Raw genomic sequence first — 46,346 nt, forward strand, 5'->3', positions numbered from 1 at the left:
TCCGAAACCATTGATCGGAAAGGAATCCGGTGAGGGGTTGGCCGGAAAGAATGGCAGGTTGAACGGGTGGAACGGCAGAACCGGGGTACGACCGCCCCGGCGCGCCGCCGACGGGAATCGGGACGGGATGCTGCATCACATCGAGCTGTGGGTACCGGACATGGGGCGGGCCGCCCGCTCCTGGGGATGGCTGCTGGAGCGGCTCGGGTACACGCCCTACCAGGACTGGCCGGACGGCCGGAGCTGGCGCCTGGGGGAGACCTACATCGTCTTCGAGCGGTCGCCCGCGCTGACCGCGGACCGGCACGAGCGGCTGCGCCCCGGACTGAACCATCTCGCCTTCCACGTCCGGGGCCGCGCCGAGCTCGACGCGCTGGTCGCCGAGGCGCCGGAGCACGGCTGGACGCTCCTGTTCCCCGACCGCCACCCCCACGCGGGAGGCCCCGACCACTACGCGGCCTATCTGGAGGACGAGGACGGCTTCGAGGCCGAACTCGTGGCCGGGCGGGAGGGAGCGCCGGACGCCGGGGCGGGTGGCTGACCCGGGAGGCGGCCCGGGGAGCCCCCTGACCGTCCGCCATGCCCCGCACAACAGCCGGAAGAGGAAGCCCTGTTGGCCGGTGGACCGCCGTCCCCGGCGTGGCGGTCATATTCGCTCGACATCGGCCGGGCGGGCCGGAATGCTTCACCCCGATGACTTCACAGACACGCACCGACAGGCCCTCCGCCTGGGACGAGCGCACACAACTGGCCACCTTCCTCGACTACGCCCGGGCCACCGCCCGCGCCAAGTGCGAGGGCGTGTCGGCGGAGGACGCCCGCAGGGCGCCGCTGCCCGGATCCCCGCTGATGACCTTGAGCGGGCTGATCAACCACCTCCGCTGGGTCGAGTACTTCTGGTTCCAGGTGGTCTTCCTGGGCGAGGAGGACGAGGGACCCTGGACGGACGAGGACCCCGACCGCGAGATGCGGATCGCCGTCGACTTCCCGCTGCCGCAGCTGCTTCAGGAGTACGAGGAACAGAGCGCCCGCTACCGCGAACTGGTGGCCGCGCACGACCTCGACACCAGGGCCGAGCGCGCGGGCCGCGACGGCGAGCACGTCGACCTGCGCTGGATCGTCCTCCACCTGGTGGAGGAGACGGCCCGGCACAACGGCCACATCGACATCCTGCGCGAGATGGCCGACGGCCGGACGGGGGACTGACCATGACGGACGCTCAGCCGTCGCACCCCACGATCCGCACGATCACCTTCGACTGCACCGGCGACCCCTACGACGTCGGGCTGTTCTGGAGCCGGCTGCTCGGCCGGCCGCTGCACGAGGACGACAAGCCCGGCGACCCGGAGGCGGTGATCGAGGACCCGTCCGGCGGTCCCACGCTGCTGTTCGTACAGGTGCCCGAGGGTAAGACGGTCAAGAACCGGGTCCACCTCGACCTGACCCCCCACGGCCGCACCCGTGACGAGGAGGTCGAGCGCGCCCTGTCGCTCGGCGCCCGCCGGGTCGAGGACCACATCCGCCCCGACGGCGGCGGCTTCGTCGTCCTCGCGGACCCCGAGGGCAACGAATTCTGCATGGAACGCGGGCCGTTGGAGATGGGCGGCTAGCCAGTCCGGGAGCCCGTCCGGCCGTACGTACGGGAGAAGGCCCGCACTCGGACGAGTGCGGGCCTTCGTTCCCCTGAAACCGGCGTTCATGGGCTCGGGTCAATGGGCCGGGAAAGTCGGTTCCTTAAGGGGACGGCTGACCAAAGGGGTGTGTCAGACCGCCGCCTCGGGGCTCTCGGCGAGACGCTGGGCCGGAACGGTCTCCGTCGTCTCCGGGTAGTGGCACGCCGTCAGGTGACCGTCGTTGCTGCCCGAGATCTGCACCAGCGGCGGGGCCTCGGTGGCGCACTTCTCCGTCGCCTTCCAGCAGCGGGTGCGGAAGCGGCAGCCCGACGGCGGGTTGAGCGGCGAGGGGACGTCGCCCTTGAGCAGGATGCGCTCACGGGCCGGGACGTCGTCCGCGGTCGCCTCGGGGACGGCGGACATCAGCGCGCGGGTGTACGGGTGGCGCGGGTTGTCGTACAGGTCCTCGCGGTTGGCGATCTCGACGATCTTGCCGAGGTACATCACCGCGACGCGCTGCGAGAAGTGCCGCACGATCGCGAGGTCGTGGGCGATGAACAGGAACGCGATGCCCAGGTCCCGCTGGAGCTCCTGGAGCAGGTTGACGACCTGCGCCTGGATGGAGACGTCGAGGGCGGAGACCGGCTCGTCCGCGACGATCAGTTTCGGCTCCAGGGCCAGCGCGCGGGCGACACCGATGCGCTGGCGCTGACCGCCGGAGAACTCGTGCGGGAAGCGGTTGTAGTGCTCGGGGTTGAGGCCGACCGTCTCCAGCAGCTCACGCACGCGCTTCTCGTAGCCGCCGGGCGCCTTGATCCCGTTGATCTCCATCGGACCCGAGATGATCTTGCCGACCGTCTGCCGCGGGTTCAGCGAGGCGTACGGGTCCTGGAAGATCATCTGGATCTCGGAGCGGACCGGCGCCAGCTGCTTGCGGTTGGCGTGCGTGATGTCCTGGCCGCGGTACTTGATGCTGCCGCCGGTGGGCTCCAGCAGACGCGTGACCAGCCGGCCCGTCGTCGACTTGCCGCAGCCGGACTCGCCGACCAGGCCGAGGCTCTCGCCCTCGTGGACCTGGAAGTCGAGACCGTCCACGGCCTGGACCGCGCCGATCTTCCGCTTGAAGGGGAAGCCGCCCATCACCGGGAAGTGCTTGGTCAGTCCGGTGACGTCCAGGAGGGGGTTCGTGTTGCTCATGATCGTGAAGTCCCGTCTCAGTTACGTCAGTGCGACCGCGTCGCGGCGTAGTCGGCGAAGAAGTCGCGGCGCTGGTCCGCCGTGAGGTGGCAGGCGGCTCCGCGCCCGTCCGTGACCTGGAGCAGCGGCTGCTCGGAGGAGCAGCGGCCGTCCGTGACCTTCTCCGCGAAGGTGCACCGCGGGTGGAAGCGGCAGCCCGACGGCGGGTTGAGGAGCGAGGGCGGCGAGCCGGGGATGGGCGACAGCGGAACGTCGACCGGTCCGTCCAGGCTCGGCATCGAGCCCAGCAGGCCCCAGGTGTAGGGGTGCTGCGGCGCCCGCAGCACCTCCTTCTTGGTGCCCCGCTCCACGCACCGGCCGCCGTACATCACCAGCACGTCGTCGGCGATGTCGGCGATGACGCCGAGGTCGTGGGTGATGAAGATGATCGCGGTGCCGAACTCCTGCTGGAGGTCCTTGAGCAGGTCCATGATCTGGGCCTGCACGGTGACGTCGAGCGCGGTGGTCGGCTCGTCCGCGATCAGCAGCTCGGGGTCGCAGACCAGCGCCATGGCGATCATCGCGCGCTGGCGCATACCGCCGGAGAACTGGTGCGGGTAGTCGTCCACCCGCACGTCCGGCTGCGGGATGCCGACGCGGCGCAGCATCTCGATCGCCCGCGCCCGGGCCTCCTTCTTGGAGGCACCGGTGTGCTTGCGGTACGTCTCGCCGATCTGCCGGCCGATCGTGTGGTACGGCGACAGCGAGGCCAGCGCGTCCTGGAAGATCATCGACATCTTGTTGCCGCGCAGCCGCTCGAGCTCCCGCTCGGAGGCGGTCAGCAGCTCCTTGCCGTCCAGCAGGATCTCGCCGTCGATGGCGGTGCGCTCACGGTCGTGCAGACCGAGGATCGTCAGGTTCGTGACGGACTTGCCGGAACCCGATTCGCCCACGATGCCGAGCGTCTTGCCCTTGGCCAGGTCGAAGGTGAGACCGTCGACGGCCTTGACGACGCCGTCCTCGGTGGAGAAGTGGACCTTCAGATCCCTGACGGACAGGAAGGGCTGCTGATCGGTGCTCGTCACGGGGACGCTCCTGGGGGGTGATGCGAGGGGTAGCTTGCGGTTCGGCGGGGGGACGGCGGCGGGGCGCCGGGGTCAGGCGAGCCGGATCCGCGGGTCGATGAACGCGTAGACGGCGTCCACGATGATGTTGAAGAAGACGATCGCCCCGGAGGCCACCAGCGTCACGGCCAGCAGCATGGGCAGGTCGTTCGCCTCGACGGCCGTCACGGCGAGCTTGCCGATGCCCTGGAGGCTGAAGACCGACTCGGTGATGATCGCGCCGCCGATCAGGGTGCCCAGGTCGATGCCGAAGATCGTGACGATCGGGCCCATCGCGCCGCGCCAGGCGAAGCGGAAGAACACAGAGCGCCGGGACAGGCCCTTGGCGCGGGCCGTGCGCACGTAGTCCTCGCTGAGCTGTTCCACCAGCTGGGAGCGGGTCATACGGGTGTAGTTGGCCGTGAAGATGATCGACAGCGTCAGCCAGGGCAGCAGCAGACCGCCGGCCCAGGCGGCCGGGTCGTCGGTGAACGGCGTGTACGAGGGCTGCTCGAGCAGGCCGACCTGCTGGACCAGGAAGTACATCGCGATGTAGCCGACGAAGTAGATCTGGAGCGAGGAGCCGATCAGCGAGAACGAGCTCGCGATCTTGTCGGCGGCCTTGCCCTGCTTGACGGCGGCGATCATGCCCGTGCCGACACCGATGATGAGGAAGAAGACCGAGGCGCCGAGGGCGAGGGAGATCGTGGTCGGCATGCGGTCCATGATCGTGCCCAGGACCGGCTCGCGGTTGGTGAACGAGAAGCCGAGGCAGGGGGCGTTGCAGTTGCCCAGGCCGCCGTAGTCACGCCCGACGAAGATGCCCTCCAGCCAGTGCCAGTACTGCACGGGCAGCGGATCGGCGATCCCGAGGTTCACCCTGACCTGCTCCAGTAGGTCCTTGGTGCAGACCTTGCCGCACGCCATGCGGGCAGGGTCACGCGGGATCGCGTAGAAGAGCATGAAGGTGACGGCGCTGATGATCAGCAGAATCACAAGTGCGCCGATGACACGGCGGACTAGAAAACGGAGCATTTTGGCGTGACTTTCCGGACGGGGCGCCGTCGCCGGGAGTGTGGGGAGGGGGGTGAGGGGAGAGAGACCGGGGCGGCGGCACGGTGGCCGCCGCCCCGAGGCAGGATCAGGCCTTGGCGGCGTAGACCTTGCCCAGTGCGATGCAGGTGTTGCCGGAGTCGTAGATCACGCCGCCGACCTTGGAGCCGTGGAAGTAGTTGCGGATCGGGTTGTAGTCCGGAACCACGGCGGCGAGCTGCATGATCTGCTCGTCGATGTCGCCCCACATCTTGGCGGCCTTCTTCGCGTCGGGCTCGACCGTGGCGGCGGCGATCGCCTTGTCCACGGAAGCGTCCTTCAGCTGCGGCCAGTTGACGCCACCGTCGGCGATCTGGCTGCTGTCGAAGCAGGGCTGGATGACCGCGTAACCGGCCGGCCAGTCCGGGCCCCAGCCGGCGGCGAACATGTCGTACTCGTTGTCGAGCTGACCGATCTGGCTGTAGAAGGAGGTCTTGTCGACCTGCTTCACGACCGGGGTGAAGCCCGCCTTGGTCAGCGCGGTCTTGATCGCGACGGCCTGCTTGACCGCGTTGTCCGACTGCTGCATGGCGACGACGATGGTCTGGCCCGTCTTGCCGGCGTCCTTGAGAAGGGCCTTGGCCTTCTCGGGGTCACCCATGGGCTTCGTCTTCTTCTCGTAGAGGTCGAAGTCCTTGTGACCCGGGGTGAGCGGGCTGATGATCGTGGTCGCGGTCGCCGTGGAGAGCGAGCCACCGCGGATCTGCTGGAGCTGCTTCGACGGCCACGCGAAGTTGAGCGCCTGGCGCACCTTGACGTCCGTGACGCGCTTGGTGTTGATCGCGAAGTAGTAGCAGGTGGTGTCGACCTGGGTCAGGACGCGCTTCTTGAGCGTCGGGTCCGTCATGACCTTCTGGATGCGCTCGGCGGCGACCTCGTTGAGGAGCGACAGCGTGAACTGGTCGTTGCCCTGGTCGGCGATGTAGCGGTCCGTGGAGGCCAGCGACTGGAAGCCGAACTGGAAGACGAACTTGTCCGGGTACGCGTTGCGCAGCGGGTCCGTCTCGGCGACCCAGTGCTCGTTGCGGACCAGGGTCGCGCCCTTGCCGATGCTGCGGCTCTCGATCTTGTACGGGGCGCAGGACAGCGGGTGCTTGTCGTACTTCTCCTTGGTGTCGTGCTTCTTGGGCACGATGGAGAAGCCGCGCATGGCCACCATGAAGTTGAAGTCGGCGTGGGCCTCCTTCAGCTTGAACGTGATGGTCTTGCCGCTGACCTCGATGGAGTCGAGGTGCTTGCCGCCGTAGGGACCCTTGTACTTGTCGCCGCCGATGAGCCAGCCCTGCGGGTAACGGGGACCCTGGGTGACGAAGGAGGCGAAGAGGCGCTCGAAGGTGTGGCGGACGTCCTCGATCGTGACGTCGGCGCCGTCCTCCCACTTCACGTTGTCCTTCAGCGTGAAGGCCCAGGTCTTGCCGCCGTCGGTCGCGGTGCCGGCGTCCGTGGCGAGGTCACCCACGAGGGTGGTGCCGCCCTTGGAGTCGACCTTGTAACCGGTCAGGCCGCGCAGGAACAGGACGGAGCAGGCACCCTCGTACGAGGAGTAGAGCTGCGCCGGGTCCAGGTGGTCCCAGTCGATCTGGTCGAGGGTGTAGATCGTGCCGCCCTTGACCGCGCCGGCGACCTCGGGGGCCGGACCGGTGGAGTCAGCCTTGGTGCCGACCGCGATGGTGGCCGCCTTGGCCTTGGCCACGGACGGGGCCTTGTTGCTGCCGCTCCCGCCGCCGTTGCCGCTGCTGCAGGCGCTCAGAACCGTGGTGGCACCGGCGGCCACACCAGTGGCTATGAGGAAGTTTCTGCGGGAAAAGGACATGGCTTACCTGCCTAGTGGTGGGTGAATGTGAGACGGGTAACCAGCCGGACGGCTATGACCGGTACTGGGGATGGAAGTCAGCGCTTGGACTTCGGGTCGAGTGCGTCGCGGACCGAGTCTCCGAGCAGGTTGAAGGCGAGAACGAAGATGATCATCGAGACGCCCGGGAAGATCATGAAGGTGATGTCTTCCGTGTAGAAGCCGGCACCACGCTGGATCATGACGCCCCAGTCCGGGGTCGGATCCTGGATACCGACGCCGAGGAAGGCGAGCCCCGCTTCGGCCGTGACGTAGGCCGGCAGCATGAGGGTCGACTGGATCAGGATCGGTGTCCAGAGGTTGGGCAGAAGTTCCTTGAAGACGATGCGGCGCGAGGACGCGCCGGTCACCTTCGCGGCCTCCACGAACTCGCGCTCCCGCAGGCCGAGGACCTGACCGCGCAGCAGACGCGCGATGGAGGCCCAGCCGAAGGCGGAGAGGACGAGGATCAGGCAGGTGGCCCGCAGCCAGGTCGGCACCTCTTCGTTGAAGGGCACGAAGAGCGCGTAGACGACCGGCATGAAGGCGATGAAGAACAGCGTGGACGGGAACGACAGCAGGATGTCGATGATCCGGCCGACGAAGTAGTCCGTCTTGCCGCCGAGATATCCCGCTGTGATGCCGATCACGACGCCGACCACCGTGGTGAGCAGGGTGGCGGCGGTGGCGATCATCAGCGAGGTGCGGATGCCGTACAGCAGGAACGTGAAGACGTCACGGCCCAGCTGGGGCTCGATGCCGAACCAGAAGCTGCCGTCGATGCCGCCGTTGGGCTTCACCGGGAAGGCGAAGTCGTTGAGCAGGCCGTCGGTCTCCTGGCCGTACTGCTCGTACGGGTTCTTCCCGTACAGCTTGGCTATCAGCGGCGCGGCTATCGCGATCACGAAGAAGAAGATCACGATGTACGCGGAGGCGACACCGGTGCGGTCGCGCTTGAAGCGCGTCCAGGCGAGTCGTCCGGGGGAGCGACTTTCCGAGCCCTTGTGGGTGGAAGACGAAGCCGGGGTCTTGCCGGTCTCGTCGGTCACCTCAAGTGGGGCGGCCGCGGATGGAGTAGGGGGGGTCATGATGCTCCAGGCCCGAGGGGGTCAAGGGCTCCGCAGGGCGCTCCCTACGGGCTACGCCGGACTTTTTCAACGCAATTCATGCAAGGTCAATAAAATCTCGGTCGCCTTGGTTTTCTCTTTACTTTCTTTGCCCTGGCTTGACCTCAGCGTAACTACGCGTGTAGCGCACTGTGGCCGTTCTGTGTCCGGATTCGGGCCAACAGGGCAAAACGGGCAATGAGTTCGTTATCCGGACGCCGGAGTCTCGGAATGCGTACATCTCGTGCACTGGAACCAACGGTTCCGCATCAAAGCGCGAAGATCTGTTGCGCGGAAGGTCAAGATCGTCTTCGTCGATGGTCAAGATCCTCTGACGGAGTGTCCGGAGTGCCCCCTTCCGGATGGATCGCCACCCGGAAGGGGGGAATCAATGTGCGATGTGCCCCATATAGGCAGATATTGGGCCCTAAAGGAAAACCGCACCGGAGCCGGACGTTCGACCCCGACTCCGGCGCCGGCGGCACAGCGCACTCTCGAGGAGGCACTCCATGCGTGGAGCCACGCACGCCAAATGGGCCGCATGCGCGGCGGCGGTAGCCCTGGCGGCGTCCGCCTGCGGAGGCGGAGGGGGTGGCAGCAGCAGCGGCTCCGGCACGGTCAGCGCCTCCTGGGGCGACCCGCAGAACCCGCTCGAGCCGTCCAACACCAACGAGGTGCAGGGCGGCAAGGTCCTCGACATGATCTTCCGCGGGCTGAAGCGGTACAACGCCAAGACCGGCGCCGCCGAGGACATGCTCGCCAAGAGCATCGAGACCACCGACTCCCAGAACTTCACGGTCACCGTCAAGGACGGCTGGAAGTTCAGCAACGGAGAGGCCGTCACCGCCCAGTCCTTCGTCGACGCCTGGAACTACGGCGCCAGCCTGAAGAACAACCAGAAGAACGCGTACTTCTTCGGATACATCCAGGGTTACGACAAGACGCACCCCGACACGGGCAAGCAGACCGCCGACACCCTGTCCGGGCTGAAGGTGACCGGAACGAACACCTTCACCGTCGCGCTCACCCAGAAGTTCTCGACGTTCCCGGACACCCTCGGCTACGCGGCCTTCTCCCCGCTGCCCAAGTCGTTCTTCAGCGATCACGCCGCCTGGGTCGCGAAGCCCGTCGGCAACGGCCCGTACACGATCAACAGCTACACCAAGGGCTCCCAGATGTCGCTCACGAAGTGGGCCGACTACCCCGGGGACGACAAGGCCAAGAACGACGGCGTGACCCTCAAGGTCTACACGGACAACAACACCGCCTACAACGACCTGCTGGCCGGCAACCTCGACCTCGTCGACGACGTGCCCGCGGCCCAGCTCAAGAACGCCAAGTCCGACCTGAACGGCCGGTACATCAACACCCCGGCCGGCATCATCCAGACGCTCGCGTTCCCCTTCTACGACCCGAAGTGGAACACCAGCGGCGCCACCAAGGTCCGCCAGGGCCTGTCCATGGCGATCAACCGCCAGCAGATCACCGACACGATCTTCCAGAAGACACGGACCCCCGCCAGCGACTGGACCTCACCGGTGCTCGGCGAGAAGGGTGGCTTCCAGGAAGGCCTGTGCGGCAAGTACTGCGACTACAACCCGTCCGAGGCCAAGAAGATGATCCAGGACGGCGGCGGTCTGCCCGGCGGCCAGGTCAAGATCTCGTACAACGCGGACACCGGTTCCCACAAGGAATGGGTCGACGCAGTCTGCAACTCGATCAACAACGCCCTCGGCAACGACAAGGCCTGCGTCGGCAACCCGATCGGCACCTTCGCCGACTTCCGCAACCAGATCGGGCAGCACAAGATGCCCGGTCCGTTCCGGGCCGGCTGGCAGATGGACTACCCGCTGATCCAGAACTTCCTCCAGCCCCTCTACTACACGAACGCCTCGTCGAACGACGGCCAGTGGTCCAACAAGCAGTTCGACAACCTCGTCAACCAGGCGAACGCGGAGACCGACACCTCCAAGGCCATCAAGCTCTTCCAGCAGGCCGAGGGCGTCGTACGGGACAACATGGCCGCCATCCCGCTCTGGTACCAGAACGGCAGCGCCGGCTACTCGGACAAGGTCTCGAACGTGGCCCTGAACCAGTTCAGCGTGCCCGTCTACAACGAGATCACCGTCAACTGAGCCGCCGGAGCGGGCCCGCCCCGGCGGGTCCGCTCCTCTATCCCCGGAGCACTCATGGGACGGTACGTCATCCGGCGACTGCTGCAGATGATCCCGGTCTTCATCGGCGCCACACTGCTCATCTTCGTCATGGTGAACGTGATGGGCGACCCCATCGCGGGTCTGTGCGGTGAGCGCAAGTGCGACCCCGCCACGGCCGCCCAGCTGCGCTCGGAGTTCGGGCTCGACAAACCCCTGTGGCAGCAGTACCTGACCTATCTCGGGCACATCTTCACCGGCGACTTCGGCACCGCGTTCAACGGACAGCCGGTCACCGAGCTGATGGCCACCGCGTTCCCGGTCACCATCCGGCTGACGATCGTCGCCATCTTCTTCGAGATCATCATCGGCATCACGCTCGGCGTCATCACCGGTCTGCGCCGGGGCCGGCCCGTCGACACCGGCGTCCTGCTGCTCACCCTCGTCGTCATCTCCGTGCCGACCTTCGTCACCGGCCTGCTGGCCCAGCTGCTGCTCGGCGTCAAATGGGGCTGGATCAAACCGTCGGTCTCCACGGACGCCACCTTCGGCGAGCTGATCGTGCCCGGTCTGGTGCTCGCCTCGGTGTCCCTCGCGTACGTGACCCGGCTGACCCGGACCTCCATCGCGGAGAACAAGCGGTCCGACTACGTCCGCACCGCCGTCGCCAAGGGCCTGCCGCGGCGCCGGGTGACCATCAGGCACCTGCTGCGCAACTCGCTGATCCCCGTGGTCACCTTCATCGGCACCGACATCGGCGCGCTGATGGGCGGCGCGATCGTCACCGAGCGGATCTTCAACATCCACGGCGTCGGCTACCAGCTCTACCAGGGGATCGTGCGCCAGAACACCCAGACGGTCGTCGGCTTCGTGACCATCCTCGTCCTCATCTTCATGGTCGCCAACCTGCTCGTCGACCTGCTGTACGCCGTACTCGACCCGAGGATCCGCTATGCCTGAGCAGCCGCCGTACGAGGAAGAGGAATTCCATCACGGCCCCGAAGGTCCGCCGCCGGAGGACCTCGCGATCGCTCCGACCGGCTTCGGTGGCACGATGGACCTCGGATCGAGCGAAGCGGAGACCCTGGAGAAGACCCCGGGCGGACCGGAGGGCACCGGGCCGAAGGAGAAGCCGCGCTCCCTGTGGTCCGACGCCTGGCGCGACCTGCGCCGCAACCCGGTCTTCATCATCTCCGGGCTCGTCATCCTCTTCCTGGTCGTGATCTCGATCTGGCCCGGGCTGATCACCACCCAGAGCCCGCTCAAGTGCGACCTCTCCAAGGCCCAGCAGGGCTCGCAGCCCGGACACCCCTTCGGCTTCGACGGCCAGGGCTGCGACGTCTACACCCGGACCGTGTACGGCACCCGCATCTCGATCAGCGTCGGCGTGCTCGCCACGATCGGGGTCGCGCTGCTCGGCTCGTTCCTCGGCGGGCTGGCCGGCTTCTACGGCGGGATGGGCGACTCGATCCTGTCCCGGATCACCGACATCTTCTTCGCGATCCCCGTCGTGCTCGGCGGTCTGGTCCTGCTGTCCGTGGTGACCAGCAACACGATCTGGCCGGTCGTCGGGTTCATGGTGCTGCTCGGCTGGCCGCAGGTCTCCCGCATCGCGCGCGGTTCCGTCATCACCACCAAGGAGAACGACTACGTCCACGCGGCCCGGGCCCTGGGCGCCTCCAACTCGCGGATGCTGCTGCGGCACATCACCCCGAACGCGGTCGCGCCCGTGATCGTCGTCGCGACCATCGCGCTCGGCACGTACATCTCGCTGGAGGCGACGCTGTCGTACCTCGGCGTCGGTCTGAAGCCCCCGACGGTCAGCTGGGGCATCGACATCTCCTCGGCCTCCGCGTACATCCGCCAGGCCCCGCACATGCTGCTGTGGCCGGCCGGCGCGCTCGCGATCACCGTGCTCGCGTTCATCATGCTCGGCGACGCGGTGCGCGACGCCCTCGACCCGAAGCTGAGGTGACCGCGGTGCTGCTCGAAGTGCGTGATCTACAGGTGGAGTTCAGGACCCGGGACGGTGTCGCCAAGGCCGTCAACGGGGTCAACTACAGCGTCGACGAGGGCCAGACGCTGGCCGTGCTCGGCGAGTCCGGCTCCGGCAAGTCGGTGACCGCCCAGGCCGTCATGGGGATCCTCGACATGCCGCCGGGGAAGATCACCGGCGGCGAGATCCTCTTCAAGGGCAAGGACCTGCTGAAGTACAAGGAGGAGGAGCGGCGCAAGGTCCGGGGCGCCGAGATGGCGATGATCTTCCAGGACGCGCTGTCGTCCCTGAACCCCGTCATCAGCGTCGGCGACCAGCTCGGCGAGATGTTCATCGTGCACCGCGGGATGTCCCGCAAGGACGCCCGCGCCAAGGCAGTCGAGCTGATGGAGCACGTGCGCATCCCCGGGGCCAAGGAGCGGGTGCGCGACTATCCGCACCAGTTCTCCGGCGGTATGCGCCAGCGCATCATGATCGCCATGGCGCTGGCCCTGGAGCCCTCGCTGATCATCGCCGACGAGCCGACCACCGCGCTCGACGTCACCGTGCAGGCCCAGGTCATGGACCTGCTCGCCGAGCTCCAGCGCGAGCTCAACATGGGGCTCATCCTCATCACCCACGACCTCGGCGTCGTCGCGGACGTCGCCGACAAGATCGCGGTCATGTACGCCGGCCGGATCGTCGAGGAGGCCCCGGTCCACGACATCTACAAGGCGCCGGCCCACCCCTACACCAAGGGGCTGCTGGACTCGATCCCCCGGCTCGACCAGAAGGGCCAGGAGCTCTACGCCATCAAGGGCCTGCCGCCCAACCTCATGCACATCCCGCCGGGCTGCGCCTTCAACCCGCGCTGCCCGATGGCCCAGGACATCTGCCGCAGCGAGGTGCCGCCGCTCGCGGAGGTCGACGCGGACCGCGGGAGCGCCTGCTTCTTCTGGAGGGAGTGCCTCGATGACTCAAGCCGCAACTGAGCCGCTGCTGGAGGTCAGCGGACTGGTCAAGCACTTCCCGCTCACCCAGGGGATCCTCTTCAAGAAGCAGATCGGGGCGGTCAAGGCCGTCGACGGCGTCGACTTCCACCTCGACCGCGGCGAGACCCTCGGCATCGTGGGCGAGTCCGGCTGCGGCAAGTCGACCGTCGCCAAGATGCTCGTCAACCTGGAGCGGCCCACCGAAGGGGCGATCAAGTACAAGGGCGAGGACATCACCCGGCTGTCCGGCAAGGCGCTCAAGGCCGTGCGCCGCAACATCCAGATGGTGTTCCAGGACCCCTACACGTCGCTCAACCCGCGCATGACGGTCGGCGACATCATCGGGGAGCCGTACGACATCCACCCCGAGGTCGCGCCCAAGGGCGACCGGCGGCGCCGGGTCCAGGAACTGCTGGACGTGGTCGGGCTCAACCCGGAGTACATCAACCGCTATCCGCACCAGTTCTCCGGCGGCCAGCGCCAGCGCATCGGCATCGCGCGGGGACTCGCGCTGCGGCCCGAGATCATCGTCGCCGACGAGCCGGTCTCCGCCCTCGACGTCTCGGTGCAGGCGCAGGTGATCAACCTGCTGGACCGGCTCCAGGCCGAGTTCGAGCTCAGTTACGTCTTCATCGCCCACGACCTGTCGATCGTGCGGCACATCTCCGACCGGGTCGGCGTGATGTACCTCGGACGGATCGTCGAGACCGGCCGGGACACCGAGATCTACGACCACCCGACGCACCCCTACACCCAGGCACTGCTGTCCGCCGTGCCCGTTCCGGACCCGGAGGCCCGCGAGCACCGGGAGCGGATCATCCTCCACGGCGACGTGCCCTCGCCCGCGAAGATCCCCTCCGGCTGCCGCTTCCGCACCCGCTGCTGGAAGGCGCAGGAACGCTGCACGCTGGAGGTGCCGCTGCTCGCGGTGCCGGCCGAGTTCCGGCTCGTCGAGAGCCCCGCCGCGCACGACTCGGCCTGCCACTTCGCGGAGGAGAAGCAGGTCGTGCCCCCGGAGGAGCCGGAGAACGGGACACCATAGCGACACATATGTGTGCGAACTTCGTTAACACGGAGGCAACTTCACGGAAGCGGTACCGATATACGGACGCGTCAGGGTGAACACCGTACGGCCGTGCGGGTGCCGTGAACGAGCCGGGGTGCGCCATGTCACCCCGGCTCGTTGCTTTCTAGGCGGGTCGGTTCATTCCCAGGGAGCGCTTCAGGAAGTCCACCTGGAGCAGGAGCAGGTTCTCGGCGACCGTCTCCTGCGGGGTCATGTGCGTGACCCCGGACAGCGGCAGCACCTCGTGCGGGCGGCCGGCGGCCAGCAGGGCGGAGGAGAGCCGCAGGGCGTGCGCCACCACCACGTTGTCGTCCGCGAGACCGTGGACGATCATCAGCGGCCGGTGCGGGTCGGCGGGTGCGGACAGCCCTTCGTCGGTGACCAGCGAACTGTGCGCGTAGACCGCCGGGTTCGCGGCCGGGTCGCCGAGATAGCGCTCCGTGTAGTGGGTGTCGTACAGCCGCCAGTCCGCGACCGGAGCGCCCGCGATGCCCGCGTGGAAGACGTCGGGGCGGCGCAGCACGGCGAGGCCGGCGAGCCAGCCGCCGTACGACCAGCCGCGGATCGCGACCCGGGAGAGGTCGAGCGGGAAGTGCCCGGCGAGCGCGTGCAGCGCCTCCACCTGGTCGTCGAGGGAGAGCGTCAGGTCGTCGCGGACGGCCTTCTCCCAGGCGGGGGAGCGGCCCGGGGTGCCGCGGCCGTCGGCGACGACCACCGCGAAGCCCTGGTCGGCGAACCACTGGGAGGTGAGGTGCGCGTTGTGCGCGGCGAGCACCCGGGGGCCGTGCGGACCGCCGTAGGGGTCGAGCAGGACGGGCAGCGGGGTGTCGCCGTCATAGTCGGTGGGCAACAGCACGGCGCATGGGATTTTCTGTGCGCCCCCCTGTGTGAGCGTCACGCGCGGGGACAAACCAGGATCTTCGGCGTACGAGGGGATGGTCCCCAGCGGCTTCCCGTCGCGCAGCACCTGCACCTGGGTGCCCGGCCGGTCGAGCACCGACGACACGAGCACGGTCACGCCCCCGGCGCGCACCGCCGAATGTACGCCGGGTTCCTGCGAGACGCGCTCCAGGCCGAGTTCGTTCACCCGGTACACATGCACTTCACCCGTTTCGGGGGAACTCGCGCCCTCGCCCGCCGAGGCCGAGATCAGGACGTCGTCGGCCGAGACGTCGAGCACCGCGCGGACGTGCAACTGGGCTCCCGTCAGCGGGCGTTCGCCGAAAGCCAGCACCCGCGCACCGGCCTCGTCGGCGATCCGGACCAGCTGTCCGCCCGGGCTCCAGCACGGAACCCCAGGGAAAAGATCCAGCCAAGTTGGATCTTCATCGGCGTGCACCATCCGGGTCGTCCCGGTGTCCGGGTCCACGGCCAGGAACAGCTGGCTCCGCTGGTCCCTCGCCTGCACGAGCAGCAGCGGCGCACCGGCGGCTGACCAGTGCGCATGCGCCAGATACGGGTACCGCGCCCGGTCCCAGGACACCTCCGTGCGCACCCCGTCGAGCCCGAACACGAAGAGCCGTACGTCCGCGTTGGCGCTGCCCGCCCGCGGATACGCGACCCGCTGCGGATCGGCTTCCGGATGCGCCGGATCGGAGATCCACCAGCGCTGCACCGGCGTGTCGTCGACCCGCGCGACCAGCAGCCGGTCTCCTTCGGGCGACCACCAGAAGCCGCGCGAACGCCCCATCTCCTCGGCCGCGATGAACTCGGCCAGCCCGTAGGAGACCGTGCCGCCGTCCTCGGCCGGCTCCGGTTCCACCAGGGCCCTGTCACCCCCGCCCTCGGCCCCGACGACCCGCAGCGCGCCCCCGCTGACGTACGCCACGAGCCGGCCGTCCGGCGAGGGCCGCGGGTCGATCACCGGCCCGGGGACCGGGAGTTCGCGTGCCGTGCCGGCCCGCAGCTCCGCCGTGAACAACCGTCCTGACAAGGCGAAAGAGGCCAACTCGGCTGCTGCGTCCGTCGCGTAGCCGACGATGCCCGCACCGCCCTCGCGGCTGCGCTCCCGGCGCGCCCGCTCCTCCGGGGAGAGGCGTTCGGCGGTGCCGCCGAGCAGGGCCGCGGGGTCGGCGGCCACCCGCTCACGGCCCTCCGGCACGTCGAGGACCCACAGTTGGTTCGCCCGCTCCGTACCGGAGGGGGAGCGCAGGAACACCACGCGGGAACCGTCGGGGGACACGGTGAACGCGCGCGGCGCGCCGGAGGTGAACCGCTGGGTGCGGGCGTACCGGCGCGGGAAGGAGAGAGGCTCGTTCGTCATGCCTCGACCATATTGGCCATGCGCCCCCTTGTGCGGCCGTGCGCCGATCGATGCGCGCGTACGGATAGTTATGATCACTAGCGCTGTGTGGGTAGGAACCTGCTGGCTGCTGTTCCGCTGTACCGACCCGCTCCTGTCCGACCCCCGTACCGGACCCCAAGTCCCTGGGAACTTTGGAGGTGAACCGCCGTGGCACTCTCGATTTCGGCGGTGGTGCTGCTGGCGATCATCGTCTTTCTTCTGATCAAGAAGTCAGGACTGAAAGGCGGGCACGCGGTCGTCTGCATGCTGCTCGGCTTCTATCTCGCCTCCTCCACCATCGCGCCCACGATCAGCGATCTGACCACCAACATCGCGGGCATGATCGGCAGCATCAAGTTCTGAGTCCGCGCCGGGACCGACGGCGGGGAGGGTGCTCGGCCCCCGCTCCCCGCCTGCCCCGTCCGGGCTCCCCGAAACGGACCGGTTTCCCGGCGCCGCCGAGCGGGCGTCCGACGGGCGGCCGGTGCCTCGTAGGGTGGGTTCCATGACGGAACTGCCCGACCGGCGTCTGCTCCTGGTGCACGCGCACCCGGACGACGAGTCGATCAACAACGGCGCGACCATGGCCCGCTACGCGGCCGAGGGCGCCCAGGTGACGCTGGTTACCTGCACCCTCGGCGAGGAGGGCGAGGTCATCCCGCCCGGGCTCGCCCATCTCGCCGCCGACCGCGAGGGCGGACTCGGCCCCCACCGTACCGGCGAGCTGAGCGCCGCCATGAAGGAACTGGGCGTCGCCGACCACCGCTTCCTGGGCGGTCCCGGGCGGTTCCGTGACTCCGGGATGATGGGCGCCGAGCAGAACCACCGCCCCGGGGCCTTCTGGGCCGCGGACGTCGACGCCGCCGCCGACCACCTCGTGGAGGTGATCCGCGAGGTGCGCCCCCAGGTGCTCGTCACCTACGACCCCGACGGCGGGTACGGACACCCGGACCACATCCAGGCCCACCGCGTGGCCGTGCGCGCCGCGGGACTGGCCGCGGAGCCCGACCACCGCCCCGACCTCGGGGCCCCCTGGCGGATCGCCAAGACCTATTGGAACCGGGTGCCGCGCCCGGTCGCCGAAGAGGCGTTCGCCCGGCTGCGCGAGGCCCTCCCCGGGCTTCCCTTCGACCGCACGGCCGCCGTCGACGACGTGCCGGGCGTGGTCGACGAGGCCCTCGTCACCACCGAGATCGACGGCACCGCGTACGCCGCCGCCAAGGCCGCCGCCATGCGGGCGCACGCCACCCAGATCACCGTGGACGGCCCCTGGTTCGTCCTCTCCAACGAGCTGGCCCAGCCGCTCTTCACCACCGAGTACTACGAACTCGTCGGCGCCCCGCGGCCCGCGGCGCGCGAGACGGACCTCTTCGAGGGGACGGATCCGCGATGAGCGGCGGGAACGGACAGCGCGGCGGCACCAGCATGCTCGCCCAGCCGCTCAAGCCCCCCTCGGGCGGACGGATCGCCGCCTATCTGGGGCTCTTCCTGCTCGGCGCCGTGGTCGGGATCGCCGGGGCGCTGGTGCAGCCCGGCTGGTTCCCGCTCGGGCTGCTGCTCGCTCTGGCCGGCGCCGCCGGGCTCTTCGTGGGCGGTGCGCGGGCCACGGAGTCCCGGGCCGGAGCCGTCGCCCCCGCGGCCGGCTGGATGGTCGCCGTCGTCCTGCTCACCGCCAGCCGCCCGGAAGGTGACTTCCTGTTCGGCGCGGGAGTCGGCTCGTATCTCTTCCTGCTCGGAGGCATGGCCGTGGCTGTGATGTGCGCCACTCTCGGGCAGGGGCGGCAACCGGGCCCTTCCGGTGCCCGACTTGGCAAGTGACGTACCACTTCGCCGTATCGGTCCCGTGCGGGTCCCGTGCGAGATTCCCGCACGGGCGAGGTTTGCGGGCCGGACGTGGCCAGTATGGTGGTGCGCGCCGCCGAGCTGCCCGAGATGAGGTCGAGTAAACGGGCGGCGGAGCCAACCGGGAGAACCTGCCTTGAGTCGTGAAACTGACAGTTCGTCCTCCGGGCCCAACGGGCGCGGTGGAGCCGCGTACCCGTCGGGGACGCCCCCGTACGGCACCCCCGCGGTCTCCGAGAACGGTGCCGACGCGGGCCGTTCGGCCGCCGGCAAGCCGACGGAGGAGCGCAAGACCGAGACAACCCTGACGACACGGATCCGGATCAACATCCCCGGATCGCGGCCCATCCCGCCCGTGGTCGTCCGCACCCCCGTCGCCGACGCCGACGCCGCCTCCGAGGGCGACGACGCCGCGGGAGCCGGCACGCAGGCCCCGCCGAGCGCGCCCGCCGGCCCGACGGCCGCCGCCCCGGCCCCCTCCGCGCCCGCCGAGCAGCCCGCGCCCGCCGAGGACAAGACGAGCGACTGGTTCGCGCCCCGCAAGCCCGGCACGCCCCCCAAGGGCGCGGCCGGCGGCGGTTCGACCAACGGAGCGGGCGTCGCGGGCGGTTCCGCCCCCGCCGGCTCCGCGGGCGCGGCCGCCGCCACACCGTCCGCGGGCACCCCGGGCACGGGACGGCCGGCGCCGTCCACCGGTGCCGGTCCGCTGGGCATCACCGGCGGCGTCCGGCCCGGCGGCCCGAACCCCGCGGCGCTCCCCGGTGCCACCGGCGCCGGTCCCGTGGCCCCCGGCCACGGCGGCGGCACGGGCTCCTTCGACGTCTCCAAGGCGCTGCGCGACACCGGCTCCTTCCCGGCCATCGGTTCGCCCGCCCCCTCCGGCGGGAACGGCGGTTCCGGGGCTTCCGGTCCGGCTCCGTCCGGCGAGCCGAGCCGCGACGACCTCCCGTACTTCTCCGAGAGCGGCCGGGGCGGCCCGGCCGGTCCGACCGGCGGCCCCGCCACCGGCGACGGCCCGCTGCGGCCCCCGACGGGGGCCGGCGCGGCTCCCGGCAGCCTGGCCGCTCCGTCCGGCCCGGCCGGCGGCGGGCGGAACACCGGCCGGGGTTACCCCGCCGCCGGCACCGGCACGCGCGGCGGGCTGAGCGGCGGTCTCAGCGACGACACCGCGATCCTGACCCCGCAGAAGCCGGCTCCCGACCCGGGCCCCGGCGGCTACGGCACCCCCGCCGAGAACGTCTCCGGGCACACGCTGACCAGCGGCATGCCCGTCGTGTCGCCCAGCCACAACTTCGCCTTCGACGGGGAACCCGGCGACGGCCCCCGCCCGCACACCCCGCCGAAACTCCCCGAGCCGGTCCGCCAGCCCGCCGCCCCGGCCCAGGCGAAGCCGGCGAAGAAGAAGGGCCGCAACAAGCCGGCGCTGCTCGCCGTCCTCGTCGTGGTCCTCGCCGGCGGCGCCTACGGCGCGGGTCTGCTCATGAACCACTCGGACGTGCCCAAGGGCACCACGGTGCTCGGCGTCGACATCGGCGGCGGCACCCGTGACGACGCGGTCAAGAAGCTCGACGCGGCCTTCGGCGACCGGACCAACAAGGCGCTGACGCTGTCCGTCGACGGCGACAACGTCAAGCTCAGGCCCGACCAGGCCGGACTCCAGCTGGACGACCAGGCCACCGTGCGCGCCGCCGCCGGCAGCGACTACAACCCGATCTCCGTGATCGGCTCGCTGTTCGGCCAGGAGCGCGTGGTGGACCCCGTCATGCCGGTCGACAAGGAGAAGCTGCAGGCCGCCCTGGAGCGGGCCGCGAGCGGCTCCGGTTCGGCCAGCGACGGCACGATCAAGTTCGGGCCGGGCAAGGCCGTCGCCGTCTACGGCAAGGAGGGCAAGGGCATCGACGTCGCGTCCTCGCTCCAGGCCGTCCAGGACGCCTACCGCGCCCAGGTGGAGACCGGATCGAGCACGCCGGTGAAGGTCGCCACCACGACCCGTCAGCCCACGGTCAGCAAGGCCGAGGTGGACCGGAAGATGTCGACGTTCGCGTCGGTCGCGATGTCCGCGAACATCACCGTCCAGACGGACGCGGCGCACAGCGTCTCCTTCAGCCCGCAGAAGTCCATCTGGAAGTTCCTGAGCGTCCAGCCGGTCCAGGGCAAGCTCGTCGAGCACTACGACCTCAGCGCCCTGGAGGCGCTGTACGGTCACGCCTTCGACGGGGTGACGATCACCAAGGGCGACGGCAGCCAGAAGGCCGTGAGCCCGCAGGACGTTGCCTCGGCGGTGGGCAGGGCGCTGGTCGGCAAGACCGCCGCGGCCCGGATCATCACCATCTCCACCAACCCCAGCTAGCGCGAACGCCGCACACGCACAAGGGCACCCGGCCGGTATCCCACCGGCCGGGTGCCCTTGCGCGTCGCCGGATCCCGGGACATGACATCTGTCATGCACGGCCCAGGACACAGCACACTGACGGGCGCACCCCCCGCCCGGCCACGATGGACACCATGACAACGACTGCGGCGACCACCACCACATCGGTGGTCCGGTTCGAATCGGTGACCAAGAGCTACGGCGACGTCCGGGCCGTGGACGGGCTGACGCTCGAACTCCACCCGGGTGAGACCGTCGCCCTCCTCGGCCCCAACGGCGCCGGCAAGTCCACCACCCTCGACCTGCTGCTCGGCCTGAAGAACGCCGACAGCGGGACGGTCCGGGTGTTCGGCACCGGCCCGCGCGAGGCGATCGTCGCCGGCCGGGTGGGCGCCATGCTCCAGAGCGGCGGACTGATGGACGAGGTCACCGTCGGCGAACTGGTCAAGCTCGCCTGCGACCTGCACCCCCGGCCGTACCGCGCCGACGAGGTCCTCGCCCGCGCGAGCATCGCCCAGATCGCCGACCGCAAGGTCAACAAGCTCTCCGGCGGCCAGGCGCAGCGCGTCCGCTTCGCCCTCGCCACGGCCGGCGACAGCGACCTGATCGTCCTGGACGAACCCACCACCGGCATGGACGTCACCGCCCGGCAGGCGTTCTGGGCCACCATGCGCGAGCAGGCGGACCAGGGCCGTACGGTCCTGTTCGCCACCCACTACCTGGAGGAGGCGGACGCGATCGCCGACCGCGTCCTCGTCCTGCACCGGGGACGCCTGCTGGCCGACGGCACCGCCGCCGAGATCAAGGCCAAGGCCGGAGCGCGCCGCGTCTCCTTCGACCTCGAGGGCACGATCGAGGAGGCCCCGCTGCGGGCCCTGCCCTTCCTCACCTCGATCACGGTGTCCAAGAGCGGCTCCGGGCAGACCGTCCGCATCCAGTCCTCCGACGCCGACGCCACCGTCCACGCGCTGTACGGGCTCGGCGTCTACCCCCGCAACCTCGAAGTCGCCGGGCTCGGCCTGGAGCAGGCCTTCGTCGCCATCACCGAGGCCGAAGAGGCCACCCTCGCCGCCGAGGAGGCCGCGTCCAAGTGAACAGTCTCATCAAGCTGGAGATCACCCGCGCCCTGCGCAACCGGAAGTTCCTCTTCTTCTCGGTGATCTACCCCTCCGCCCTGTTCCTGCTGATCGCCGGCAGCGCCGACGACCACACCAAGGTCCCCGGCACCGGCCTGACCATGCCGACCTTCTTCATGGTCTCCATGGCCTCCTTCGGCGCCCTGACCGCCGTCCTCATGGGCAACAGCGAGCGCATCGCGAAGGAGCGGGAGAGCGGCTGGGTACGGCAGCTGAGGCTCACCCCGCTGCCCGGCCGCGGCTACGTGTTCGCCAAGACGGCCAGCGCCGCCGTGATCAGCCTGCCGTCGATCGTGATCGTCTTCGTGGTCGCCGCGGCGGTGAAGAACGTACGCCTGGACGTCTGGCAGTGGTTCGCGCTCACCGGGGTGATCTGGGCCGGGAGCCTCGTCTTCGCCGCGCTCGGCGTCGCCATCGGCTACCTCGCCAGCGGGGACGCGGTCCGTCCGATCACGATGATCGTCTACTTCGGCCTGTCGATGCTCGGCGGTCTGTGGATGCCGACGACGACCTTCCCCGACTGGCTCCAGAGCATCGCCAAGTGGCTCCCCACGCACGCGTACGCTGCCCTGGGGCAGGCCATCGAACTGGGGAACGCCCCGCACGCGAAGGACATAGCCATCCTCGCCGTGTCCTTCGCCCTGTTCGCGGGCGGCGCGGCCTGGCTGTACCGGAAGGACACGCTGAAGGCGTGAACGCCATGACGGAAGACCCGACGCCCGACGGCGCCCGCACGGAACGGATCGTGAGGATGGGGGAGTCCCCGCGCAACCTCCGCGAGGCCCTGCGCAAGTCCGTGTGGATCGTCATCTGGCTGGTGTTCCTCAGCTCACCGGTCCACGACCTCGTCTCGGGACACCACACGTCCGCGGCGACCGCGGCCGGCTGGGCGGGCCTCGCGGCCTTCGTCACGGTCTATCTCATGCTCGTCTTCCGGCACATGGGCAAGGCGTTCACGGGCTCCGTCGCCGTCACCCTCATGGTGACCGGCCTCGGCGCCCTGGCCGTCGTCCTGTGCCTGACCCTGGGCGCGCCCTGGCTCGGGCTGTTCGTGTACGTCTCGGTCGCCTGCGGCACCACGCTGCCGATGCGGGTCTCCTACTGGACGATCCCGCTGACCGCGGTCGTGATGCTGCTCGTCGGCCTGCACGGCGGCGAGGAGGACGCGCGCAACCTCGTCCTGCTCGTCGTGCTGATCGGTTTCGCCATGACCGGGGTGCGCCAGCTCGTGCGCACCACGATCGAACTGCGCCGGGCACGCGCCACCGTCGCCCAGCTCGCCGCCAACGAGGAGCGCCTGCGGCTCGCCCGGGACCTGCACGACCTGCTCGGCCACTCGCTCTCGCTGATCACGCTGAAGAGCGAGCTGGCCGGGCGGATGCTGCCCGACCACCCCGACAAGGCGGCCCAGCAGGTCGCCGACATCGAACAGGTCAGCCGCCAGGCCCTGGTGGACGTGCGGGAGGCGGTCACCGGTTACCGCAGGCTCCGGCTGGCCGAGGAACTGGCGGGCGCCCAGGTCGCGTTGACCGCCGCCGAGGTGAACGCCGACCTCCCGGCCGAGCCCGCCCTCGACGGGGTCCCCGAGGAGACCGAGTCCGCGCTGGCCTGGGCGCTGCGCGAGGCGGTCACCAACGTCGTACGGCACAGCGGCGCCCGGCGCTGCACGGTGGAACTCGTCCGGCGCCAGACCCTGGACGGTCCCGTGCTCGAACTCACCGTGGAGGACGACGGTTCGGGCGGCACCTCGGGAGCCGCACCCGGCAACGGCCTGACCGGACTGGCCGAACGCCTGGAGAAGGCGGGTGGATCCATGGAGGCGCGCCGGCTCCGGCACGGATTCCGGCTGGTCGCGCGCGGACCCCTGGAAGGAGGCCGGGCCTCTGTGGGAGCCGCGGGCGACCCCGTAGGATCCGGTGCATGAGCCGCACGATCAAGGTCCTGCTCGCCGAGGACCAGTCGATGGTCCGCGAGGCGCTGGCCGCCCTGCTGGGGCTGGAGCCGGACATCGAGGTGGTCGCCCAGGTGGCCCGCGGCGACGAGGTGCTGGCCGCGGCTCGCGCCCATGACGTGGACGTGGCGCTCCTCGACATCGAGATGCCGGGGATGACGGGCATAGAGGCGGCGGCCGAGGTCCACAAGGAGCTCCCGGGCGTCAAACTGATCGTCCTCACCACGTTCGGCCGCCCCGGATACCTGCGCAGCGCCATGGAGTCCGGCGCCGACGCCTTCCTGGTCAAGGACGCCCCGGCCGCCCAACTCGCCGCGGCCGTGCGCAAGGTGCTGGACGGGGAGCGGGTCATCGACCCCACCCTGGCGGCGGCCGCGCTGGCCGAGGGGGCGAACCCGTTGACCGACCGCGAACGCGAGGTCCTGCGCGCCGCGGCCGACGGCTCCACCAACGCCGAGCTGGCCAAGGCGCTCCACCTCTCCCAGGGCACCGTCCGCAACTACCTCTCGACCGCGATCCAGAAGCTCGCGGTGCGCAACCGGGCGGAGGCGGTCCGCACGGCGCGCGAGAAGGGGTGGCTGTGAGCGGTCCGGCGCCTCAGTTGAGCATCGCCCGTGCCGCGTGGGCCTGTTGGCGGACCCGGGACGCGGCGGGTTCGTCGACGGCCGCCACGACGTCGGCGTAGGCGTCGAGTTCGGCCGCCCCGGTCAGGAAGTCGCCGCGCTGCACCATGAGCTGGGCCCGCTCGTAGCGCAGCCGCGCCGGGTGCGAGGGCAGCAGCAGGGAGAGTTCCACCGACCACAGGGCCACGTCGGTGCGTTCGGGCCGGGCGGCGGCCCAGGCCCGGATGTTGTTCAGGACCCGCTGGACGACGTCGAGCGGGTCGGCCGGGGTGAGCATCGACGGTTCGAGCGGGGCGCCGGTGGCGCCCGCCACGAGGAGCTCCGCGTCGGAACCGGTCAGGACGCGTCCGCCGTCGAAGGGGTCGGCGAGCACCTGCCGGTCGGTCGGCCCGAAGCCCACCACGAAGTGACCGGGCAGCGCGACCCCGTAGACCGGTGCCCCGGCCCGCCGCGCGACCTCCATCCACACCACCGAGAGCAGGATGGGCAGCCCGCGCCGCCTGCGCAGCACCGTGTGCAGCAGCGAGGACTCCAGCCGCTGGTAGTCGCCCGGTGAGCCCCGGTAGCCGCACCGGCCGCCGAGGAGTTCGGCGAGGGCGGTCGCCCAGGGCAGTGGGCCGCCCGGACGGAACGGCAGCCGGCCCGCCAGCTCGTCCAGCAGGATCTGCGCCGCGTCCATGCCGGCGTCGTCCAGCGTCCCGTCCGCCGCCGCGCCCACCAGCAGGCACAGCTCCGCCAGGTCGGGCCGTTCGGCCCGCGCCTCGTCGGCGAACCGCCGCCGGACCCCGGCGGCCCGCTCGGGTCCGGGTGGCCGGAGGGAACCCATAACCGGTTCGTGCCCCGTCACGTCGATCGATACGGCTCGTCACCGGGACCGGGGCCCGCGGTGTCCGTGCCGGTTCGTGCGCCGGGGGTTGGGGGCCGGCGGTAGTGGTGGTACGCGTGATGCGGACCGAAGCCCATCCCGGCGTACAGCTCCCGGGCCCCGGCGTTGTCCGTCTCCACCTGCAGCCAGGCCGCCGAGGCGCCCTCCTCCAGGGCCCGGCCCGCGAGAGCGGCCATGACGGCCTTGGCGAGGCCCTGGCGGCGCCGCTCGGGGGCTACCTCCACGGCCGCGAAACCCGCCCAGCGGCCGTCCACCACGCACCGCCCGATCGCCGCCGGCTCCTCACCCTCCGCGCCGGGCACCGTCGCGAACCACACCGAGGGACCGCCGCCCAGCACCCTCAGCGCCGTCCCGCCGACGCCCTTGCGCTGGTAGCGGCCGAGCCACGCCTCGTCGGCGGTGCGCGAGAGCCTCACGCCGGGCGCCTCCCGGTCCGCGAGGGGCGCGAGCGCGCCGGTCCACACCTCGGCGCTCACCTCGCGCCGCCAGCCGCGCGCCTCCAGCTCCGCGCACAGCAGCTCCTGCGTGCCCTCGGCACCGGTGGCGGTCTGGACGAAGGCGGGCAGGTCACGTGCCGCGTACCAGTCCCGTACGTGGGCCAGGGCCTCGTCGAGCGGCACGCCCGGGTCGCCCAGCGGCAGCACCGAGTTGGCGCGCCGGGTGAACCCGTCCGCGGCGCGCAGCTCCCAGTCCCCGAGCCGCTCGCTCTCCACCGGCGGCCAGGCCCGCGCGGTCACGCGCGCCAGCTCCTCGTAGGACGCCGCCGGACCACGCCGACGAGCGGGGGCGGCCGGGACGACCTTGGCCGCGACCAGGGAGGATTCCATGATCCGGACCTGTTCTCCGGTCCTTCGTGTGATCAGCAGCACACCATCGTCCCATGATGTGAGAACTCCGACCGTATCGGTGAACTTCTCCACCGTGTCTCCATAGTCGGTCAGGCGCCGCACCGAGACACGTTTTCCCACGTCAGCGGCGGTTACGCGGACCTCAAGACGGCCGGCGGCGGAGAATTCCACAGGTCGGTTCACCCCTCCTGTTCGGATCATGCCCAAGAACGGAGATACTAGGGGCGGGCATCGACTACGCCGCGCTCCCGCGCGCCAGGCGGCGGAGCCTACGACAGGCCCGCCAGCGCCCTATCGAGGAGGAACGACAGCGTGACCTACGTCATCGCGCAGCCTTGTGTCGACGTCAAGGACAAGGCGTGCATCGAGGAGTGCCCGGTCGACTGCATCTACGAGGGCTCCCGGTCCTTGTACATCCACCCGGACGAATGCGTCGACTGCGGAGCCTGTGAGCCGGTGTGCCCGGTCGAGGCGATCTTCTACGAGGACGACACTCCGGAGGAGTGGAAGGACTACTACAAGGCGAACGTCGAGTTCTTCGACGAGCTCGGCTCCCCCGGCGGCGCCAGCAAGCTCGGTCTGATCGAGCGCGACCACCCGTTCGTCGCCGCCCTGCCGCCGCAGAACCAGTAAGCGGCCCGCTGGGGCACCGCCCGGCGGTGGCCGGTGGAGCGCCGCCTCGGTCCCGTACGGCCTGATCGCTCCGGTCGCCGTACGGGACCGAGGCGTTTGCCGTGCCGGACCGCGCAGCATCCGTGCAGCAGCCCGTACCCGCGTGTACGGGTCGTACGTACGAGAAAGTGAGCCCGACCCGTGTCCGCAGTCTCCGACCGGCTTCCCGTCTTCCCCTGGGACAAGCTGGAGCCCTACAAGGCGACCGCCGCCGCTCACCCGGACGGCATCGTCGACCTGTCCGTCGGCACCCCGGTCGACCCGGTGCCCGAGCTGATCCAGAAAGCCCTGGTCGCCGCCGCGGACTCGCCCGGCTATCCCACGGTGTGGGGCACGCCCGAGCTGCGGGACGCGCTCACGGGCTGGGTGGAGCGACGGCTCGACGCACGGGACGTCACGCACCGCCATGTGCTGCCCGTCGTCGGCTCCAAGGAACTGGTCGCCTGGCTGCCGACCCAGCTCGGCCTCGGCCCCGGCGACAAGGTCGCCTACCCGCGCCTGGCGTACCCGACGTACGAGGTCGGCGCGCGGCTCGCCCGCGCCGAGCACGTCGTCTACGACGACCCGACCGAGCTGGACCCGGCGGGTCTGAAGCTGCTGTGGCTGAACTCCCCGTCGAACCCGACCGGCCGGGTCCTGACCGTGGAGGAGCTCACCCGGACCGTCGCCTGGGCCCGCGAGCACGGCATCCTCGTCTTCTCCGACGAGTGCTACATCGAGCTGGGCTGGGAGGCGGACCCGGTCTCGGTGCTGCACCCCGACGTGTGCGGCGGCTCCTACGAGGGGATCGTCTCGGTCCACTCGTTGTCCAAGCGCTCGAACCTGGCCGGCTACCGCGCCGCGTTCCTCGCGGGCGACCCCGCCGTCCTCGGCGAGCTCCTCGCGATCCGCAAGCACGGCGGCATGATGACCTCCGCGCCGACCCAGGCCGCCGTGGTCGCCGCGCTCGGGGACGACACCCATGTCCGCGAGCAGCGCGAGCGCTACGCGGCCCGCCGCACCGCCCTGCGCGACGCCCTCCTGGACCACGGCTTCCGCATCGAGCACAGCGAGGCGAGCCTCTACCTCTGGGCCACCCGGGACGAGTCCTGCTGGTCCACGGTGGCCCGTCTGGCCGAGCTGGGCATCCTGGTGGCCCCCGGCGACTTCTACGGCGAGGCGGGCGAGAGGTTCGTCCGCGTGGCCCTCACCGCCTCGGACGAGCGGGTGGCGGCGGCCGTGGAGCGCCTGCGCCGCTAGCCGCTAGGGCCCGACGCCGGTGGGGACCGCGCCGGTGACGGCCGCGCTCCCGCTGCCGACGACAGCGAAACGGGGGTCCGGGGAAGCGAGTTCCCCGGACCCCCGTCGTCATGGGGCCGCCGCCCGGGCGCGAGCCGTGCCGGGCGCGCGGCGCACCGCGGCTGTTCCGTGCCCGCCCGAGCCGTACGGCGGTCGGGCCGTGTGCGTGAGGCGCCCGGCGGGACTAGGGCGTGTTGCGAAAGTCCCGCCTGCCGCGCAACACGCCCTAGCCCAGCGGCAGGCTCTTCAGCGGGAGCTGACCCGTCGGCAGGCCGCCCTTGGTCACCGCGTCGGTGGGCAGACCGCCCTTGGTCACGGCGTCCGTCGGCAGGCCGCCCTTCGTCACGGCGTCGGTGGGCAGGCCGCCGCCGGTGGCGGTCTTCGTGGTGTCGCCGAGCAGGCCGCCGGCCCGGCCGGCCGCGGTGCCCGCCACCTTCTTCGCGGCGGGCGTGGCCTTCTTGGCGACCTTGCCGCCGACGCCCGGCAGGGCCTTGTCGACCGCCTGGCCGCCGGACTTGCCGGCGATCCCGGTGACGTGCCGCGTCGCTCCGTCGACCGTGCCGGCGACGTTCGCCCCGTCCAGGGCGGTCAGTCCGCCGAGGCCGGGCGTGGCCGGCAGCGCGGGCGCCGCGCAGGCGGAGCCGGCCGCGCCGACCACGGGTGCCGCTCCGGCCGCGACGAGCAGCACGACACGGGCGATCCGGCGGGTCAGGGGGAGGGACATGGTGCTCCTTAGACGGAAGAGAACGGGGAAGCGTCCCGCCGGAAGCCGATCGACCGAAGTGATCGTTCCGGGCTCGGACGCACTGACTACCGCTCGAAGTCCTCGAAGGTTGCGGTGGGCCGACGCAAAGAGTTGGTAATGCGTCGCATTATCGTTTGTGAATAAAAACGGGCAAACGCTACCCGGTGATGGTGTCGTCGGCGTCCCCATGGCCCTGTGTTCCCTAGGGATTTCACGGGCGGGCGAGTGAGCGCCCGAAAGCGCGCGCACATCACCGCCCGCCAGGAGCGGGGTCCTCCTCAGGGGTGAGGCACCGTACTACTGCCCGGTGACGATCCGGACCTCGGCCGCGGCCTCCTTCGTCCCCGAACCGGCCTTGTCGTCGGCCGTGCGCCACGAGCCCTCGGCCGTCCCCGCGGTCCACTCGCGCCCCGCGTACGACACCCGGTCGATGTGCAGGGCGGAGGAGTTGGCCACGGCCCAGTGCGCGACCTCCCAGCCGCGGCGCAGCGCCGTGCTCCCGGAGCCGGACCCCTCGGGCACGGGGACGGTCACGGTCCGGTCGGCCGTTCCCGTGGCGGCCGGGGAGGCGGCGGGAGCGGACGAGGACGCGGGGGCGGACGGGTCGGGGGAGTCCGGGGCGGACGGCTCCGGTGTCACGGCCGACCCCTCGGCGGCCACGGTGGCGCCCGCCTCCTGGAGCACATCGCGTCCGAAGTCCCGGGCGAGCGCGGCGCGCACCGGCGCCGGTCCGCCCGCGGGGGTCGCGGCCGGGCGCCCCTGGCAGGTCAGCGTGGCCGCCGCACGGCCCGTCAGGGCGGCGGCGAGCAGGGTGGCGTCCGGCTCGTGCTTGGCGTACGCCTGCGGGAAGCCGCTGTGCTGCACCCGCTGCGCGGCGACGGTGAGCGGCAGCCGTGAATAGCCGGGGACCTTGGCCAGGTGCTCGTAGAAGACGCCCGCCGCGTACGTGGGGTCCATGATCTGCTTCTCGGTGCCCCAGCCCTGCGAGGGACGCTGCTGGAACAGGCCGAGGGAGTCCCGGTCGCCGTGCTGGATGTTGCGCAGCCCGGACTCCTGGAGCGCGGTCGCCAGCGCGATGGCCACCGCACGCTCGGGCATGCCCCGCGAGGTGCCGATCGCCGAGATCGTCGCCGCGTTCACCGCCTGCTCGGGGGTGAACTCGTACGACGCCCCGTCGCCGTTGCCGGAGACGACCTTGCACCGGGGCGCGCCCACGCCGCCCGTGAGGTACTGCACGCCGAGATAACCCGCGACCGCGAGCAGGACCACGAGGGCCCCGCCGAAGCGCAGGAGGCGACCGCGGCGTCGGACTGGAGTGGGGGACGGCTCAGACACGCGTACAAGGTACTGGAGAGCGCTGTGGGTGCACCCTGGGGCTGTGGACAACGTGAGAGAGGCCGGGGGATACGACCGCATCCGGCTGCTTTCGGTACCCCCAAGGCCGGCGCGCTAGGGTCGACGCCATGGCCGACACCCCGCTTGACCTCACCCTGGACGCAGCCGAGCTCACCGCGCGGCTGGTCGACTTCCGCTCCGAGAGCGGGGACGAGAAGCCGCTCGCGGACGCCGTCGAGACCGCCCTGCGCGCACTGCCCCACCTGACGGTCGACCGGTACGGCAACAACGTCGTGGCGCGCACGAACCTGGGCCGCGCCGAGCGGGTGATCCTGGCCGGACACATCGACACCGTGCCGATCGCGGACAACGTGCCCTCCCGGCTCGACGAGGACGGCGTGCTGTGGGGCTGCGGCACCTGCGACATGAAGTCGGGCGTCGCCGTCCAGCTCCGCATCGCGGCCACCGTCCCCGAACCCAACCGCGACCTCACCTTCGTCTTCTACGACAACGAGGAGGTCGCCGCCCATCTCAACGGGCTCAAGCACGTGGCCGAGGCCCACCCCGAGTGGCTGCGGGGCGACTTCGCGGTCCTCCTGGAGCCCTCCGACGGACAGGTCGAGGGCGGCTGCCAGGGCACGCTGCGGGTCCTGCTGAGGACCAAGGGGGAGCGGGCCCACTCCGCCCGGGCCTGGATGGGCTCGAACGCGATCCACGCGGCCGCCCCGATCCTCGCCGCGCTGGCCGCCTACGAGCCGCGCCACCCGGTGATCGACGGTCTGGAGTACCGCGAGGGCCTGAACGCGGTGAACATCGCGGGCGGGGTCGCCGGCAACGTCATCCCCGACGAGTGCGTCGTCACCGTCAACTTCCGCTACGCGCCCGACCGCACGGAGGAGGAGGCGGTCGAGCACGTCCGCGAGGTGTTCGCGGACTGCGGGGTGCAGGAGTTCGTCGTCGACGACCACAGCGGTGCCGCCCTCCCCGGCCTCTCCCACCCGGCCGCCGCCGCGTTCATCGAGGCGGTGGGCGGCGTCCCGCAGCCCAAGTACGGCTGGACGGACGTCTCCCGCTTCAGCGCGCTCGGCGTCCCCGCGGTCAACTACGGCCCCGGCAATCCGCACCTGGCCCACAAGCGGGACGAGCGCGTGGAAACGGCCAAGATCCTCGCGGGCGAGGAGCGGCTGCGCGACTGGCTGACCGGCTGAGGCGCGCTCCGTACCCGTCGCCCGCGCACGGCGGACATGCCCACGTCCCCCCGCCGTAACCAGCGGAGATCTACGCTGGGGCGGAACGACCTTCCCCCGCACCGGTTTCGGCCGGGGCGGGGGAGATCCGTACGCGGAGGGAGTGGACATGGCTACTGGCAACCCGGAGGGCAAGAAGCGGCCACCGGACGAGCAGCGGCTGGGCCCGGTGCTGCGCAGGCGGAACCAGGTTCAGGCGAGCACCACCGACCAGAGGCTGCTGGACGCGGGCGGCCCCTCGGACTGGGTGCACACCGATCCCTGGCGCGTCCTGCGCATCCAGTCGGAGTTCATCGAAGGCTTCGGCACACTGGCCGAACTCCCGGCGGCGATCAGTGTGTTCGGCTCGGCGCGGACACCGGTGGACTCGCCCGAGTACGAGGCAGGCGTCGCCCTCGGCCGCGGTCTCGTCGACGCCGGGTTCGCGGTGATCACCGGCGGTGGTCCGGGTGCCATGGAGGCCGCCAACAAGGGCGCCCTGGAGGCGAAGGGCATCTCCGTCGGCCTCGGCATCGAGCTCCCCTTCGAGCAGGGGCTGAACCCGTACGTCGACATCGGCCTGAACTTCCGCTACTTCTTCGTCCGGAAGATGATGTTCGTCAAGTACGCCCAGGGGTTCGTGGTCCTGCCCGGCGGACTCGGCACCCTCGACGAACTCTTCGAGGCGCTCACACTGGTGCAGACCCAGAAGGTCACCCGCTTCCCCATCGTGCTGTTCGGCACCGAGTACTGGGGCGGACTCGTGGACTGGCTCAAGAACACCCTCGTCGCCCAGGGCAAGGCGGCCGAGAAGGACCTGATGCTGTTCCACCTGACCGACGACGTGGACGAGGCGGTCGCGCTGATGTCGAAGGAGGCGGGCCGCTAGAGGTCCCGCGGCCGGCGGTGCGGATACGGCGGGGGGGGGGGGGGGGGGGCCCCCCCCCCCCCCCCCCCCCCCGCACGCCGTGCCGGCCCAGTCGGCATCGCGCCCGGTGCCCCGCTGCCCGGCACCCCGCGCGCGCCGTACGCCGTGTCCCGCCCGCTACGCCAGTCCGCGCCGGGCCACCGCCGGCGGCCGGTGGCCGGCGATCGACGCCACCATGTCCAGCACCTGCCGGGTCTCCGCGACCTCGTGGACGCGGTACACCTGCGCCCCCAGCCACGCCGACACGGCGGTCGTCGCCAGGGTCCCGACAATTCGCTCCTTGACCGGCTTGTCGAGCGTCTCGCCCACGAAGTCCTTGTTGGACAGGGAGACCAGGACCGGCCACCCGGTGGAGACCATCTCGCCGAGCCGCCGGGTCGCCTCCAGACTGTGCCGGGTGTTCTTCCCGAAGTCGTGGCCCGGGTCGATGAGCACCGACTCCCGGGGCACCCCGAGCGCCACCGCGCGCTCCGCGAGGCCCAGCGTGACCTCCAGGATGTCGGCCATCACGTCGTCGTAGACGACCCGGTGCGGGCGCGTCCGCGGCTCGGACCCGCCGGCGTGGGTGCACACGAGCCCCACGCGATGGCGGGCGGCCACCTCGGCCAGCCGGGGGTCGACCCCGCCCCAGGCGTCGTTGAGCAGGTCCGCACCGGCCTCGCAGACCGCCTCGCCCACCTCGTGCCGCCAGGTGTCGACGCTGATCACGACGTCGGGGAAGCGGCGGCGCACCTCGGCGACGAACCCGACCGTCCGGCGCGCCTCCTCGTCGGCGGTGACCTCCTCGCCGGGCCCGGCCTTCACCCCGCCGATGTCGATGATCGCGGCACCTTCGGCGACGGCCTGCTCCACGCGCGCGAGGGCGGGCTCGTCGCGGAAGGTGGCCCCCTGGTCGTAGAAGGAGTCCGGGGTCCGGTTCACGATCGCCATGATCACCGGCTCGTGCGCCTCGAATTCGCGCCTGCCCAGCCTGAGCATCCCCTGTGACCTCTCCCAGTAAGTCGCACCGATAAGCCGCCTGCGACCTTAACTGTCAGACTCGCATGGCACGATCGGAGCCTGACACTTCCGGCGTCAGACTGCTTTCGTCAGCACCAGTACTTCCGCGCCGACGCGACCCGCGCCGGCACCAGAGCGTGGGGACCTCAGCGATGTTCATGTTCTTGTTCCTGGTCGTCGCCCTCGCCGTCGTGGTCGCCGCGGTGACCCTGTCCGTGGTGGGCGGCGGCGAGAGCGCGCCCCTCGCGGACGCCGATCCCGAGCGGCTCAGCGATCCGCTGCCGTACGACCGTCCGGTGCACAAGGCGGACGTGGACTCCCTGCGCTTCGCCGTCACCGTGCGCGGCTACCGCATGGCGGACGTCGACGACGCGCTCGGCCGTCTGGGCGCCGAGATCGGTGAGCGGGACGCCCGGATCGCCGACCTGGAGGCCGCGCTCGCGGGTGCCCGCGCGGCGCACGCCACGACCTCGCTGCGCAAGCACCCCGAGGACGAGCGGTGAGCGGGGCGCTGGCGGGACCCGACGGGGCGCTGCGCTGCCCCTGGGCGCTGTCCACCGAGGACTACGTGGCCTATCACGACGAGGAGTGGGGCCGGGCGGTCCACGGCGACGACGCCCTGTACGAACGGCTGTGTCTGGAGGCCTTCCAGTCCGGGCTGTCCTGGATCACCATCCTGCGCCGCCGCGCCGGGTTCCGGGCGGCCTTCGCGGACTTCGAGATCGCCAAGGTCGCGCTGTTCACCGAGGCCGACGAGGAGCGTCTGCTCGCCGATCCCGGGATCATCCGCAACGGCGCCAAGATCCGGGCGACCGTCGCCAACGCGCGCGTGCTGGCCGAATGGGCCCCGGGCGAGCTGGACGAACTCGTGTGGTCCTTCGCCCCCGACCACGCCACCCGGCCGGCCCCGGAGCGGCTCTCGGACGTGCCGGCCGTCACCGACGAGTCGACCGCGCTGTCCAAGGCGCTGAAGAAGCGCGGCATCCGGTTCGTGGGCCCGACGACGGCGTACGCCCTCATGCAGGCCTGCGGTCTGGTGAACGACCACCTGGCGGACTGCTCGGTGCGCGACGCGGGGTGACCGGGACGCCCCAGCGGCTCGGTGGGACCGCCGCCGGGGACCGCAGGACGGTTCCGTGACGCCGGGAGGAGACCCGGTTTCCGGCCGCGGGTCGCACGCGGCGCCCGCGGCCGGAAACCCGTGGGCTCAGTGCCCGAGGTACTTGGGCTTCTCCTTGTTCACGAACGCCTGGACCGCGATGGCGTGGTCCTCGGAGGCCCCGGCCCGTCCCTGGAGCTCGTCCTCCTTCTCGAGGGTCTCCTCCAGTGAGTGGGTGAGCCCGAACGCGACGGACTCCTTCAGCGCCGCGTAGGCCAGCGTGGGTCCGGAGGCCAGCGCCCGCGCCACCTTCTCCGCCTCGGAGCGCAGCTCGGCGGCCGGAACCAGCCGGTTCGCGATGCCCAGCTCGTACGCCTCCTGGGCGCTGATGCTGCGCGGGAAGAGCAGCAGGTCGGTGGCACGGCTCGGGCCGATCACCCGGGGCAGCGTCCAGGAGATGCCCGAGTCGGCGGTCAGCGCGACACCGGCGAAGGACGTGTTGAAGGCGGCCGTGTCGGCGACGACGCGGTAGTCGGCGGCGAGCGCGAAACCGAACCCGGCCCCGGCCGCGACGCCGTTGACCGCGGCCACCACGGGCTTCGCGGCTCCGGTCAGCGCCCGCACGATCGGGTTGTAGTGCTCGCGCACGGTCCTCATCGTCCCGCCCGAACCCGACTCCCGGTCGGCGGCCAGCAGCCCGATGTGCTCCTTGAGGTCCTGGCCCACGCAGAACGCCCGGTCACCGGCCGCGGTCAGCAGGATCGCCCGTACGGCGTCGTCCTCGGCGGCGGCCTGCGCGGCGTCCCGGAAGGCGACCTTGGTCTCGACGTTCATCGCGTTCATCGCCTCGGGGCGGTTCAGCGTGATCGTCGCGAGTCCGTCGCTCACCTCGTAGAGCACGGTGTCGGCCATGAGTGGGTCCCTTCCGGGGGTCGCGGCTCGACGTACCGGCCGGTACGTCCTGTGTCCGATGACAGCATGGCGGAGATCACCGGCGGTGGGCGCGGGGCATACATGTGACCTGCATCAAAGAAATCCACGCGCCGGACGTCGATGCGGTGGCGAAGTATCGCAGCCACATCCCCGAATTGGGTGGTTTTGCTCAAGCGCGTTGCGCAAGCGATGCCGACTGATGTTGGTCATCGGGTCCTGAGATGCGAGATAATGGCCTGGAAGCAATGTGTTCGATGCCGGTGACGTGTGTCCTATGAGGGGACGTGCGTGCCCTCCGAGGGGGCCGTCGGCGACGATGAGCTGGTTTCAGGAAGGGGAACGAGCATGGCGGCCATGAAGCCGCGGACGGGCGATGGCCCGCTCGAGGTGACCAAGGAGGGGCGGGGCATCGTCATGCGCGTTCCGCTCGAAGGCGGCGGTCGGCTCGTCGTCGAGCTGACCCCTGACGAGGCCGACGCGCTCGGCGACGCCCTCAAGAAGGTCGTCGGCTGACGCGGAACGCGACCCGAAACCCTTTCGGCTTCCCCGGCATCGCACTCGGTGCCGGGGAAGTCGTTTTTTCGGCTCCCGGTGCCTTCCGCGCCGACCGGACGGCAGGGGTCGGCGGCGGTGAACCGCCTGGTCAGGGGGCTCGGCGGGGTGCGGCCGGCCAGGGATCGGGGTGTGGACCGGACCGGTGGCGCGGGCGGGGGCGTCAGCGTTTGACCGCGCACAGCAGGCCGTCGCCCACCGGCAGCAGGGACGGCACCAGCTCCTGGCTCTCGCGCACCGCGCGCAGCAGCTCGCGCAGCCGGGCCACCTCGACCGGCTGCGGTCCCGAGTCCACCGTGCGGCCGTCCGCGAAGACGCCCTCGAACGCGACGAGCCCGCCCGGACGCAGCAGGCGCAACGATTCAGCGAGGTAGTCCAGGGACTCCAGCCGGTCGCCGTCGCAGAACACCAGGTCGTATCCGGCGTCCGCGAGCCGGGGCAGGACGTCCAGCGCGCGGCCGGGGATGAAGCGCGCGCGGTTGCTGGCGAACCCCGCCGCCCGGAAGGCCTGGCGGGCGAACTGCTGGCGCTCGGGCTCCGGGTCCACGGTGGTCAGTACCCCGTCCGGCCGCATGCCGTGCAGCAGATGAATTCCGGAGACGCCGGTCCCGGTACCGATCTCGGCGACCGCCTTGGCGTCCACCGTGGCGGCGAGCATGCGCAGCGCGGCGCCCGTGCCCGGCGTCACCGAGCGCAGGCCGGCCTCGTGGGCCCGGTCCCGGGCCCAGCGAAGCGCCTCGTCCTCGGCGACAAAGGCGTCGGCGAACGCCGCCCAGCCAGTCTGCCGGTTGCCGGTAATGACCCTCTCCTGTCCCCGTGATTGCCTGGGCGTGACTGTATCCGTTGGTGCTGGGAACCTGCGGATGGGACCGGGCGTTTAGAGGGGTGGGAGAACCGAGCGGGGGGAAGTCGATGGGCCGGTACACGGAGCGGGGGCGCGGGCGGACACCGGCGCACCCATATGAGCCCGTATCAAATTCGCGTAAAACCGCTTATCCGGAGCTAACGGGCGAGGTGGCTATGGTAGGGGCTCCACTGGACACCACCAGAGCCGACAGGGGAGGTGCGGCTGCGCCCGGTGATCGGGGAGGGGTGCTGAGGCGCCTGCTCAGATCGACGGGTGAGCCGAAATCCGTGACCGACAACGCCGACCAGCTCCCCGTTGCCTCCACGCAGACCGCGACGTTCGCCACCGATGCGGAGTCGCAGGCGTGGACTCCTCCCACCTGGGAGGAGATCGTCAGCACCCACAGCGGTCGCGTCTACCGTCTCGCCTACCGCCTCACGGGCAACCAGCACGACGCCGAGGACCTCACGCAGGAGGTCTTCGTCCGCGTCTTCCGCTCGCTGTCGACCTACACGCCCGGCACCTTCGAGGGCTGGCTCCACCGCATCACCACGAACCTCTTCCTCGACATGGTGCGGCGCAAGCAGCGCATCCGCTTCGACGCCCTCGGCGACGACGCGGCCGAGCGGCTGCCCAGCCGTGAGCCCTCCCCGCAGCAGGTCTTCAACGACGCGCACTTCGACGCGGACGTCCAGCAGGCGCTGGACACCCTCGCGCCCGAGTTCCGCGCCGCCGTCGTCCTGTGCGACATCGAGGGACTGTCCTACGAGGAGATCGCCGCGACCCTGGGCGTCAAGCTCGGCACGGTCCGCTCCCGGATCCACCGCGGCCGCTCCCAGCTGCGCAAGGCCCTGGCACACCGGTCCCCCGAGGCCCGCGCCGAGCGACGCTCGTTCGCGGCCCGGGTGCCCGTGCTGGGGGGAGGAGGCGCGACCGCGTGAGTGGAACCCGTCCCACCCCTGCCGAGCAGCACCTCGGAGACCGCCTTTCCGCCCTGGTGGACGGAGAGCTCGGGCATGAGTCGCGCGACCGCGTCCTGGCCCACCTCGCCACCTGCGCGAAGTGCAAGGCCGAGTGCGACGCCCAGCGCCGGCTGAAGAACGTCTTCGCGGAGATGGCCCCGCCGCCGCCCTCCGAGAGTTTCCTCGCCCGCCTTCAGGGCCTCCCCGGAGGAGGCGACTCCGAGAGCCCCCGGCTGAACGGAGGCGGCTTCGGCGGCGGACTGCCCGGCGGCCCCGGACTGCCCGGTGTCTTCGGAACCCGGGGCGAAACCTTCGGCTATGTGCCGGCCGGACCGCACGCGGACGTGCTGCCCCCCGCGCCGGGCCGCGGCTTCCGCATCCACGACGTCAGCCGTCACGAGGCCGAGCGGTCCGCCTCGCGCGGGCTGCGGTTCGCGTTCGTCGCCGCCGGCGCGGTGTCGCTCGCGGCCGTCGCGCTCGGCGGAGTGACCACCGGCATGCCCGGGGACACGGACGCACGCGGCGGAAGCAACGTGACCCCCTCCCGGACCCAGGGCTCGGGAACGGCCTCGACGCCCGAGTCGCAGCGCCGCCGGTCCAGCGGACCGCTGCTCGCCCAGGGCGAGCGGTCCCTCGGCCGCGGTCCGGTGGCCCCGACCGGGGTGTCCGCCCCGCTGCTGCCCGGAGTCCCCGCTCCGGCGGGCCGCGGGCAGGACGTCATGCACACGCTGACGACACCGGTGGTCGCCGGTGCCACGGCGACATCCCCGCTCATACGTCCGCTCACCGACGCCCGGCCGCTGTCGCTGACCCCCACCCCGGGACTGCTCGCGGCCCCGCACGTCACCGCGTCCCCCTCTTCGTCCCCCTCGGCCACACCTCGTAACGCCCACTGACACCGTCCTCTGCGCGGCGGCCCGTGAACCTGGTTGAATCCGGGGTGGGCCGCGTCCGCGGGAGGGTGCACGGGCGCGGGCGACACGTCCGTCACGGCCCTCGGCGCGTCGTGCCGCGGGCCAGGTGTGGGGAGAGCATGAACGAGGGCAGGCCCACGAAGGCGACATGGTGGAGTCGACGCCGGCCCGGGGGAATCCCGGCCCAGGGCGGTACGCCCTTCGACGCCCTGCCCGTCGCACCGCAACAGGAACCCGCCGGGCCGCCGGTGCCCGAGGCGTCCGAGCCCGGGCCGGCGCCCGAGTCCGCACCAGCCCCCGGGTCCGCACCAGCCCCCGGGTCCGCACCAGCCCCCGGGTCCGCACCAGCCCCCGGGTCCGCGCCCGGCTTCGTGCCTGTGCCCGAGTCCGAGGCGGTACCCGCGTCCGAGGCCCCCGCCGGTCCCGTCGGCCCTGCCACCCCGGCGGAAGACGGCGAGTCCGCCGAGTCCGTCCTGCCCCCGGAGTCCTCCGGGTCCGCCGAGGCGCCCGAACCCGTCGATGCCATCGATGCGCCCGAACCCGTCGACGCCGTCGAGGCCCCCATCCCCGACCCCTGGCGGAACTACGACCCCTGGGCGGCCGCGGCCGCGGTCCCGGGGCAGGAGGGGCACCTCCACCAGCAGGGCCCCCTCCAGCAGACCGGTGTCGCCGTGCTCACCGCCGCGCAGCGGCGCGGGCGGGCGAAGAAGATCCTGGTCTCCTGTGCCGTCGCGCTCGCCCTGGTGTCCGGGTGCGTGGGCGGTGTCGTGGGGGCGTATCTGGAACGGAACGGGGGCCTGACGGACATCGAGCTGCCCCAGGCCGCCAAGGAGGCCCCCGGGCGCGCCCCGGACAGCGTCGCCGGCATCGCGGCGCACGCGCTGCCCAGCGTCGTCACCCTGCATGTGCACGGGAGCGAGGAGGACGGCACCGGCACCGGGTTCGTCCTCGACGCCGAGGGCCACATCCTCACCAACAACCACGTGATCGCACCCGCCGGGGGCAGCGGCACGATAACCGTCACGTTCAGCGGCGGCCAGAGCGCGAAGGCCCGGGTCGTCGGACACGACGGCGGCTACGACCTCGCCGTGGTCAAGGTCTCGGGGGTCCGCGGGCTGGACCCGATGCCGCTGGGCAACTCCGACAGCGTCCAGGTCGGCGACCCCGTCGTCGCCATCGGCGCGCCCTTCGACCTCGCCAACACGGTCACCTCCGGGATCATCAGCGCCAAGGAGAGGCCCATCACCGCGGGCGGTGAGAAGGGCGACGGCACCGACGTCTCGTACGTGGACGCCCTGCAGACCGACGCCCCGATCAACCCGGGCAACTCGGGCGGGCCCCTGCTGGACTCCCGGGCCCGTGTCATCGGCATCAACAGCGCCATCCGCTCCGCCGACGGCGGCTCCGACCTGGAGACCGGCCAGGCCGGTTCCATCGGCCTCGGTTTCGCCATCCCCGTCAACCAGGCCAAGCGGGTCGCCGAGGAGCTCATCAACACCGGCAGGGCCACCCATCCCGTGATCGGTGTCACGCTCGACATGAACTACGCCGGTGACGGGGCCCGGGTGGGCACGAAGGCGGCCGGGGGCGGCTCGCCCGTCACGGCCGACGGGCCCGGCGCGAAGGCGGGCATCAGGGCCGGCGACGTGATCACCGAGATCGACGGCACCCGGGTCCACTCCGGTGAGGAACTCATCGTCAGGACGCGCGCCCACCGGCCCGGCGACCACCTGCGGCTGACGGTCAGACGAGGCGGCGCGAACCGCACGCTCACCCTGGTCCTCGGCTCGGCGGACGGCGACTGAGGGCCGCGGGAGCCGGCGCCCCGCGAGTGACACGAACCTCACAGTCGGGGCCGACGTCCCAGCTCCGGACGGCAAACATCGGGGAAAACCCGTGGTCCACACGAAGCCGGAGGGCCCTGGACAGTTCCGGACGGACAGGTACGCCGGGTACCGTTGGACGCGGCCCGGACCGCGGAAGATCCCCGAGGGCCGAGGACCAAGGGCATCGCGAGGAGCTATCAGGTGTTCAATGACGTAGGACCGCTCGAGCTGGTGACGCTGATCGTCCTTGCCGTGCTCGTGTTCGGTCCCGACAAGCTCCCGAAGATGATTCAGGACGTGTCGCGCACGATCCGCAAGATCCGCGAGTTCTCGGACAGCGCCAAGGCGGACATCCGCGGCGAACTCGGTCCGGAGTTCAAGGACTTCGAGTTCGAGGACCTGAACCCCAAGACGTTCATACGCAAGCAGCTGGACAACGACGAGCTGGGTCTCAAGGAGATCCGCAACGGCTTCGACCTGAAGAAGGAGATGGCCGACGTCACGGACGCGGTGAACGGCCGGGTGGCCGAGTCCTCCGCCTCCTCGTCCTCCTCCTCGTCGTCCGCTGCGGCCGGGACCTCGGGGGCCGCGGCCGGCGGCGCCGTCGACATGACGAAGAAGCCCGAGGCCGACGAGCGCCCGCCGTACGACGCCGACGCCACCTGATCCGTACGGAGTACCGCGGCGCGGCCCGTCCGACGGAACCGCCCGCGGCCCGGCGGCCGTGCCCCCGCCTCCGGCGGCACCCTGCCCCTGGCCGGGCCTGATCCGGCCCCGGAATTCCCCCGTCCGCGCGCCGTCGACGGGCCCCGCGCGGCCCGGGTAGGCCGTTCGCACGCCTTTCACGCCGGGCGCTTTCGACGGTGCTCGGAGCGGGGTGGCTATGCTGCCCAGTTGTTGTGCGGACCGACAAGGTCGCCCGAGGGGGGTGGGCCGCCCGGTCCGACGAGAGCGAGGAGGCGTCCGGCAGATGGAGACGACAAGTCGGGTAGGCGCGCAGGCGCCGGCCGCGGAGGGCGGACAACAGGTCCCCTCCGCCCGGCGTACGGTCGACGGCTACCTGCTGGCGCCCTTTCCCTGGTACGGCCTCGACGAGGCCTTCACGGGGCCGCGCTGGCTGATGCAGGTGGGCACCTCCGCGGAGGGCGTGGTCGAGCACGGTTCCGTCGGACACGGGGACGAGCCCTCGGTGCGCCCCGAGCCGGGCGAGGACAAGGAGCGGTTCGCGGTGGTCGTCACCGTCGCCGCCAACCCCGTACGGCGCAGCGCGGACGGCACGGGACTGCTGGAGGCCACCTCGGTGTCCTCGGCGGCCTGGCTGGCCGGGGTGGGGCTGCTGTCCTTCACCTGGCCGGGCCAGATGGACCACAGCCTGCGCGACGACTGGCTGGACCAGCAGACCGAGACCGCCTGGGTGCTGGCCGACGACCTGGACGGGCCGGACTGGTCCACGCTGTCGCTGCCCGTGGACGGCGTCCCGACGCCGTTCCACTACCGGGAGTCCGAGTTCGGCTGGGTGCTCGCCGGCTCGACCCAGGAAGGCGTCCACGTGGGCGCGTACGGGCGGGGGATGAGCGCGTACGGGCTCGGCTTCGCGATGATCAAGGACATCGCCGCCTACGACCGGTAGGGCCCCCTGGGCGGCCACGAGGGCACGGGGAGCCGCCACGGGCGCCCAGAGGCCGCTCAAGGGCCCTGGAAGGCCCTACGAGGAAGGGGGCGCCGTCCATACGGACGGCGCCCCCTTCCTCGTAGGGCCGATCACGGCGTTCCCGGAGCCTCCCGCGGGACGCTCCGGGATCCGGGACTCAGAACTTGTTGCGCGGGGTGATGCCCAGCGACATGCCCGACAGACCGCGCTGACGGCCGCCCAGCTTGCCCGCGATGGCGCGCAGGGCCGAGCCGGCGGGGGAGTCGGGGTCGGTCAGGACCACGGGCCTGCCCTCGTCGCCGCCCTCGCGCAGACGGACGTCGATCGGGATGGAGCCGAGGACCGGGACGGTCGCGCCGGTGGTGCGGGTCAGGCCGTCGGCGACCTTCTGGCCGCCGCCGGTGCCGAAGACGTCGACCATCTCGTCGCAGTGCGGGCACGGGAGCCCCGACATGTTCTCGACGACACCGACGATCTTCTGGTGCGTCTGCACGGCGATGGAGCCGGCCCGCTCGGCCACCTCGGCCGCCGCCTGCTGCGGGGTGGTGACGACGAGGATCTCGGCGTTCGGGACGAGCTGGGCGACGGAGATCGCGATGTCGCCGGTGCCCGGAGGGAGGTCCAGGAGCAGGACGTCCAGGTCGCCCCAGTACACGTCCGCGAGGAACTGCTGGAGCGCGCGGTGGAGCATCGGGCCGCGCCAGACGACCGGCGCGTTGCCCGGGGTGAACATGCCGATGGAGATGACCTTCACGCCGTTCGCGGACGGCGGCATGATCATGTTCTCGACCTGGGTCGGCCGGCCCTCCGCGCCGAGCATGCGCGGCACCGAGTGGCCGTAGATGTCGGCGTCCACGACACCGACCTTGAGCCCGTCCGCGGCCATCGCGGCCGCCAGGTTCACCGTGACCGAGGACTTGCCGACGCCGCCCTTGCCGGAGGCGACCGCGTACACCCGGGTGAGCGAGCCGGGCTTGGCGAAGGGCACCTCGCGCTCGGCGGTGCCGCCCTTCAGCGCGGTCGCCAGCTCACGGCGCTGTTCGTCGCTCATCACGTCGAGCTCGACGTCGACCCTCGTGACGCCCTCGACCCGCGAGACCGCCTCCGTCACCCGCTGGGTGATCGTGTCGCGCATCGGGCAGCCGGAGACCGTCAGGTACACGGCGACCGCGACCACGCCATCCGCGCCGATCTCCACCGATTTGACCATCCCCAGTTCGGTGATGGGTCGGTTGATCTCGGGGTCGTTCACCGTCGCCAGTGCCTCGCGCACCGCGTCTTCCGTAGCCATAGGGACGATGGTACGGCGCGACCCATGTGCCCCGGAAAGCCCTGTCACCGGTCGTCTACGTCACGTCCCTGCGACCGTTCCGCCGGGAATACGACCCGTCCGTCCCCGTGACCGTCGGGATACCGGTCCTCCAGCTCCTTGACCAGGTCCTGGAGCTCGTTGCGGATCCAGTCGCGGGTGGCGACCTCGCCGAGGCCCATCCGCAGCGCGGCGATCTCGCGGGTGAGGTACTCGGTGTCGGCGATGGACCGCTCGTTCTGCTTGCGGTCCTGTTCGAGGTTGACCCGGTCGCGGTCGTCCTGCCGGTTCTGCGCGAGCAGGATCAGCGGGGCCGCGTAGGAGGCCTGGAGCGACAGCATCAGGGTCAGGAAGATGAACGGGTAGTTGTCGAAGCGCAGGTGGCCCGGCGCGAAGATGTTCCAGACCACCCACACGATGATGACGACCGTCATCCAGACGATGAACCGTCCGGTGCCCAGGAAGCGGGCGATGCGCTCCGAGAGCCGCCCGAAGGCCTCGGGGTCCCACTCGGGCAGGAACCGGAGCCGCGGCGGCTTCGGCTGGTCGAGCCGGGTGCGCGGGCGGGAGGCCGCCGTCGCCCCCGTGGCGGCCCGCTCCCGGGCCTCACGGTCAGGCGCCATGGTGTCCCTCGCGGTGCTCCTCGTGCATGCTCTCGTGCACGCCCTCGTCGAGGTGGAACTCCGTCTCCCGCCAGTCCTCGGGCAGCATGTGGTCCAGTACGTCGTCCACGGTCACCGCACCGAGCAGCGAGCCGCTCTCGTCGACCACGGGCGCCGCGACCATGTCGTACGTCGCGAAGAACCCGGCGACCACCGGCAGCTCGTCCTCGGGGGCCAGCGGCTGGAGGTCGTCGTCGACCAGCGAGCCGACCAGGGTGGGCGGCGGATCGCGCAGCAGCCGCTGGAAGTGCACCGCCCCCAGGTACTTGCCGGTGGGCGTCTCGTCCGGCGGACGGCACACGTACACCTGGGCGGCGAGCGCGGGGGAGAGGTCGGGATTGCGGACCCGGGCGAGGGCGTCGGCCACGGTCGCGTCGGGCCGCAGCACGATCGGCTCGGTGGTCATGAGCCCGCCCGCCGTCCGTTCCGCGTACGCCATCAGCCGCCGCACGTCCGCCGCCTCGCCCGGCCGCATCAGTGTCAGCAGGCGCTCCACGTCCTCGGTGGGCAGCTCGGCCAGCAGGTCGGCCGCGTCGTCGGGGTCCATCGCCTCCAGGACGTCCGCGGCGCGCTCCTCCTTGAGCTTGCCGAGGATCTCGATCTGGTCGTCCTCGGGCAGCTCCTCCAGCACGTCGGCGAGGCGGTCGTCGTCGAGGGCGGCGGCCACCTCGCCGCGCCGCTTCGGCGACAGATGGTGCAGCACGTTCGCCAGGTCGGCGGGGCGCAGCTGCTCGAACGTGGCGAGCAGGCTCTCCGCGCCCTGTCCGTGCTCCTCGAGCGAGAAGCCGGTGACGGAGGACCAGTCGACCGTCATCGTCTCGCCCTTGGCTCGCCTAAAGGCCCCGGAGCGGCCCTTGCGCACGAAGACCCGGCCGATCTCCCACTCCCTGCGGGCCGGCAGCTGCTGGATCGACACGTCCAGGACCGTCACCTCCTCACCCGTCTCGACGAGGGTCACCAGCCGGTCGAGCAGCTCGCCGAAGACGAGCCGCTCGGTGGGCCGCTGCTCGAACCGGCGCACGTTCAGGACCCCGGTCGTGATGACCTGGCCGGACTCGATGCCGGTCACCCGGGTCATGGGCAGGAAGATCCGGCGGCGGGTGGACAGTTCGACGACGAGGCCGAGCATGCGCGGTGGCCGCCGCCCCACGCGCAGCATCGCGACGAGGTCCCGCACCCGGCCCACCTGGTCGCCGTTCGGGTCGAAGACGGCCACGCCGGACAGATGCGAGACGAAGATCCGGGGGGCGGCTGCGGCCATGCCCGCGCCTCCTTCGCTTCGATGCGTTCTGTACCGTTCTGTCCGCTCGGGTGGGCTTCAGGCTAGCCCGTCCCGGTCGGCTACGCCCTGGTGGGCGGTCCGGACGGACTGCCTCCGCCGGGCGGGTGCCGCACCGGTACGCTGCCGTACGCCGTTTGAGGACAGCGCACGAGAGGCAGCCCCACCTGTGACCGCAATTCCCCAGGGCCGTACCCGCAGAGCCGCGACGGTGGCCGCGATGTGCGCGCTGGCCGTGACCGGGACGGTGCTGACGGGGTGCGGCGACGGGGATCCGGACGCGGGCACGAACGGGGTCGGCAAGCTGTCCGCCGCGGCCATCCAGGCGAAGGCGAAGACGGCCGCGGAGAAGGCGTCGGCGGTGCGGCTGTCGGGGACCGTCGTCTCGGGCGGCACCACGTACACCCTCGACATGCGGCTCAAGGGCGACGGCGGCACCGGCTCGGTCACCTCGAAGGGGGCCGGGTTCCATCTGCTGCGGGTCGGCGAGCACCTCTTCCTGAAGGCCGACGCCGCGTTCTGGGCCCACGAGGACGGCAAGGGCGGCACGTCCGGGGACACCAAGGCGGCGGACAAGCTGGAGGGCATGTACGTGAAGGTGCCGGTCGGCGACCCCGCGTACAAGCGCTTCAGCGGCTTCACCGACAAGGACGTCCTGCTCGACGGGCTGCTCGCCCTGCACGGCTCCCTCGACAAGGACGGCCACCACGAGCAGTCCGGCGTGCCCACGATCCGCATCACCGGCGACAAGGGCTCGGGCGGCACCCTGGACGTCTCCCTGCGCGGCACCCCGTACCCGGTCCTGCTCGGGCGCGCGGGCAACGCCGGCACCCTGCGGCTGAGCGACTGGGGCAAGGACTTCAAGCTCGCGGAACCGGCCACGAAGGACACCGTGGACTACGGCCGGCAGCTCCCCTCGTCCTGAGCCGGCCCGACGGGTCCGGGTCTAGGGCCTGTCTGACAATTCCCGTCTGCCCGGCGGCGCCATGCACGCTCCCCCAAGCTCTTCGAGCAGGGGGTACCCCCACTCGCCGCACCGGCCCCAGACCCGAGTACGCCCAGTACGCAGGTCTGGGGCCGG

General features: G+C 71.2%; 45 protein-coding genes. 29 read left to right on the top strand and 16 right to left on the bottom strand.

Annotated features, from left to right (window positions below; genetic code table 11):
* Positions 1–127 precede the first annotated feature (127 nt).
* The 3 genes from IO36_RS16475 (at position 128) to IO36_RS16485 (ending at position 1,610) form a co-directional block, all read left to right on the top strand.
* The gene (locus IO36_RS16475; RefSeq protein WP_037620681.1) at positions 128–541 is read left to right on the top strand and encodes a VOC family protein; all 414 of its coding nucleotides are present in this window, start codon (positions 128–130) and stop codon (positions 539–541) included.
* A gap of 152 nt (positions 542–693) precedes the next feature.
* Complete coding sequence (locus tag IO36_RS16480) at positions 694–1,206, top strand: DinB family protein (protein WP_037620682.1); 513 nt, start codon at positions 694–696, stop codon at positions 1,204–1,206.
* A gap of 2 nt (positions 1,207–1,208) precedes the next feature.
* On the top strand, positions 1,209–1,610 hold the full coding sequence (locus IO36_RS16485) for a VOC family protein (RefSeq protein WP_037620683.1): 402 nt from the start codon (positions 1,209–1,211) through the stop codon (positions 1,608–1,610).
* Between the two features lie 153 nt (positions 1,611–1,763).
* On the opposite strand, the gene IO36_RS16490 is transcribed toward IO36_RS16485, so the two are convergent.
* The 5 genes from IO36_RS16490 to IO36_RS16510 form a co-directional block, all read right to left on the bottom strand.
* Positions 1,764–2,810: an ABC transporter ATP-binding protein gene (locus IO36_RS16490; protein WP_037620684.1), complete on the bottom strand. Its 1,047-nt coding sequence runs from the start codon at positions 2,808–2,810 to the stop codon at positions 1,764–1,766.
* A 26-nt stretch (positions 2,811–2,836) separates the two neighbouring features.
* Positions 2,837–3,874 (bottom strand): ABC transporter ATP-binding protein, encoded by a 1,038-nt coding sequence (locus IO36_RS16495; protein WP_037620685.1) that lies wholly within the window; start codon positions 3,872–3,874, stop codon positions 2,837–2,839.
* A 72-nt stretch (positions 3,875–3,946) separates the two neighbouring features.
* Positions 3,947–4,927 (bottom strand): ABC transporter permease, encoded by a 981-nt coding sequence (locus tag IO36_RS16500; protein WP_037620686.1) that lies wholly within the window; start codon positions 4,925–4,927, stop codon positions 3,947–3,949.
* 106 nt (positions 4,928–5,033) lie between these two features.
* Positions 5,034–6,797 carry an ABC transporter substrate-binding protein gene (locus IO36_RS16505; protein WP_037620687.1) on the bottom strand — a complete coding sequence of 588 codons (1,764 nt, stop codon included), beginning with the start codon at positions 6,795–6,797 and terminating at the stop codon, positions 5,034–5,036.
* 77 nt (positions 6,798–6,874) lie between these two features.
* Entirely contained in the window at positions 6,875–7,903 is a 1,029-nt protein-coding gene (locus IO36_RS16510) for an ABC transporter permease (protein WP_209441214.1), read from the bottom strand.
* A 527-nt stretch (positions 7,904–8,430) separates the two neighbouring features.
* Here IO36_RS16510 and IO36_RS16515 point away from each other — a divergent pair.
* From IO36_RS16515 to IO36_RS16535, 5 genes are read left to right on the top strand one after another with little or no spacing between them, the layout of a single operon-like run.
* Positions 8,431–10,056 carry a peptide ABC transporter substrate-binding protein gene (locus IO36_RS16515; RefSeq protein WP_037620689.1) on the top strand — a complete coding sequence of 542 codons (1,626 nt, stop codon included), beginning with the start codon at positions 8,431–8,433 and terminating at the stop codon, positions 10,054–10,056.
* Positions 10,057–10,110: 54 nt separating this feature from the next.
* Positions 10,111–11,034, top strand: coding sequence for an ABC transporter permease (locus tag IO36_RS16520; RefSeq protein ID WP_037620690.1), 924 nt, complete (start codon positions 10,111–10,113; stop codon positions 11,032–11,034).
* Complete coding sequence (locus IO36_RS16525) at positions 11,027–12,049, top strand: ABC transporter permease (RefSeq protein WP_051900572.1); 1,023 nt, start codon at positions 11,027–11,029, stop codon at positions 12,047–12,049. The genes IO36_RS16520 and IO36_RS16525 overlap by 8 nt, the downstream gene beginning before the upstream one ends.
* 5 nt (positions 12,050–12,054) lie before the next feature.
* Positions 12,055–13,041 carry an ABC transporter ATP-binding protein gene (locus IO36_RS16530; protein ID WP_037620752.1) on the top strand — a complete coding sequence of 329 codons (987 nt, stop codon included), beginning with the start codon at positions 12,055–12,057 and terminating at the stop codon, positions 13,039–13,041.
* Positions 13,022–14,083 carry an ABC transporter ATP-binding protein gene (locus IO36_RS16535; RefSeq protein WP_037620691.1) on the top strand — a complete coding sequence of 354 codons (1,062 nt, stop codon included), beginning with the start codon at positions 13,022–13,024 and terminating at the stop codon, positions 14,081–14,083. Before IO36_RS16530 ends, IO36_RS16535 begins: the two co-directional genes overlap by 20 nt.
* Before the next feature lie 148 nt (positions 14,084–14,231).
* Here IO36_RS16535 and IO36_RS16540 read toward each other — a convergent pair whose 3' ends face one another.
* A complete protein-coding gene (locus IO36_RS16540) occupies positions 14,232–16,370 on the bottom strand; it encodes a S9 family peptidase (protein ID WP_037620692.1) in 2,139 nt (712 codons plus the stop codon).
* A gap of 189 nt (positions 16,371–16,559) precedes the next feature.
* Here IO36_RS16540 and IO36_RS16545 point away from each other — a divergent pair, with 189 nt between their 5' ends.
* From IO36_RS16545 to IO36_RS16580, 8 genes are all read left to right on the top strand, one after another.
* Complete coding sequence (locus IO36_RS16545; protein ID WP_037620693.1) at positions 16,560–16,754, top strand: hypothetical protein; 195 nt, start codon at positions 16,560–16,562, stop codon at positions 16,752–16,754.
* A gap of 142 nt (positions 16,755–16,896) precedes the next feature.
* Entirely contained in the window at positions 16,897–17,784 is an 888-nt protein-coding gene (mshB, locus tag IO36_RS16550) for an N-acetyl-1-D-myo-inositol-2-amino-2-deoxy-alpha-D-glucopyranoside deacetylase (protein ID WP_037620694.1), read from the top strand.
* Positions 17,781–18,209, top strand: a complete 429-nt coding sequence (locus IO36_RS16555; protein WP_037620695.1) for a DUF6113 family protein — start codon at positions 17,781–17,783, stop codon at positions 18,207–18,209. The genes mshB and IO36_RS16555 overlap by 4 nt, the downstream gene beginning before the upstream one ends.
* 160 nt (positions 18,210–18,369) lie before the next feature.
* On the top strand, positions 18,370–20,583 hold the full coding sequence (locus IO36_RS16560) for a membrane protein (protein WP_037620696.1): 2,214 nt from the start codon (positions 18,370–18,372) through the stop codon (positions 20,581–20,583).
* A gap of 155 nt (positions 20,584–20,738) precedes the next feature.
* Positions 20,739–21,698, top strand: coding sequence for an ABC transporter ATP-binding protein (locus IO36_RS16565; protein ID WP_245173318.1), 960 nt, complete (start codon positions 20,739–20,741; stop codon positions 21,696–21,698).
* Positions 21,695–22,435, top strand: a complete 741-nt coding sequence (locus tag IO36_RS16570) for an ABC transporter permease (protein ID WP_037620698.1) — start codon at positions 21,695–21,697, stop codon at positions 22,433–22,435. The genes IO36_RS16565 and IO36_RS16570 overlap by 4 nt, the downstream gene beginning before the upstream one ends.
* A gap of 5 nt (positions 22,436–22,440) precedes the next feature.
* Entirely contained in the window at positions 22,441–23,664 is a 1,224-nt protein-coding gene (locus IO36_RS16575) for a sensor histidine kinase (RefSeq protein ID WP_037620754.1), read from the top strand.
* The gene (locus IO36_RS16580) at positions 23,661–24,275 is read left to right on the top strand and encodes a response regulator transcription factor (protein ID WP_037620699.1); all 615 of its coding nucleotides are present in this window, start codon (positions 23,661–23,663) and stop codon (positions 24,273–24,275) included. The genes IO36_RS16575 and IO36_RS16580 overlap by 4 nt, the downstream gene beginning before the upstream one ends.
* Before the next feature lie 13 nt (positions 24,276–24,288).
* Here the strand turns inward: IO36_RS16580 and IO36_RS16585 are convergent, their stop codons facing one another.
* Complete coding sequence (locus IO36_RS16585) at positions 24,289–25,140, bottom strand: transglutaminase family protein (protein ID WP_037620700.1); 852 nt, start codon at positions 25,138–25,140, stop codon at positions 24,289–24,291.
* Positions 25,141–25,157: 17 nt separating this feature from the next.
* Entirely contained in the window at positions 25,158–26,219 is a 1,062-nt protein-coding gene (locus IO36_RS16590) for a GNAT family N-acetyltransferase (protein ID WP_037620701.1), read from the bottom strand.
* Between the two features lie 141 nt (positions 26,220–26,360).
* Here IO36_RS16590 and fdxA point away from each other — a divergent pair, with 141 nt between their 5' ends.
* Both fdxA and IO36_RS16600 read left to right on the top strand, forming a co-directional pair.
* Positions 26,361–26,681 carry a ferredoxin gene (gene fdxA, locus IO36_RS16595; RefSeq protein WP_019058397.1) on the top strand — a complete coding sequence of 107 codons (321 nt, stop codon included), beginning with the start codon at positions 26,361–26,363 and terminating at the stop codon, positions 26,679–26,681.
* A gap of 180 nt (positions 26,682–26,861) precedes the next feature.
* Positions 26,862–27,959 (top strand): bifunctional succinyldiaminopimelate transaminase/glutamate-prephenate aminotransferase, encoded by a 1,098-nt coding sequence (locus IO36_RS16600; RefSeq protein ID WP_037620702.1) that lies wholly within the window; start codon positions 26,862–26,864, stop codon positions 27,957–27,959.
* A 265-nt stretch (positions 27,960–28,224) separates the two neighbouring features.
* Here IO36_RS16600 and IO36_RS16605 read toward each other — a convergent pair whose 3' ends face one another.
* Both IO36_RS16605 and IO36_RS16610 read right to left on the bottom strand, forming a co-directional pair.
* Positions 28,225–28,722, bottom strand: a complete 498-nt coding sequence (locus IO36_RS16605) for a hypothetical protein (RefSeq protein ID WP_037620703.1) — start codon at positions 28,720–28,722, stop codon at positions 28,225–28,227.
* 318 nt (positions 28,723–29,040) lie between these two features.
* The gene (locus IO36_RS16610) at positions 29,041–30,078 is read right to left on the bottom strand and encodes a VldE C-terminal domain-containing protein (RefSeq protein ID WP_037620704.1); all 1,038 of its coding nucleotides are present in this window, start codon (positions 30,076–30,078) and stop codon (positions 29,041–29,043) included.
* 128 nt (positions 30,079–30,206) lie between these two features.
* Between IO36_RS16610 and dapE the strand changes: the two genes are divergently transcribed.
* Positions 30,207–31,286, top strand: coding sequence for a succinyl-diaminopimelate desuccinylase (dapE, locus tag IO36_RS16615; protein WP_037620705.1), 1,080 nt, complete (start codon positions 30,207–30,209; stop codon positions 31,284–31,286).
* Between the two features lie 148 nt (positions 31,287–31,434).
* Positions 31,435–32,193 (top strand): LOG family protein, encoded by a 759-nt coding sequence (locus IO36_RS16620; RefSeq protein WP_037620706.1) that lies wholly within the window; start codon positions 31,435–31,437, stop codon positions 32,191–32,193.
* A 156-nt stretch (positions 32,194–32,349) separates the two neighbouring features.
* Here the strand turns inward: IO36_RS16620 and folP are convergent, their stop codons facing one another.
* The gene (gene folP, locus IO36_RS16625) at positions 32,350–33,210 is read right to left on the bottom strand and encodes a dihydropteroate synthase (RefSeq protein ID WP_037620707.1); all 861 of its coding nucleotides are present in this window, start codon (positions 33,208–33,210) and stop codon (positions 32,350–32,352) included.
* A gap of 173 nt (positions 33,211–33,383) precedes the next feature.
* Between folP and IO36_RS16630 the strand changes: the two genes are divergently transcribed.
* Positions 33,384–33,734 carry a DivIVA domain-containing protein gene (locus tag IO36_RS16630; protein ID WP_037620708.1) on the top strand — a complete coding sequence of 117 codons (351 nt, stop codon included), beginning with the start codon at positions 33,384–33,386 and terminating at the stop codon, positions 33,732–33,734.
* Complete coding sequence (locus tag IO36_RS16635) at positions 33,731–34,312, top strand: DNA-3-methyladenine glycosylase I (protein ID WP_037620709.1); 582 nt, start codon at positions 33,731–33,733, stop codon at positions 34,310–34,312. The genes IO36_RS16630 and IO36_RS16635 overlap by 4 nt, the downstream gene beginning before the upstream one ends.
* 126 nt (positions 34,313–34,438) lie before the next feature.
* On the opposite strand, the gene IO36_RS16640 is transcribed toward IO36_RS16635, so the two are convergent.
* Positions 34,439–35,242 (bottom strand): 2-cyclohexenylcarbonyl CoA isomerase, encoded by an 804-nt coding sequence (locus IO36_RS16640; protein ID WP_037620710.1) that lies wholly within the window; start codon positions 35,240–35,242, stop codon positions 34,439–34,441.
* Between the two features lie 366 nt (positions 35,243–35,608).
* On the opposite strand from IO36_RS16640, the gene IO36_RS44550 reads away from it, so the two are divergent.
* A complete protein-coding gene (locus IO36_RS44550) occupies positions 35,609–35,776 on the top strand; it encodes a DUF3117 domain-containing protein (RefSeq protein WP_003966491.1) in 168 nt (55 codons plus the stop codon).
* A 202-nt stretch (positions 35,777–35,978) separates the two neighbouring features.
* On the opposite strand, the gene IO36_RS16645 is transcribed toward IO36_RS44550, so the two are convergent.
* Complete coding sequence (locus IO36_RS16645; protein WP_078943242.1) at positions 35,979–36,680, bottom strand: O-methyltransferase; 702 nt, start codon at positions 36,678–36,680, stop codon at positions 35,979–35,981.
* Between the two features lie 227 nt (positions 36,681–36,907).
* Here IO36_RS16645 and sigE point away from each other — a divergent pair, with 227 nt between their 5' ends.
* The 5 genes from sigE to IO36_RS16670 all read left to right on the top strand — a co-directional run bounded on the left by sigE (position 36,908) and on the right by IO36_RS16670 (position 41,994).
* The gene (gene sigE / locus IO36_RS16650; protein ID WP_037620712.1) at positions 36,908–37,603 is read left to right on the top strand and encodes an RNA polymerase sigma factor SigE; all 696 of its coding nucleotides are present in this window, start codon (positions 36,908–36,910) and stop codon (positions 37,601–37,603) included.
* On the top strand, positions 37,600–38,520 hold the full coding sequence (locus IO36_RS16655; protein WP_037620713.1) for an anti-sigma factor family protein: 921 nt from the start codon (positions 37,600–37,602) through the stop codon (positions 38,518–38,520). The genes sigE and IO36_RS16655 overlap by 4 nt, the downstream gene beginning before the upstream one ends.
* Before the next feature lie 395 nt (positions 38,521–38,915).
* The gene (locus IO36_RS16660) at positions 38,916–40,343 is read left to right on the top strand and encodes a S1C family serine protease (protein ID WP_425535538.1); all 1,428 of its coding nucleotides are present in this window, start codon (positions 38,916–38,918) and stop codon (positions 40,341–40,343) included.
* A 222-nt stretch (positions 40,344–40,565) separates the two neighbouring features.
* On the top strand, positions 40,566–41,030 hold the full coding sequence (locus IO36_RS16665; protein ID WP_037620715.1) for a sec-independent translocase: 465 nt from the start codon (positions 40,566–40,568) through the stop codon (positions 41,028–41,030).
* A 304-nt stretch (positions 41,031–41,334) separates the two neighbouring features.
* Positions 41,335–41,994, top strand: coding sequence for a hypothetical protein (locus tag IO36_RS16670; RefSeq protein WP_037620716.1), 660 nt, complete (start codon positions 41,335–41,337; stop codon positions 41,992–41,994).
* 178 nt (positions 41,995–42,172) lie between these two features.
* Here the strand turns inward: IO36_RS16670 and IO36_RS16675 are convergent, their stop codons facing one another.
* Genes IO36_RS16675 through IO36_RS16685 form a run of 3 tightly spaced genes read right to left on the bottom strand, consistent with a single transcriptional unit; the run spans position 42,173 to position 45,247 of the window.
* Positions 42,173–43,306, bottom strand: a complete 1,134-nt coding sequence (locus IO36_RS16675) for an Mrp/NBP35 family ATP-binding protein (RefSeq protein WP_037620717.1) — start codon at positions 43,304–43,306, stop codon at positions 42,173–42,175.
* 44 nt (positions 43,307–43,350) lie between these two features.
* The gene (locus tag IO36_RS16680) at positions 43,351–43,947 is read right to left on the bottom strand and encodes a DUF1003 domain-containing protein (protein ID WP_037620718.1); all 597 of its coding nucleotides are present in this window, start codon (positions 43,945–43,947) and stop codon (positions 43,351–43,353) included.
* Positions 43,937–45,247 carry a magnesium transporter MgtE N-terminal domain-containing protein gene (locus IO36_RS16685; protein WP_037620719.1) on the bottom strand — a complete coding sequence of 437 codons (1,311 nt, stop codon included), beginning with the start codon at positions 45,245–45,247 and terminating at the stop codon, positions 43,937–43,939. The genes IO36_RS16680 and IO36_RS16685 overlap by 11 nt, the downstream gene beginning before the upstream one ends.
* 187 nt (positions 45,248–45,434) lie before the next feature.
* On the opposite strand from IO36_RS16685, the gene IO36_RS16690 reads away from it, so the two are divergent.
* Positions 45,435–46,190: a hypothetical protein gene (locus tag IO36_RS16690; protein WP_078943243.1), complete on the top strand. Its 756-nt coding sequence runs from the start codon at positions 45,435–45,437 to the stop codon at positions 46,188–46,190.
* The last annotated feature ends 156 nt before the right edge of the window (positions 46,191–46,346 follow it).

The sequence above is a fragment of the Streptomyces aureus genome (assembly GCF_000725495.1).
Taxonomy (GTDB): domain Bacteria; phylum Actinomycetota; class Actinomycetes; order Streptomycetales; family Streptomycetaceae; genus Streptomyces; species Streptomyces aureus_B.

What these genes read in the sequence shown, in the direction of transcription:
- IO36_RS16525 (WP_051900572.1), top strand. Translation starts at nt 11,027, where the DNA reads ATGCCTGAGCAGCCGCCGTACGAGGAAGAGGAATTCCATCACGGCCCC.
- IO36_RS16565 (WP_245173318.1), top strand. Translation starts at nt 20,739, where the DNA reads ATGACAACGACTGCGGCGACCACCACCACATCGGTGGTCCGGTTCGAA.
- IO36_RS16510 (WP_209441214.1), bottom strand. Translation starts at nt 7,903, where the DNA reads ATGACCCCCCCTACTCCATCCGCGGCCGCCCCACTTGAGGTGACCGAC.
- IO36_RS16675 (WP_037620717.1), bottom strand. Translation starts at nt 43,306, where the DNA reads ATGGCTACGGAAGACGCGGTGCGCGAGGCACTGGCGACGGTGAACGAC.
- IO36_RS16630 (WP_037620708.1), top strand. Translation starts at nt 33,384, where the DNA reads ATGTTCATGTTCTTGTTCCTGGTCGTCGCCCTCGCCGTCGTGGTCGCC.
- IO36_RS16490 (WP_037620684.1), bottom strand. Translation starts at nt 2,810, where the DNA reads ATGAGCAACACGAACCCCCTCCTGGACGTCACCGGACTGACCAAGCAC.
- IO36_RS16640 (WP_037620710.1), bottom strand. Translation starts at nt 35,242, where the DNA reads ATGGCCGACACCGTGCTCTACGAGGTGAGCGACGGACTCGCGACGATC.
- IO36_RS16540 (WP_037620692.1), bottom strand. Translation starts at nt 16,370, where the DNA reads ATGACGAACGAGCCTCTCTCCTTCCCGCGCCGGTACGCCCGCACCCAG.
- IO36_RS16585 (WP_037620700.1), bottom strand. Translation starts at nt 25,140, where the DNA reads ATGGGTTCCCTCCGGCCACCCGGACCCGAGCGGGCCGCCGGGGTCCGG.
- IO36_RS16485 (WP_037620683.1), top strand. Translation starts at nt 1,209, where the DNA reads ATGACGGACGCTCAGCCGTCGCACCCCACGATCCGCACGATCACCTTC.
- folP (WP_037620707.1), bottom strand. Translation starts at nt 33,210, where the DNA reads ATGCTCAGGCTGGGCAGGCGCGAATTCGAGGCGCACGAGCCGGTGATC.
- IO36_RS16620 (WP_037620706.1), top strand. Translation starts at nt 31,435, where the DNA reads ATGGCTACTGGCAACCCGGAGGGCAAGAAGCGGCCACCGGACGAGCAG.
- IO36_RS16475 (WP_037620681.1), top strand. Translation starts at nt 128, where the DNA reads ATGCTGCATCACATCGAGCTGTGGGTACCGGACATGGGGCGGGCCGCC.
- dapE (WP_037620705.1), top strand. Translation starts at nt 30,207, where the DNA reads ATGGCCGACACCCCGCTTGACCTCACCCTGGACGCAGCCGAGCTCACC.
- IO36_RS16605 (WP_037620703.1), bottom strand. Translation starts at nt 28,722, where the DNA reads ATGTCCCTCCCCCTGACCCGCCGGATCGCCCGTGTCGTGCTGCTCGTC.
- IO36_RS16500 (WP_037620686.1), bottom strand. Translation starts at nt 4,927, where the DNA reads ATGCTCCGTTTTCTAGTCCGCCGTGTCATCGGCGCACTTGTGATTCTG.
- IO36_RS16680 (WP_037620718.1), bottom strand. Translation starts at nt 43,947, where the DNA reads ATGGCGCCTGACCGTGAGGCCCGGGAGCGGGCCGCCACGGGGGCGACG.
- IO36_RS16685 (WP_037620719.1), bottom strand. Translation starts at nt 45,247, where the DNA reads ATGGCCGCAGCCGCCCCCCGGATCTTCGTCTCGCATCTGTCCGGCGTG.
- IO36_RS16480 (WP_037620682.1), top strand. Translation starts at nt 694, where the DNA reads ATGACTTCACAGACACGCACCGACAGGCCCTCCGCCTGGGACGAGCGC.
- IO36_RS16670 (WP_037620716.1), top strand. Translation starts at nt 41,335, where the DNA reads ATGGAGACGACAAGTCGGGTAGGCGCGCAGGCGCCGGCCGCGGAGGGC.
- IO36_RS16535 (WP_037620691.1), top strand. Translation starts at nt 13,022, where the DNA reads ATGACTCAAGCCGCAACTGAGCCGCTGCTGGAGGTCAGCGGACTGGTC.
- IO36_RS16505 (WP_037620687.1), bottom strand. Translation starts at nt 6,797, where the DNA reads ATGTCCTTTTCCCGCAGAAACTTCCTCATAGCCACTGGTGTGGCCGCC.
- IO36_RS16515 (WP_037620689.1), top strand. Translation starts at nt 8,431, where the DNA reads ATGCGTGGAGCCACGCACGCCAAATGGGCCGCATGCGCGGCGGCGGTA.
- IO36_RS16555 (WP_037620695.1), top strand. Translation starts at nt 17,781, where the DNA reads ATGAGCGGCGGGAACGGACAGCGCGGCGGCACCAGCATGCTCGCCCAG.
- IO36_RS16580 (WP_037620699.1), top strand. Translation starts at nt 23,661, where the DNA reads ATGAGCCGCACGATCAAGGTCCTGCTCGCCGAGGACCAGTCGATGGTC.
- IO36_RS16520 (WP_037620690.1), top strand. Translation starts at nt 10,111, where the DNA reads ATGGGACGGTACGTCATCCGGCGACTGCTGCAGATGATCCCGGTCTTC.
- IO36_RS44550 (WP_003966491.1), top strand. Translation starts at nt 35,609, where the DNA reads ATGGCGGCCATGAAGCCGCGGACGGGCGATGGCCCGCTCGAGGTGACC.
- mshB (WP_037620694.1), top strand. Translation starts at nt 16,897, where the DNA reads ATGACGGAACTGCCCGACCGGCGTCTGCTCCTGGTGCACGCGCACCCG.
- IO36_RS16575 (WP_037620754.1), top strand. Translation starts at nt 22,441, where the DNA reads ATGACGGAAGACCCGACGCCCGACGGCGCCCGCACGGAACGGATCGTG.